At 66.3% G+C, this 57,671-nt stretch carries 44 protein-coding genes and 1 riboswitch (2 of these 45 running past the window's edge); of the genes, 20 read left to right on the top strand and 24 right to left on the bottom strand.

Features of this window, described 5'->3' with window-relative positions:
• The 6 genes from ACVENA_RS17585 to ACVENA_RS17610 form a co-directional block, all read left to right on the top strand.
• Nucleotides 1-175, top strand: partial view of a dipeptidase gene (locus ACVENA_RS17585; protein ID WP_449326431.1) — the 3' end only. The gene continues 1,010 nt to the left of window position 1, outside the view; only the last 175 of its 1,185 coding nucleotides appear in the window; its start codon lies beyond the left edge, outside the window; the stop codon is at nt 173-175.
• A gap of 117 nt (nt 176-292) precedes the next feature.
• Nucleotides 293-1,222 carry a bifunctional riboflavin kinase/FAD synthetase gene (locus tag ACVENA_RS17590; RefSeq protein WP_449326432.1) on the top strand — a complete coding sequence of 310 codons (930 nt, stop codon included), beginning with the start codon at nt 293-295 and terminating at the stop codon, nt 1,220-1,222.
• Between the two features lie 19 nt (nt 1,223-1,241).
• Nucleotides 1,242-2,282, top strand: coding sequence for a glycerophosphodiester phosphodiesterase family protein (locus tag ACVENA_RS17595; RefSeq protein ID WP_449326433.1), 1,041 nt, complete (start codon nt 1,242-1,244; stop codon nt 2,280-2,282).
• Nucleotides 2,283-2,332: 50 nt separating this feature from the next.
• Nucleotides 2,333-5,362 carry an isoleucine--tRNA ligase gene (gene ileS / locus ACVENA_RS17600; RefSeq protein ID WP_449326434.1) on the top strand — a complete coding sequence of 1,010 codons (3,030 nt, stop codon included), beginning with the start codon at nt 2,333-2,335 and terminating at the stop codon, nt 5,360-5,362.
• Nucleotides 5,359-5,880: a signal peptidase II gene (lspA, locus tag ACVENA_RS17605; protein WP_449326435.1), complete on the top strand. Its 522-nt coding sequence runs from the start codon at nt 5,359-5,361 to the stop codon at nt 5,878-5,880. Before ileS ends, lspA begins: the two co-directional genes overlap by 4 nt.
• A 28-nt stretch (nt 5,881-5,908) precedes the next feature.
• Entirely contained in the window at nt 5,909-6,328 is a 420-nt protein-coding gene (locus tag ACVENA_RS17610) for a DUF3035 domain-containing protein (RefSeq protein ID WP_257545546.1), read from the top strand.
• 75 nt (nt 6,329-6,403) lie between these two features.
• Here the strand turns inward: ACVENA_RS17610 and ACVENA_RS17615 are convergent, their stop codons facing one another.
• The 4 genes from ACVENA_RS17615 to ACVENA_RS17630 all read right to left on the bottom strand — a co-directional run bounded on the left by ACVENA_RS17615 (nt 6,404) and on the right by ACVENA_RS17630 (nt 9,858).
• Nucleotides 6,404-7,633, bottom strand: a complete 1,230-nt coding sequence (locus ACVENA_RS17615; protein WP_449326436.1) for a cytochrome P450 — start codon at nt 7,631-7,633, stop codon at nt 6,404-6,406.
• A 19-nt stretch (nt 7,634-7,652) separates the two neighbouring features.
• On the bottom strand, nt 7,653-8,231 hold the full coding sequence (locus ACVENA_RS17620) for a hypothetical protein (protein WP_449326437.1): 579 nt from the start codon (nt 8,229-8,231) through the stop codon (nt 7,653-7,655).
• A 284-nt stretch (nt 8,232-8,515) separates the two neighbouring features.
• Complete coding sequence (locus tag ACVENA_RS17625; RefSeq protein WP_449326438.1) at nt 8,516-8,824, bottom strand: hypothetical protein; 309 nt, start codon at nt 8,822-8,824, stop codon at nt 8,516-8,518.
• Nucleotides 8,825-8,937: 113 nt separating this feature from the next.
• Nucleotides 8,938-9,858: a DUF4189 domain-containing protein gene (locus tag ACVENA_RS17630; RefSeq protein WP_449326439.1), complete on the bottom strand. Its 921-nt coding sequence runs from the start codon at nt 9,856-9,858 to the stop codon at nt 8,938-8,940.
• Between the two features lie 113 nt (nt 9,859-9,971).
• A riboswitch (TPP riboswitch) is annotated at nt 9,972-10,082 on the top strand.
• Nucleotides 10,083-10,138: 56 nt separating this feature from the next.
• Between ACVENA_RS17630 and thiC the strand changes: the two genes are divergently transcribed.
• The 5 genes from thiC (at nt 10,139) to ACVENA_RS17655 (ending at nt 15,566) form a co-directional block, all read left to right on the top strand.
• Nucleotides 10,139-12,028, top strand: a complete 1,890-nt coding sequence (gene thiC / locus ACVENA_RS17635) for a phosphomethylpyrimidine synthase ThiC (protein WP_449326440.1) — start codon at nt 10,139-10,141, stop codon at nt 12,026-12,028.
• Between the two features lie 171 nt (nt 12,029-12,199).
• Complete coding sequence (locus tag ACVENA_RS17640; protein WP_449326441.1) at nt 12,200-13,405, top strand: DNA sulfur modification protein DndB; 1,206 nt, start codon at nt 12,200-12,202, stop codon at nt 13,403-13,405.
• Between the two features lie 226 nt (nt 13,406-13,631).
• Nucleotides 13,632-13,784 carry a hypothetical protein gene (locus tag ACVENA_RS17645; RefSeq protein WP_449326442.1) on the top strand — a complete coding sequence of 51 codons (153 nt, stop codon included), beginning with the start codon at nt 13,632-13,634 and terminating at the stop codon, nt 13,782-13,784.
• 182 nt (nt 13,785-13,966) lie between these two features.
• On the top strand, nt 13,967-14,923 hold the full coding sequence (locus tag ACVENA_RS17650) for a hypothetical protein (protein ID WP_449326443.1): 957 nt from the start codon (nt 13,967-13,969) through the stop codon (nt 14,921-14,923).
• A gap of 193 nt (nt 14,924-15,116) precedes the next feature.
• Nucleotides 15,117-15,566, top strand: a complete 450-nt coding sequence (locus tag ACVENA_RS17655) for a glycine zipper 2TM domain-containing protein (RefSeq protein WP_449326444.1) — start codon at nt 15,117-15,119, stop codon at nt 15,564-15,566.
• Here the strand turns inward: ACVENA_RS17655 and ACVENA_RS17660 are convergent.
• The 5 genes from ACVENA_RS17660 to ACVENA_RS17680 all read right to left on the bottom strand — a co-directional run bounded on the left by ACVENA_RS17660 (nt 15,563) and on the right by ACVENA_RS17680 (nt 18,669).
• Complete coding sequence (locus ACVENA_RS17660; protein ID WP_449326445.1) at nt 15,563-16,441, bottom strand: arylamine N-acetyltransferase family protein; 879 nt, start codon at nt 16,439-16,441, stop codon at nt 15,563-15,565. The two genes, ACVENA_RS17655 and ACVENA_RS17660, sit on opposite strands and share 4 nt — an antisense overlap.
• Before the next feature lie 98 nt (nt 16,442-16,539).
• On the bottom strand, nt 16,540-17,397 hold the full coding sequence (locus ACVENA_RS17665; protein ID WP_449326446.1) for a TauD/TfdA dioxygenase family protein: 858 nt from the start codon (nt 17,395-17,397) through the stop codon (nt 16,540-16,542).
• 60 nt (nt 17,398-17,457) lie between these two features.
• Nucleotides 17,458-17,760, bottom strand: a complete 303-nt coding sequence (locus ACVENA_RS17670; protein ID WP_449326447.1) for a hypothetical protein — start codon at nt 17,758-17,760, stop codon at nt 17,458-17,460.
• Nucleotides 17,761-17,822: 62 nt separating this feature from the next.
• Entirely contained in the window at nt 17,823-18,230 is a 408-nt protein-coding gene (locus tag ACVENA_RS17675) for a DUF1801 domain-containing protein (protein WP_449326448.1), read from the bottom strand.
• A gap of 13 nt (nt 18,231-18,243) precedes the next feature.
• Entirely contained in the window at nt 18,244-18,669 is a 426-nt protein-coding gene (locus tag ACVENA_RS17680; protein WP_449326449.1) for a DUF1801 domain-containing protein, read from the bottom strand.
• A gap of 56 nt (nt 18,670-18,725) precedes the next feature.
• Between ACVENA_RS17680 and ACVENA_RS17685 the strand changes: the two genes are divergently transcribed.
• The 3 genes from ACVENA_RS17685 (at nt 18,726) to ACVENA_RS17695 (ending at nt 20,745) form a co-directional block, all read left to right on the top strand.
• Nucleotides 18,726-19,394, top strand: a complete 669-nt coding sequence (locus ACVENA_RS17685; protein ID WP_449326450.1) for a DUF6445 family protein — start codon at nt 18,726-18,728, stop codon at nt 19,392-19,394.
• A 31-nt stretch (nt 19,395-19,425) separates the two neighbouring features.
• Nucleotides 19,426-19,998 carry a hypothetical protein gene (locus ACVENA_RS17690; RefSeq protein WP_449326451.1) on the top strand — a complete coding sequence of 191 codons (573 nt, stop codon included), beginning with the start codon at nt 19,426-19,428 and terminating at the stop codon, nt 19,996-19,998.
• Between the two features lie 162 nt (nt 19,999-20,160).
• The gene (locus ACVENA_RS17695; RefSeq protein ID WP_449326452.1) at nt 20,161-20,745 is read left to right on the top strand and encodes a 2'-5' RNA ligase family protein; all 585 of its coding nucleotides are present in this window, start codon (nt 20,161-20,163) and stop codon (nt 20,743-20,745) included.
• On the opposite strand, the gene ACVENA_RS17700 is transcribed toward ACVENA_RS17695, so the two are convergent.
• The 4 genes from ACVENA_RS17700 to ung form a co-directional block, all read right to left on the bottom strand.
• Nucleotides 20,742-21,170, bottom strand: coding sequence for an OsmC family protein (locus ACVENA_RS17700; protein ID WP_449326453.1), 429 nt, complete (start codon nt 21,168-21,170; stop codon nt 20,742-20,744). The two genes, ACVENA_RS17695 and ACVENA_RS17700, sit on opposite strands and share 4 nt — an antisense overlap.
• A 388-nt stretch (nt 21,171-21,558) precedes the next feature.
• A complete protein-coding gene (locus tag ACVENA_RS17705) occupies nt 21,559-22,017 on the bottom strand; it encodes a YaiI/YqxD family protein (RefSeq protein WP_449326454.1) in 459 nt (152 codons plus the stop codon).
• The gene (locus ACVENA_RS17710) at nt 22,014-22,772 is read right to left on the bottom strand and encodes a sulfite exporter TauE/SafE family protein (RefSeq protein WP_449326455.1); all 759 of its coding nucleotides are present in this window, start codon (nt 22,770-22,772) and stop codon (nt 22,014-22,016) included. The genes ACVENA_RS17705 and ACVENA_RS17710 overlap by 4 nt, the downstream gene beginning before the upstream one ends.
• On the bottom strand, nt 22,769-23,482 hold the full coding sequence (gene ung, locus ACVENA_RS17715) for a uracil-DNA glycosylase (RefSeq protein WP_449326456.1): 714 nt from the start codon (nt 23,480-23,482) through the stop codon (nt 22,769-22,771). Before ung ends, ACVENA_RS17710 begins: the two co-directional genes overlap by 4 nt.
• 197 nt (nt 23,483-23,679) lie before the next feature.
• Here ung and ACVENA_RS17720 point away from each other — a divergent pair, with 197 nt between their 5' ends.
• The 5 genes from ACVENA_RS17720 (at nt 23,680) to ACVENA_RS17740 (ending at nt 34,428) form a co-directional block, all read left to right on the top strand.
• Nucleotides 23,680-24,012, top strand: a complete 333-nt coding sequence (locus tag ACVENA_RS17720) for a phosphoribosyl-ATP diphosphatase (protein ID WP_449326457.1) — start codon at nt 23,680-23,682, stop codon at nt 24,010-24,012.
• 9 nt (nt 24,013-24,021) lie between these two features.
• Nucleotides 24,022-24,399: a histidine triad nucleotide-binding protein gene (locus tag ACVENA_RS17725; protein WP_449326458.1), complete on the top strand. Its 378-nt coding sequence runs from the start codon at nt 24,022-24,024 to the stop codon at nt 24,397-24,399.
• A gap of 200 nt (nt 24,400-24,599) precedes the next feature.
• Complete coding sequence (locus ACVENA_RS17730) at nt 24,600-30,437, top strand: alpha-2-macroglobulin family protein (RefSeq protein ID WP_449326459.1); 5,838 nt, start codon at nt 24,600-24,602, stop codon at nt 30,435-30,437.
• A 127-nt stretch (nt 30,438-30,564) separates the two neighbouring features.
• A complete protein-coding gene (pbpC, locus tag ACVENA_RS17735; RefSeq protein ID WP_449326460.1) occupies nt 30,565-32,694 on the top strand; it encodes a penicillin-binding protein 1C in 2,130 nt (709 codons plus the stop codon).
• Between the two features lie 102 nt (nt 32,695-32,796).
• Complete coding sequence (locus ACVENA_RS17740) at nt 32,797-34,428, top strand: amino acid permease (RefSeq protein WP_257545598.1); 1,632 nt, start codon at nt 32,797-32,799, stop codon at nt 34,426-34,428.
• 371 nt (nt 34,429-34,799) lie between these two features.
• Here ACVENA_RS17740 and ACVENA_RS17745 read toward each other — a convergent pair whose 3' ends face one another.
• The 4 genes from ACVENA_RS17745 to ACVENA_RS17760 form a co-directional block, all read right to left on the bottom strand.
• Nucleotides 34,800-36,011, bottom strand: a complete 1,212-nt coding sequence (locus ACVENA_RS17745; RefSeq protein WP_257545600.1) for a multidrug effflux MFS transporter — start codon at nt 36,009-36,011, stop codon at nt 34,800-34,802.
• Between the two features lie 505 nt (nt 36,012-36,516).
• Nucleotides 36,517-36,819, bottom strand: a complete 303-nt coding sequence (locus ACVENA_RS17750) for a hypothetical protein (RefSeq protein ID WP_257545602.1) — start codon at nt 36,817-36,819, stop codon at nt 36,517-36,519.
• Between the two features lie 24 nt (nt 36,820-36,843).
• A complete protein-coding gene (locus tag ACVENA_RS17755) occupies nt 36,844-39,738 on the bottom strand; it encodes a M16 family metallopeptidase (protein WP_449326461.1) in 2,895 nt (964 codons plus the stop codon).
• Nucleotides 39,739-39,838: 100 nt separating this feature from the next.
• On the bottom strand, nt 39,839-41,992 hold the full coding sequence (locus ACVENA_RS17760; protein ID WP_257545606.1) for an acylase: 2,154 nt from the start codon (nt 41,990-41,992) through the stop codon (nt 39,839-39,841).
• Between the two features lie 131 nt (nt 41,993-42,123).
• Between ACVENA_RS17760 and clpB the strand changes: the two genes are divergently transcribed.
• Nucleotides 42,124-44,703 (top strand): ATP-dependent chaperone ClpB, encoded by a 2,580-nt coding sequence (clpB, locus tag ACVENA_RS17765; RefSeq protein ID WP_257545608.1) that lies wholly within the window; start codon nt 42,124-42,126, stop codon nt 44,701-44,703.
• A 59-nt stretch (nt 44,704-44,762) separates the two neighbouring features.
• Here clpB and ACVENA_RS17770 read toward each other — a convergent pair whose 3' ends face one another.
• The 7 genes from ACVENA_RS17770 to ACVENA_RS17800 all read right to left on the bottom strand — a co-directional run.
• Nucleotides 44,763-45,014: a hypothetical protein gene (locus ACVENA_RS17770; RefSeq protein ID WP_449326462.1), complete on the bottom strand. Its 252-nt coding sequence runs from the start codon at nt 45,012-45,014 to the stop codon at nt 44,763-44,765.
• A 92-nt stretch (nt 45,015-45,106) separates the two neighbouring features.
• Nucleotides 45,107-46,615 (bottom strand): putative 2OG-Fe(II) oxygenase, encoded by a 1,509-nt coding sequence (locus tag ACVENA_RS17775; RefSeq protein ID WP_449326463.1) that lies wholly within the window; start codon nt 46,613-46,615, stop codon nt 45,107-45,109.
• Entirely contained in the window at nt 46,612-47,769 is a 1,158-nt protein-coding gene (locus ACVENA_RS17780) for an aspartyl/asparaginyl beta-hydroxylase domain-containing protein (RefSeq protein ID WP_449326464.1), read from the bottom strand. The genes ACVENA_RS17775 and ACVENA_RS17780 overlap by 4 nt, the downstream gene beginning before the upstream one ends.
• Nucleotides 47,766-49,769, bottom strand: a complete 2,004-nt coding sequence (locus tag ACVENA_RS17785) for a tetratricopeptide repeat-containing sulfotransferase family protein (RefSeq protein ID WP_449326465.1) — start codon at nt 49,767-49,769, stop codon at nt 47,766-47,768. Before ACVENA_RS17785 ends, ACVENA_RS17780 begins: the two co-directional genes overlap by 4 nt.
• A 92-nt stretch (nt 49,770-49,861) precedes the next feature.
• Nucleotides 49,862-53,044 carry a TonB-dependent receptor domain-containing protein gene (locus ACVENA_RS17790; protein WP_449326466.1) on the bottom strand — a complete coding sequence of 1,061 codons (3,183 nt, stop codon included), beginning with the start codon at nt 53,042-53,044 and terminating at the stop codon, nt 49,862-49,864.
• A gap of 264 nt (nt 53,045-53,308) precedes the next feature.
• The gene (locus ACVENA_RS17795; RefSeq protein WP_449326467.1) at nt 53,309-55,123 is read right to left on the bottom strand and encodes a tetratricopeptide repeat-containing sulfotransferase family protein; all 1,815 of its coding nucleotides are present in this window, start codon (nt 55,121-55,123) and stop codon (nt 53,309-53,311) included.
• 168 nt (nt 55,124-55,291) lie between these two features.
• Nucleotides 55,292-57,671, bottom strand: the 3' portion of a protein-coding gene (locus ACVENA_RS17800) for a TonB-dependent receptor domain-containing protein (protein WP_449326468.1). The gene runs 737 nt beyond the window's last position; only the last 2,380 of its 3,117 coding nucleotides appear in the window; its start codon lies off the right edge, out of view — the gene reads right to left on this strand; the stop codon is at nt 55,292-55,294.

Genomic DNA, 57,671 nt, shown 5'->3' on the forward strand with positions numbered 1-57,671 from the left:
CAGCGACTATGACGGCGCCACGACGGTCCGCTTCGACACCTCGAAGCTGGTGCAGGTGACCGAGGCGCTGATCGAGGCGGGCTTCACCGACGACGAGATCCGCGCCGCGATGGGCGGCAACGCGATCCGCGTGCTCCGCGCGGGGCTCGTGCCGCTGACGCCACCTGCCCAATGACCCGATCTCCAAACCCGTTTGCCCTGAGCTTGTCGAAGGGCCGTCCTTCCTTCTGGCGAGGTTGAAAGAAAGAACAGTGCTTCGACAAGCTCAGCACGAACGGAAGGGAGGGCGGATATGATCCGCCTCGACGGCCACGACCGCATCCCCGAAACCCTGCGCGACGGCGTCATCGCGCTCGGCAATTTCGACGGCTTTCACCTCGGCCATCAGGCGGTCGTCGGGCGCGCCGTCCATCATGCGACCGACGATGCGCGGCCATGCATCGTCGCGACCTTCGACCCGCATCCGGTGCGCTTCTTCAAGCCCGATGTCCCGCCCTTCCGCCTGACGACGCTCGCCCAGCGACAGGAGCTGTTCGCCGCCGCGGGCGCCGACGCGATGCTCGTCCTGCCGTTCGACGCGACGCTCGCCGCGACGACGGCCGAGGATTTCATCACCGAATTACTGCTGGGGCGCTACGGCGCCGCGGGGGTCGTCACCGGCGCCGATTTCGTGTTCGGCAAGGGGCGCGGCGGCAATGTGGTCACCCTCGCCGACCACGCCCGCCGCCTCGGCTTCTTCACCGAAATGGTCGCGCCGGTCGACGACGCCGAAGAAGTGGTCTCGTCGAGCCGCATCCGCGACGCCCTGCGCACCGGCGATTGCGCCACCGCGACGCGCCTCCTCACCCGCCCCTTCACAGTGCGCAATATCGTCCAGCACGGCGACAAGAACGGCCGTCTGCTCGGTTTCCCGACCGCCAACCTCGACATGGGCCATTATCTGCGCCCGCGTTACGGCATCTACGCCGTCACCGGAAAGCTCCCCGACGGCCGCCTATTGAAGGGCGCCGCCAACCTCGGCATCCGCCCGAGCTTCGACCCGCCCAAGGAGTTGCTCGAACCGCATTTCTTCGATTTCGAGGGCGATCTTTACGGGCAGGAAATCGACGTCGCTTTCCACGCCTTCATCCGGCCCGAGGCGAAATTCGACAGCATGGACGCATTGATGGCGCAGATCGCGGCCGATTGCGACGCGGCGAAAACCCTGCTCGCCGAGCTGTAACCATCATCCGGGGGATGGCATGACCGACAACGACGACTGGGCCGCGGCACTCGAAGGCCCGTCCAAAAAGCCGATGAAGCGCGGCACCAAAATCTTCCTTTGGGCCTTCGCCGCGCTCGTCGCCTGGCTCACCCTGTCGAACGCCAGCTGGCTCGCTCCCGATCCGGCCGGCAAGCGCGTCCTCATCGCCCATCGCGGCGTGGCGCAGCTTTTCGATCATAGCGGGATCACCGACGAGACCTGCACCGCGACGCGCATCTTCACGCCCGAACATAATTATATCGAAAACACCCTGCCCTCGATGAAAGCGGCGATCGGTCGCGACGCCGGGATGGTGAAATTCGACGTCGCGGCCACGAAGGACGGGCAGGTCGCGGTCTTCCACGACTGGGCGCTCGATTGCCGCAGCGACGGCAAGGGCCCGATCCGCGACCGCACCATGGCCGAGCTGAAGGCGCTCGATGTCGGCTATGGCTACACCGCCGACGGCGGCAAGACCTTCCCCTTGCGCGGCAAGGGCGTCGGCCTGATGCCCAGCCTCGACGAGGTGCTGCACGACCTCGGCCACGCCTCGCTGCTCGTCAATTTCAAGTCGCGCGATCCCAAGGAGGCCGAGCTCGTCCTCGCCAGCTTCGCGCGCGCCGGTATTGATCCGAACCAGCCGCGTTTCGGCTTTTTCGGCAAGGCGCGGCTGATGCAGGTCATCCGCGCCAGGGCGCCCAAGGCGTGGACGATGGACCCCGAAAGCGCCAAGCGCTGCACGAAGGATTATATCAAGTTCGGCTGGTCGGGCTGGTATCCGCCGAGCTGCATCGGCGGCACGATCATCGTCCCGCTCGACTATCAATGGGCCTATTGGGGCTGGCCCGACCGCCTGCAGGATCGCGCCGCGAAGCACGGCACGCGCGTGCTGTTCGTCGGCCCGCGCGGCAGCGACACGGACGGCATGGGGCTGACCGAGGTCCAGCAGCTCACCCGCATCCCGGCGAGCTTCACCGGCTATGTGTGGATCGACGATATCTACAACCTCGGTCCGGCGCTCCGGCCGCGGCAGAAATAGCGCCAGCCGAAGGTTTGCGCGCACGCGAATCTGCGCTAAGCGCCGCGACCATGAGCGACACTGCATCCAGCCCAGAAGCGCGCGATTATCGCGACACCGTCTTCCTGCCCAAGACCGACTTTCCGATGAAGGCCGGCCTGCCGCAGAAGGAGCCGCTGATTCTCGCCAAATGGCTCGAAGGCGATCTCGAGGGGCAGATTCGCGAAGCCCGCAAGGGCCGCGACCAGTTCATCCTCCACGACGGCCCGCCCTACGCGAATGGCGACATGCACATCGGCCATGCGCTCAACCATATCCTCAAGGACATGGTCGTCCGCACCCAGACGCTGAAGGGCCGCGACGCGCCTTACGTTCCCGGCTGGGACTGCCACGGCCTGCCGATCGAGTGGAAGGTCGAGGAGCAGTATCGCAAGAAGAAGCTCAACAAGGACGAGGTTCCGGTCGAGGAATTCCGCGCCGAATGCCGCGCCTATGCGCAGCATTGGGTCGACACCCAGCGCGAACAGCTCAAGCGCCTCGGCATCGGCGGCGACTGGGATCATCCCTATCTCACGATGGATTATGAGGCCGAGGCCACCATCGTGCGCGAACTGCTCAAATTCGCCGCCAACGACATGCTCTATCGCGGCGCCAAGCCGGTGATGTGGTCGCCGGTCGAAAAGACCGCGCTCGCCGAGGCCGAGGTCGAATATGAGGATATCGTCTCGACCCAGATCGATGTCGCGTTCGAGATCACAGAGGCGCCGAACGCTCCCGAGCTGGTCGGCGCCTATGCGGTGATCTGGACGACGACGCCGTGGACGATCCCGGTCAATCAGGCGATCGCTTATGGTCCCGACATCAAATATATTCTCCATAGCTGCGATGAATGGGATCAAGATGATTGGGGCAACCAGCCTTGGATGACTGGCAAAGCATGGGTGCCTGGACGCAAATATGTTGTCGCAGCTGACCTCGACTACGAGTTTCGCACACGCACCTTCGGTGGGCATGAACGTCGCTGGCATAAGGTAAACGGTGGGCTAGATTTCCCCGGCAAAGCCTTGGCGGGGGCCATCGCCCGCCACCCGATGCATCATCTCGGCGGCTTCTTCGCGCGTCCTCGCCCCTTCCTCGCGGGCGATTTCGTCACCACCGACAGCGGCACCGGCCTCGTCCATATGGCGCCCGACCATGGCGAGGACGATTTCGACCTCTGCAAGGCGAACGGCATCGACCCCGTCTTCGCGGTCGAGGGCGACGGCAAGTATCGCGCCGACTGGGCGTGGCTCGGCGGTCAGGGCAGCGTGATCAACCCCAAGTTCAACGCCCCCGACGGCCCGATCTGCACCGACCTCCGCGACGCCGGCGCACTGCTCGCCGCCAGCGCCGACTACAAGCACAGCTACCCGCATAGCTGGCGCTCGAAAGCCAAGGTCATCTTCCGCTGCACGCCGCAATGGTTCGTGCCGATGGACAAGGTGATGACGCACATCGAGCCCAAGACGCGCGGCGAAAAGCGCTGGGAGAGCGAAGGCGGCGCGATCAACCCCGCCGAGGAGAGCCTTTGCGCCGCCCCGACGCTGCGGCAGGCGGCAATGCAGGCGATCGCCGACACGCGCTTCGTCCCCGCCAAGGGCCGCAACCGCATCGGCAGCATGGTCGAGGGCCGCCCCGACTGGGTGCTCAGCCGCCAGCGCGCGTGGGGCGTGCCGATCACGCTGTTCGTCGATCGCAAGACCGGGCAATACCTCAACGACCCCGTGGTCAACGACCGCATCGTCGCGGCGGTGCGCGAGGGCGGCGTCGATGCATGGTCCGACGCGCGCGCGCAGGACTATCTCGGCGACGCCTACAACGCCGCCGATTACGAACGCATCACCGACATCCTCGACGTCTGGTTCGATTCGGGCTGCACCCACGCCTTCGTGCTCGAAAGCGGCCGCTGGCCCGCGCTCGTCCGCCACGACGGCTCGACCCACAACGCCGACCTCTATCTCGAAGGCAGCGACCAGCATCGCGGCTGGTTCCAGTCGTCGCTGCTGGAAAGCTGCGGCACGCGCGGACAGGCGCCCTACAAGGCGGTGCTGACCCACGGCTTCACGATGGACGCCAAGGGCTTCAAAATGTCGAAGTCGCTCGGCAACACGATCAGCCCGATCGACCTGATGCGTGATTATGGCGCCGACATCCTCCGCCTGTGGGCGCTGAGCGTGGACTTCACCGAGGATCACCGCATCGGCAAGGAAATCCTGACCGGCGTCGCCGACCAGTATCGCAAGCTGCGCAACAGCTTCCGCTACCTGCTCGGCGCCTTGGAGGGCTTCACCGAGGAAGAACGCATCACCGACGTTTCGGCGATGCCCGAGCTCGAACGCTATATGCTGAGCCTGCTCGCCGACCTCGACGCGAAAATGGCGCAGGCGGTCGATGATTTCGATTACAATAGCTACACTCGCCTGCTCGCCGATTTCTGCAACGAGGATCTGTCGGCCTTCTATTTCGACATCCGCAAGGACGTCCTCTACTGCGACCTCGGCCCCGCCGCCCCGCTCGGCACCGACACCCGCCGCGCCTATCGCAGCGTACTCGATGTGTTGTTCCACGCGCTGGTGCGCTACGCCGCGCCGGTGCTGGTGTTCACCAGCGAAGAGGTGTGGGGGACGCGCTACCCCGACGCAGGCAGCGTGCATCTGCTCGAATGGCCCGATTCCGCCGCTCTCCTTCGTCACCCCCGCGAAGGCGGGGGTCCAGCTTCCAGCGACGGCGAAAAGCTGGATTCCCGCCTTCGCGGGAATGACGAGTTGAGGGATAGGTGGGCCCGCATCCGCGAAACCCGTGCGCTCGTCACCGAACGTATCGAGCCGCTGCGCCGCGAAAAGATCATCCGCTCCAGCCTCGAAGCCGAGGTGTGGTTCCCCCACGAAGCGAGCGACGTCGATTATGAGGAAATCTTCATCACCTCGACCGTCCATCAGGGCGACTGGGACGTGAAGCGCACCGAAAACCACAAATGCGGCCGTTGCTGGCGCCACCTCCCCGAGGTCGCCGAGGACGGCACCTTGTGCAATCGCTGCGAGACGGTATTGGGCGAAGGATGAGCCAGCGTTCGCCCCATCTCGGCTTCGGCCTCCTCGTCGCGGCCGTCGCCTTCGTCCTCGATCAGCTCGCGAAGTGGGTCGTCACCGTCCCGCTGTCGCTGGAAACCCAGCCCGGCCGGTCGATCGAGTTCACTTCCTTCTTCAACCTCACCTGGGCGCAGAATTACGGCATTTCGCTGTCGATGTTCTCCGACCAGTCGCCGACGACGCGCTGGATTCTCGTCGCGGTGACCGCCGCGGTCGCGCTCGGCGTCGCTTTCTGGATGACGCGCGAGAAGGCGAAGGGCGACGTGATCGCGCTCGCGCTGATCCTCGGCGGCGCGCTCGGCAACATCGTCGACCGCGTGCGGCTCGGCTATGTCGTCGATTATGCCGACCTGCATTTCGGGTCGTTCCGCCCCTTCATGATCTTCAACGTCGCCGATGCGTGCATCACGATCGGCGTCGTTTTGCTGGTTGCGCGCGCGCTGCTCTTGGGCGAAAAGGCCCCAGCCGCGGGCGCCACGTCCGCCGAGTAAACGGGGCGAATTGGGAGTATTTAGTCAAGTGAACCGGACCACCGCCATTCTCGCCGCCTCGATTCTCGCGACGACCTTGTCGGCCTGCGGGTCGAACAGCCTGTTCAGCCGCGACCGCCCCGACGAAATGGCGGTATCGCGCCAGGCGCCGCTCGTCGTGCCGCCCGATTTCGCGCTGACCCCGCCCGCCCCCGGCGCCGCGCGCCCGGGCAACGAGACCACCGCCGAACAGACGCTGAAGGCGCTCTTCGGCGGCGACGCCCCGCGCAGCGCGGCCGAAACGCAGGTCATCGGCAAGGCCGACGGCGATCGCGCCGACCCCGGCATCCGCAGCAGCGTCGGCAGCCCCGACACCCAGGTCGTCGACAAGGGCCTCGTCACCCGCGACATCGTCTTCGCCCCCGAAGGCGACGGCCGCGACGCCAGCGCCTCGATCCCCGGCGCCTGACCGCCGGGCCGGAGCGGTTTCCGGACCGTTAAAGGAACCACCCCTCCCCTGAAGAGGGGCTCATTGGGCGCGACCCTATCCCGCGATCCGCACCGGCATATGCGTAAAGCCGTGCAGGAACGGGCTCGGCAATCGCTCGGCCGGCCCCTGCGGCGCGATGCGGATGCCGCGTGCGACAATCTCCTCGATCAGCGTGCAAAGCTGAATCTCGGCCAGCCGCGCGCCGACGCAGCGGTGGATGCCGTGCCCGAAGGCGACGTGCCGCCGCGCATTCTCGCGCCCGACATCGAAGGCATCGGCGTCGGCGAACACGCTCTCGTCGCGGTTCGCCGAAATATACCAGAGGATCACCTTCTCGCCCTTGCGGAGCTGCTGCCCGCCCAGCTCGACATCGCGCGTGCAGGTGCGCCGCATATGGGTGACCGGCGACTGCCAGCGGATGATCTCCTGCGCCGCGTTGGGGATCAGCGACGCATCGGCGCGCAATCGGTCGAGTTCGCCCGGAAATCGGTGCAGCGCCTCGACCAGCCCGCTCATCGAATTGCGCGTCGTGTCGTTGCCGCCGACGATCAGCAGCGCGATGTTCGCGAGCCGCTCCATCGGGTTCAGATTCCCCATCGCCTCGCTATGCACCATACGCGACAGCAGGTCGTCGCTCGGCGGCAGCGCCTTGCGCGCGGCGAATTCGGCGTCGAAGCGCGCGAGCATCGCCTGCATCTGCGCCATCCATTCGGCGCGATATTCCTCGGTCGCGGTTTCGGGCGAGACATTGCCGCCATAGTCCGACCAGCGCTTGAGGTCGTGGCGCTCCTCCCACGGAAAATCGAACAGGATGCACAGCATCCCGATCGTCAGCGGCACCGATACCCGCTCGACCCAGTCGAACGTCTCGCCGACCGGCAGCGCGTCGAACAGTTCGCGCGTCCGCTGCTTCACCGTCTTTTCGCGCTCGCTCATCTGGCTCGGGCTGAAGGCGGGGGAGATCACGCGGCGCTGCGCGGTGTGGACCGGCGGGTCGGCGGCGATGAAATTGGGCAGGTTCGATTGCGGCGGCGGATCGGCGATGACGATATTGCCATTCTCCCACGACGAGGAGAAGGTCGCGGGATCGAGCTCGACTGCCTGCACCAGCGCGTGCGTCGCCACCGACCAATAGCCGCCATAGGGGCTGTCTGCGCACCAGCTCACCGGCATCTCGGCGCGCAGCCGTGCGAACGGCGCGCGCCATCTGTCCTCGACGTAAAGCGCGATGTCGCTGACATCGACCGGACTCACCGCCCGCGCTTCGTCCACCACCGAAGCCATATCGCTCTCCCGCAATCGCTTATTTCTTCGACATTTGCCGCACCGGTTCAAGCCGCAAATCGGCGCACCCGCCCGGGCGCAGGGTAAAGCCGTCGGCGCGATCATAGGTGTAGAGGCTGAACCGGCTCGTCCATCCCGGCTCAACGAGCAGCGCGGTCCATCGGCCCGGCGCCGCGTTCAGCGATGCAAATCCCTGCTTGTCGGTCCGCACGATCAGGTCGCGGGGCGCCCCAGACCGATGGAGCCGCACGCGGGCACCGCCAAGCGGAACGCCTTGCTCGCTCGCCACCAGAAGGCGGATGGACCCCGCACCCGTTCGCGGACGCGCCGCGAGCGCCGCCACCTCGGTCTCGATTCTCCGGGCCGCCGCATCGCTACCGTTGGGATCGGAACCCCCAATCTCAAGCCGGCCATTGCGTCGGGTGATGAAAAGCAGATTGCGCTTGCCGTCGTCAGGCGTCGCCCGCGAACTATCGTTCGGCGTGTAGAGCTGGAACCGCTTCGGCACCGTCCCCTTGTAAAGGCGATCGACGGTCACATCCCATCGGACCCATTCCCAATTCAGCCGCGCCGCGCCGATATGACCGGCGACTACCACATCAGCCGAAGAGAAGGCCGCGCAAGTGCGCGGTCGCGGGTCTGCGATGATCGCCGAAGACGGAGTTGCCAGAAGCAAGAGCGGCAGGACCGATGAGGCTCCTGCCCATCGAATCCGTCCTTCCGGCCATCGCATGGCGCCCTCCCGCATCATCCGTCGACTATGCCACGGACGATGCGGGAGTCCAGCACACCGGCATTTCGCGCGAGCGCAGGTTCGCGCCGGCGATCCTCATGGAAAGCGAATTGTGCGCCGTTATGTCAGCTCCGACGCATAAACCGTCTTCACATCTTGCGCGCGGGCGCCGGCGCGGCCTTCGCCGCCATCTTGTGATGCGGCGCCCGGTGATGCTTCACGGCAACGTGATGCTTCGCGGCAACGCGGTGCTTCGCCGGCGCACGATGATGTTTCGCCGCGGCATGATGCTTCGGCACCGCGTGATGCTTCGGCGCGGCGGCATGGCCTTCGCGCTGCATGCAATTGTCGGTGACCGTCTTCGAGCAATAGGGCGTCGCGCTCTGGGCGGTCGCGGCCGTCCCCGACAGTGCGAACAGCGCGGCGGCGCCGATCGCGGCAAGGGTGAACTTCGGCATGACGGATTTCCTTTCATCCCATGGAGAGGATGGGGAAGATCGCACGCCCCGCATGGCGGCAGCGCGTCCGCCACATTACAATCCTGCAATGCGGGCCTGCGATGCGGGCGAGGTCAGCCCCCGCCGGCGGCATTGAAATCATGCACGAACAGCCCCGGCGTGCGGCTGTCGAACAGCGCCTGCAATTCGCAACCCTTGCTCTTCTGCTTCTTGCAGTTCGCCTCTGCCGCCGCCTTCGCCCGCTTGGCCGAGGTTTCGACCGTCGCGCTGTCGTCGCCGCCGTTCATGCGATAGGCCTGGATGAAGCCGTTGCCGGTCAGCGCGTTCGAATCGCACTTGTGCTTCGTCGCGTCGGCGCACGCCTTGATCGCCGCCGCGATCGCCTCGTCGGCATTGCGATAGCCGCTCGCGACATAGAGCTTGCCGTCATAGCCGCCGGCCGCGTTGCCGACGACCCACGCCGACGCCGCGAAAAATTTGCGGACCCCGGCGCCGGGGAAGCGGTGGTTGGTGCTCGACCGGATCGTCGCGAAAACCTCGCACGGCAGCAATTGCTTGGCCGAACATTCGGCCAGCACCTGCTTGCGCTCGGCCCCGCCCTCGCCGGCCCAGCCCTTGTAGAAATAGCCCTGCCGGTCGCGGATGACCGTCATCGACGAATTCCACCACGTCCCCGCCGCGGTGCAGCCGCCGCCCATCACGGCGTTGCACGCTGCCAGCACCGCGCTCTCACCGACATTGTTCGATCCGACGTAATTACCGTCGACCCACACGTCGGCGGCGTCGGGATGCCAGGCCATCGCGGCATAGCTGTTGTTCGGCGCCGGCGCGGGGGCGGGCGCCGCGGCCGAATCGTCACGCACGCACAGCGGGATCGACGCGACGCCGTTGCCGCCTTGCGTCATCCCGACCATCCGCTCGCCGGGGCCGGGGCCGTTGCACGGATATTGCGCGTGCGCCGCGGCCGGCCACAAGGTCCACGCCAGCAGCACCGCCAGCATCTGCATCACACGCCGCATATCGAATCCCGTCATATCCCGACCCTTCTATCCAGTTGATAAGACGGTCCTAATCGCATTCTCCCTTAGCGAAAGTGTTCGCGGTCACAAGCGGCGCATGGACAGCGTGCGCGCCGCCGCCTATAACCCGCCCATCCCCGGGGAGCCTGTGTGCAGAAACAGGTTGAGAGCGGAACAGCCCGCGACCCGTTGAACCTGATCCGGGTAATACCGGCGGAGGGAGGGTCGGTGTTCCACGCCACGTTTCAAAGGGCCGGAATCCCCATCTTCGCTCCGATAACTGGAGCGACTGCACATGGCCGACATCGATTCCCGCATTGAAGCGAAACTCGGCGCGATCGGCGTCACCACCGGGCCGATTCGCGGCAGCCGCAAGGTCCATGTCGCGAGCCCCACCGGCAGTGGCATTCGCGTCGCGATGCGCGAGATCGACCTCGACCCGCACTCGGGCGAGCCCAGCGTCCGCGTCTACGACACCAGCGGCCCCTACACCGACCCCAATGCCAGCATCGACATCGCAGAGGGCCTCCCCGAACTCCGCGCCGCATGGATCCGCGCCCGCGGCGACGTCGAGGAGGTCACCCAGCGCGAGGTCCGGCCCGAGGATAACGGCCAGCTCGGCCCCGACCGCTCGGGCGGCGTCCCCGCCTTCCCCAACGTCCGCAAGACGGTGCTGCGCGCCAAACCGGGCGCCAACGTCAGCCAGATGCACTACGCCCGCCGCGGCATCATCACGCCCGAGATGGAATATGTCGCGACTCGCGAAAATCTCGGCCGCGAACGCCTCGCCGAGTACACCCGCGACGGGCAGGACTGGGGCGCCAGCATCCCCGATTACGTCACCCCCGAATTCGTCCGCGAGGAAGTCGCGCGCGGCCGCGCGATCATCCCGAACAACATCAACCACCCCGAAAGCGAGCCGATGGCGATCGGCCGCAACTTCCTCGTCAAGATCAACGCCAATATCGGCAACAGCGCGGTCGCGTCGGACGTCGCGAGCGAGGTCGACAAGATGGTCTGGTCGATCCGCTGGGGCGCCGACACCGTCATGGACCTGTCGACCGGCCGCAACATCCACGACACGCGCGAATGGATCATCCGCAACAGCCCCGTTCCGATCGGCACCGTCCCCATCTATCAGGCGCTCGAGAAAGTCGGCGGCATCGCCGAGGAACTGACGTGGGAAATCTTCCGCGACACGCTGATCGAGCAGGCTGAGCAGGGCGTCGACTATTTCACCATCCACGCGGGCGTCCGCCTGCCCTACGTCCCCCTCGCCGCCAAGCGCGTCACCGGCATCGTCAGCCGCGGCGGCAGCATCATGGCGAAATGGTGCCTCGCGCATCACAAGGAAAGCTTCCTCTACGAGCGCTTCGACGAGATCACCGAGATCATGAAGGCCTATGACATCGCCTACAGCCTCGGCGACGGCCTCCGCCCCGGCAGCATCGCCGACGCGAACGACGAGGCCCAGTTCGCCGAGCTCTACACGCTCGGCGAACTCACCAAGCGCGCGTGGGAGCATGATGTGCAGGTGATGATCGAGGGCCCGGGCCACGTCCCGATGCACAAGATCAAGGAGAATATGGACAAGCAGCTCGAGGCGTGCGGCGAGGCGCCCTTCTACACCTTGGGGCCGCTCACGACCGACATCGCGCCGGGATACGACCATATCACCAGCGGCATCGGCGCCGCGATGATCGGCTGGTACGGCACCGCGATGCTCTGCTACGTCACGCCCAAGGAGCATCTCGGCCTCCCCGACCGCGACGATGTGAAGGTCGGCGTCGTCACCTACAAGCTCGCCGCCCACGCCGCCGACCTCGCCAAAGGCCACCCCGCGGCGAAAGTCCGCGACGACGCGCTATCGAAAGCGCGCTTCGAATTCCGCTGGCGCGACCAGTTCAACCTGTCGCTCGACCCCGACACCGCCGAGCAATATCACGACCAGACCCTCCCCGCCGAGGGCGCCAAGTCGGCGCATTTCTGCAGCATGTGCGGCCCCAAATTCTGCTCGATGAAGATCAGCCAGGAAGTCCGCGAATTTGCGAAACTGCAAAACCAGGACAGCGCGGACTTCATCGCCGCCGAAGAGGCCGAAAAGGGCATGGCGGAAATGAGCCAGGTCTATGAGGACACCGGGCGCGAGCTGTATATGGGGGCCGGCGGCCGAGAGCATGATTAAGGGCGAGAACAAAACCTGATAAAACAAGGACATGGTTAATTTTCAACTCGGGTGATTCCCCGAGTTGAAAAAATCCTCACCCGAGAATGTTGCAAACGCTTCCCGAGATGCTATGGCAGCATCTAGAGGGCCTCGAATCGATCTCGAGGCCGAGAAATAGGGGCCGCTGCAATGCAGATTAACCTTCCCGACCCTCCACTTGGTACCGGAGTCCCAGTTTTTGGGAATGTGGTTTCGGAAAATGAATTTCAGGGGGTCCTCCCGCATGGGCTGTTCAAAATGCTTGTGCCGGACCCCCGGAAGCTCGAAGGAAATCTCGTAAAATATAACGCCGATCTGTCGGCGGTAGCGACCCTGCGATCAAGGGTTCAGCGCTTGGTGAACGGCGCGAAGCGGCGGAATGTTGAACCGTACGCCAAGTACATCATCAATTCTGTGAAAACCGGCGAAGGGTTCACGCCGCAAATCGTTCTATGGTCAGAAAAACCTATTCAGGTGGCCAGTGACGACGGGAGCGGTGTAGCTTGGGCACTGGTTCCGCATGAAATGCGCTTCGTCGCTCTCGATGGCGACACGCAAACCACCGCGAGAAACCTTGCAGATGGAATGGTTCCGACGCTCTTCGACAGGCAAAAGATCAAAATCGTCATCGTCCATGGAATTCCTGAAGATCAGGCCCAACAAATATTTGCGGATTGCAACTCGCAAGGCGTCAAGGTTTCCACCAGCATGGCGATTGGTTTGGACAATCGCGACGATGCAACACAGTTGGCCAAACAGATAGAAAAGCTGGTTCCGCCACTTAGCGGCCGCGTGAATCGGCAAAAGCGCCAGCTTGGAAGCAAGGACGAAGACCTAATCACAATTTCTGCGCTGCGGGCAGCCGTAGTGTGCTTTGTCGAGGGCATTGGGGGTGTTCAGTACCAGACAAAGAATGTTGAAATTCCCATTGAGGATCAAGACCGGTACCGGGACGCTGCTAGCATGTGGTTTAGTGCGGCGGTCAATGCATGGGGCGAAGCGCTATCTCCTGAACACCGCGCGTCGACGTTCGCGGCAGCTCCTGCCGTTTGGTGCGCGGTAGGTGCGCTTGGCCACGATGCTTATCAAGATGCGCTCGACCGGATGGGCGATTCTCCTCTGCAGGGGCCCGAGCTAAACGCCACCCTTGCATCTGCGGCACAACAGAAAATTGGTTCGATGGATTGGCAGCGAAATGAAAGCTGGCTGGCTTTGGGCGCAAAGCAAAGCTCGTCCGGCGCCATCACGCTGGGGGGCCCTAAGGAAACTGCCTCTCTGATCTACAAGGCACTGCGAGGAGATTCGGAAGCTCCACCAGAGGAAACTCAAGACGAGGATTTGATCAATGGGCTCTGAATAAGAACGGCGATTGAAGAACCCTTCAATCGCCGCCCTAACACCTTGGCCTTGCACCTAAATTCCTTGGCCGGACCGGTGCAAAGCCCTCCCCAAAAAAGGAAGGAGGTGAGCCATGTGGTACATGGCCCGGACCTTAGCGGATGACTAAGGCCCCGCGAAAAACGTCAGTTTTCCGCGCGGCCCAGATTATCGGAACACTCCTGATATAGAAAGGGCCAAAATCATGGCCAAAGTTTCTGCGTATCATTCTGCCAAGCCCGGCACGCGTGTCCATCACAACGACAACAAGTGCACCGAGGGCAACAATATCGAAAGCTACAACCGCCGCAGCGGCACTGGCGGCCATCCGCTCTGTGACCACTGCAAGCGGCTGTAAATAACGGGGGTGCGGCGCCGATGGCGTCGCACCAACACCATGAATTACGAATTACGGTGACAGGTGCAACAACCCGCTAATTGCCTGGAGCCCTCTCCGGAACACCCCCGCAAATCCTATTTCGCACACCCCACCCCAAAAACCCCTTTCCTAAAAAACTCCCGTCTGGTTCATCCTTCCAGATGAAACACGACAAGATCACCCCAGACCTCGCTGCCCTTCGCGCCCGCGCGCAAAAGGCGAACAAGACGCGCAGCCCCGTTCGCATCACCAAGGCGCGCCGGGCGCCGCCCGACGACACCCGCACGCTGGCCTCCGCGCATGAATTCGTCCCCGCGTCCCCGCGCGAACGCCGCGATGGCTGGACGCCCGAAAAGCAGGTCGAATTCATCGAGGCGCTCGGCGAATGCGGCTGCGTGACCGAGGCGTGCGAGCGCGTCGGCCTGTCGCCGTCGACCGCCTATCGCCTGCGCCGCCGCGTCGACGCCTACAGCTTTCGCGCCGCGTGGGATGCCGCGCTCGACTATGCGATCCGCCGCCTGTCCGACGCCGCTTTCTCGCGCGCGCTGCACGGCGTCACGCGCCCGGTGTGGTTCCAGGGCGAGCAGGTCGGCGAGCGGCGCTATTATGACGAGCGGCTGACGATGTTCCTGCTGCGCTATCGCGACCCCGACACCTATGGCGCGTGGCGCGATCGCCGCGAACCGCGCCGCCGCCCCGATGCCCGCGCGATCGCGCTCGGCCGCTGGACCGACCATGTCGCCGAGGATGCGTGCGATCGCGATAGCGGCGTCACCGTCGATCGCGAGCGCGAGGATGACGGCACCCTATGGCTGACCGACGAAGAGGCGGCGCTGGCCGACGCCGCGGCGTCCGCGCCCCACTATGCGACGCAGGAGGAAACCGACGCGCGGCTGATCGCCGCCATCGCGGTGATGCGGCGGCTCAAGACACTCGGCATCGCGACCGATGGGCTGACCGACGCCGAATTCCATCGCCAGATCGGCCTGGAAGAAGCCCGCCGCACCGCCGCCGGCACCGCGCCGGACGCCGGCGTCGATGATGACGCGAAGGGGGATGACGGGGCCGGGCCGCGGGAGGCCCCCGAAGGCGGGACACAGGAGGGGGATGTGGCGTGACCTTTGTGACCTTCCGGCGGCCGGGCGCCGCGTGCAGCAGCCGTCTCCACCCCGACACCATGCGACACTCCCGCCGAGGCACGCCTGACACCCCCTCAACGGAACTCGGCCCGCTCTCGCGGGTCTATCCTTCATGGAGGGGCCAAGGGACGCCACGCCGCTCCGGTCCGGCATCCCCAACGGAGTGATGCCGATGAACAGATGGATGATCCTGCCCCTCGCCGCCGCGACCGCCCTGACCGGCGCGTGCGCGACCACCGGCGGCTATGGCTATGACGACGGCGGCTACGGCTATTATGATCGTGGCTATCACGACCGCTATGGCAATTATGACTATAACCGCCCCGACCCGCGCTACGGCGGCTATTATGCCGAGAATTATTACCGCAGCGACCGCCGCTACAAGGAACGCCGCCTGTCGAACAGCGACCGCGTCTATCGCGGCCGCAACGGCCAATATTACTGCCGCCGCAGCGACGGGACGACCGGGCTGATCGTCGGCGGCATCGCCGGCGGCGTGATCGGCAACGTCATCGCGCCGGGCGACAGCGAGACGCTGGGTACCGTGCTCGGTGCGATCGGCGGCGCGGTCGCCGGCCGCGCGATCGACCGCAGCGGTAACAAGGACGTGCGCTGTCGTTAAGCCTGGACCTCGGCGGTCGCCGCGCGCTCGATCGCGCGGCGCCAGCCGGGTTCGGGGGTCAACAGGAAGATCTCGGCGAGCGCAGCCTCGATCTCGTCGGCGGACAGATAACGCTGCTCGATGACGCCGCCCGTGCGGCGGATCGTCAGCCGGTTGTCGCGCAGGCCATGCCGCGCCTCGGCGGTCGTCCGCGCGGCGACGAGCTGGTGCCGGAAATGCGAGGACGGATGCTGCGACGTATACCAGTTGCCGATCTCATAATCGATCGCGGGGGCCGGCGCGGACTCGATATCATAGAGCGTCTTCCACGCCCCCGCGATTTCGGCCTCGACCCGGTATCCGGTATCGATCGGTCGGACGCGATAGCTTTCGTGCCGCGTCGGCTGCGGCATCACCTCATCCAGCGCCAGCGGCTGCGGCGGCACCGTCGCGCCGAAACCGACATCGACCAGCCACGCCCGGCCGCCCACCGTCACGCGCACCACCATATGCGTGCGCCCCGTCGGCGGCGCATCTTCGGGCAGCATCCAGCGCACCCGGCCGAGCAGCCCCTCGGCCGCAAAGCCGATCGTCTGCAGCACGCGCAGGAACAGGCCGTTCTGCTCGAAGCAATAGCCGCCGCGGCGCCGATCGATCAGCTTCGCCTCGATCGCCCGTGGGTCGATGTCGACGCCCTCGCCGGTCAGCGCATCCATCGCCTCGAACGGGATCGCCGCCTGATGCGCCGCCTGCAATGCGGCGAGCGTGTCGAGCGTCGGGGCAACCGGGCCGGCATATCCGATCCGCGCCAGATAGCGGGCGAGGACGTCATCGCCGGCCGGTGCCCGGTCGGGGAAATCACCATCCGAAGCGGAGGCGTCGAAGCGGTGCAGCATGGGCCGATCATCCTTTCGCGAATCGCAGGCCCATCCTTATGAAAGCTCAAGCCCGGTTGAGATCAAGCACGAAATCGGAGCGGTCGGCGGCAGCGGCCTCAGCGCTCGTCCCTGTAAAAGGGCCGGTCGCCCGCGATCGTCACCCGCTCCATCCGCCGCACCGCCGGGAAATAGTCCGACGCGGCATAATGCTGCGCGGCGCGATTGTCCCAGAAGGCGGTCGAACCCGGCTCCCAGCGGAAGCGGCACTGATATTCGGGGATCGCCGCCTGCGCATAGAGATGCGCGAGCAGCCGGTCGCTCTCCTTCGCCGACAGCCCTTCGACATGGCTGGTGAAGGCGATGTTGACATAGAGCGCCTGCTCGCCGGTTTCGGGATGGGTGCGCACCAGCGGATGGACCTGCGGCGGATATTGCTTGTGCAGTTCCTCGACCGGCTTGCCGAGCCGCCCGGCGAAAACGCGCGCGATGTCGTGGACCGCGGTCAGGCCGCGGCAGAAGTCCTGCATCGCCGGCGACAGGCCGCGAAACGCCGCGGCCATGTCGGCGAACAGCGTGTCGCCGCCGACCGGCGGCACCTCGACCGCGCGGAGGATCGACCCCAGCGACGGCTCGGCGCGCCAGGTGACGTCCGAATGCCAGGCATTTTCCTTGCCTTTCGACTCGGGGCCGTGCGCGATGTGCAGCACCTCGGGATCGGGCTGATCCTTGGGCGTCGCGGGATGGATTTCGAGCGTGCCGAAGCGGCGGGCAAAGGCAATATGCTGCGCAGGGGTGATCGGCTGGTCGCGAAAAAAGACGACCTTGTGCGCGAGCAGCGCGGCGCGGATTTCGGCGATGACCGCGTCATCCTGTTCCTGCGACAGGTCGATGCCCGAAATCTCGGCCCCGATCGATGGGGTCAGCGGCGCGACCTTCAAGCGCGCGAAGCTCTGCGGCGATGCGGCGACGTTCATGGCGTCCTCTCCTTGCTCCCGAAGCGGGCATTAGGCGAGCGCGGGAACGCCGAGTCAAGCTCAGCGACGCCTTTCCTTCGCCTTCGCCGGCCCCTGCCGCACCACGGCCGCGCGCCGCGCCGCCTCCGCGCGATAGCTGTCGCACGCGCCGCCCTTGGGCCATTTGGCACAATAGTCGCGCCAGAAGGCGAGCTGCTCGCCGGTCATGTGGTCGGATTTGGTGGGCTTTTCGCCGATCTTGCGCGTTTCGCCGAGTACCGAATCGGACAGCGCGGTATCGACCGTATATTGCGCCGCGACCGGCACCGCCGCGCCAAACGCCAGCGCCGCGGCCAGAATGGACAAGCCTGTCTTGATCATCATCGCCTCCCCTTTGAGCAACGAATCAACCCCGCGGCCCACCCGAAAGTTCCTCAGGCGAGCGCCTATGTCCTTGATCGCGCAGGCTTCGCCAGATTCGCTTCGACCGCGCAGCGCACCAGCGCCGTGAAGGCCTCGGCATCGACGCGGTCGCTCTCGAACAGGTCGATCGCGCGCCGGACATTGCCGTCGAGGCTGGCGTTGAACAGCCCCGCCGGATCGGCGACTGCCGCGCCCTTGGCAAAGGTCAGCTTGACCTTGTCCTTATATGTTTCGCCGGTGCAGATCACCCCCGCGCGCTCCCAGGTCGGGACGCCCGCGGGGTTGGTCGGCTTGCGCCATTTGACCCTCTCCTCGATCGCGGGATCGGCCTCGCGGATCAGCGTGCGCAGCGTCGCCAGCACCGCACCGCGCCAGTCGCCGAGCGACGCGATCTTCGCATCGATCAGCGCCGAAGCGTCTTCGTCCGCCATCACCCTGTCTCCCTTACATCTTCTCACCGGGCAGCACGCTCGCTTGCCGCACCCAGTCGGCAAAGGCGCTCTCGTCGACCGCATCGGCCTCATGGACATGAAAATAGCGCGTGTCGCCGCTCTTCGACGCGACGGGCGGCACCGGGTCGAGCCGCCGGCCGTCGAAAAAGGCGACCTTGATATAGCGGTCATAGCAATGGATGCTGAGGAACCAGTGGTTCGGCAGCGCATCGGGCGCGCCATAGAGGGGCGAATTCCACTTCACCGCCTTGCGCACGCCGGGCACCTCGCGCACGATCAGCGCGTCGAGCCGCGCCCAGGCGGCCGATTTCCAGCCCGGCATCGCGGCGATATAGGCCTGAACCGGCGCATCGCCCTCGCCCTTCGCGATCTGCGGATTACCGCCCGACAGCAGGACGGGCTTTTCGGACTTCGCCATGACTCGCTCCTTGCCGGGCGCGTGATGCCACGCCCCGGCCGGTCCTTCCAGTGCCGATGCGCCGACGCGCCGCCCGCTGGCGCCGCATCGCGCTTCCTGTTAGCGCGGGCGGCACGATGACCCCGAACTTCATCATGGTCGACGATTTCGTAGCCAATCCGCACGAACTCCGGCGTCAGGCGCTTGGCCTTGGCTATGACCGCGGCACGGCGTCGGGCAATTATCCCGGCGTCACGTCGGAGCGGGCGCTGCCGATCAAAGGGATCGACGATTATGTCTCGCATCTTACCGGATTGAAGCTCGCCGGCGCGCCGGGAACGCTCCATGGTCATTGCCGACTGACGCTGAAGGGTGATCGCGGGCGAAGCGGCGTGCATATCGATCCCACCGCCTGGTCGGGCATCCTCTATCTCACGCCGCCCGATCATTGCCGCGGCGGCACCGATTTCTATCGCCATCGTCGCACCGGGCTCGATCGCGTGCCGACGACCGCCGACGGGATCCGCGCCGCGGGCTACGCCGACATCAACCGGCTGATCGAAGAGGTCGTCAATCGCGACACGACGAAGCCCTCGGCGTGGGAAAAGAGTTTCACCGCGCCGATGCGCTTCAATCGGCTGATCCTGTTCAGTCCGTGGATGTTCCACAATTCGGCGCCGGGTTTCGGCACCGGCACCGACGATGGGCGCCTCGTCTATCTGATGTTCTTCGCCGCCATGCCATGATAGGAGCGAGCGCGACAGCAGGAGAAAGCCCATGCCCCTTCGCCGCATCCCTCTTCTCGCCGTTCCGCTTATCGTCATGGCCTTCCCCCTCGCCGCATGCGGATCGCAATCGGACAAGGCGGCCACCGAGGCGCCCAAGAGCGACGCACCGGCGGCAACGGCCCCGACCGGCAATCCGCCCGACGCGAGCGCCGACAAGGTCGGCGACGCCGGTCCCGCCGCCACCTCGCCGCTCCCGCCGACCGCGGGCAGCAAGCTCGCTTCTTACGTGGGCAAATATCCGTTCGACAAGGTCGACGGGGTCGCGTGGAACGACTATGTTCTCGTGAAAGCGGGGATCGCCGCGACGGTCAAGGACCCCGCGGTTCTGAAGGCGATCACCACGACCGACGGCCCCGCGTCGCCGATCGAGATGCGCGGCGACAAGGTCGTATCCTGGGCATGCGAGCAGCATAATTGCGGCGCCCACCAATGGTCGGTCCAGATCGATCCGCGCACCGGCGCGACCGACGTCTGCTATTTCGACGAAGCCGCCGACCCCGCCAAGGCACGCTGGTTCCTCGCCAGCGGCAAGGAAGAGAAGCGCGACAGCAATTGCCAGTAAGAGGCCGCGGCCTTCCCCTCCCCGTTCCCCCTCGAAGGCAAGGGAGCATTAATCGCGAATCTCGACTATCCCACCAAGTCAGCTTTTCAACCCGACATCCGGATTCGACTCTCGCTCCAGATAAGAACATAATAGGAACATGATCCGATTCGGAGTAGAGTGATGGCACCGATGTTCCGTTATTTTCTGGGCTTCCAGGTCGCCGCCGAGCGTGCGGGATGGCTGGCGCGCCAATTACCGCAGGTTTCGGGCGATCTGTTCGCGGGTCTGAAACCGCAGCTTTACCATCTGACGCTCTGCACGATCGCCGAGACGCCCGCGCCGCATCCCTTCCTGCGCCAGCGCGTGGCGAGGGCGTTCGAGGCGGGCCTGCCTCCGGCGGCGCCCGTTCCCTTTGGCCGGATCGTCGCGCGGAACAGGGGCGCCGCGCTCGTCACCCTGGGCAGCGTCGGCGAAATCCGTCGGCTTTACGAAGCGATCGTCACGCTGCTGGCGCCGCACGATATCGCGCCCCTGCATCGCAAGGCGGGGCTCCGCCCGCATGTCACGCTCGGCTATGGCGCCTGCGATTTTCCCACCGTGCCGATTGCATGGACCTGGATTCCGCGCGAACTGGCGCTGATCGAAAGCCATGTCGGCCATCGTCGCCACCGCGTGCTGCAAAGCTGGACGCTCGCACCGCCAATGCAGGCGATGTTCGACTTCATGGCCGACGAACTGCCCCCGCCGCTGCGCTACGCCGCCTAGCTTTCGAGGCTATGCTCGAGCGTGATTTCGCAATTGAGCAGCTTCGACACCGGGCAATTTTTTTCGGCCTCGCCAGCGATCGTCGCGAACTCGTCGGCCGAAATCCCCGGCACCTTGCCGGTCAGCGTCAGCGCCGATCTGGTGATCGTGAAACCGCCGTCCTGCTGTTCGAGCGTCACCGCGGCGCTGGTTTCGAGCGTGTCGCCCGAATAGCCGGCACGCGCGAGACCGAAGGACAGCGCCATGGTGAAACAGGCCGCGTGCGCCGCCGCGAGCAGCTCCTCGGGGTTGGTCCCCGGCTGCCCCTCGAAACGGGTGCCGAAGCCATAGGGCTGCGCGCTGAGCACCTCCGATTTGGTGGTGATCGACCCCTTGCCGTCCTTGCCGAATCCTTCGTAGCGGGCGGATGCGCGATTGACGGTCATGATAGTCTCCTTCGGTTGAACAGGGGCGGGACTCGGGAAATGGGTCGTTCGCGCCGATAGCAGCCTACGCTTCGCACCTTCGCGCTTCCACGCCTTTTCGAAGAAGGTGAGTGGCCGGTCGGGCCGCCATGTCTGAAAACGGCCGGAAGCGGACCTATTGTCTATCCTCCCTGCAAGGGAGGGGAATATCCGCTCCCCACCCCCAAAACCGACGCGCCGGACCTCCATCAACGGCGCCGATTAGTGCCCTCCCGCCAGGGGTCGCGTCAGGCGGGAGGGCTGGCTCCACGCTGGCGTGGTGGGCCGGCGCGGAACGGTTCGTCTTCGTTCCCGTCCATAAGCCGCCGCCATCCACAGCGCCGTGATCGGCATCACTGGCGCGATATTTTCAGGCATCGCGCTTCAGCCGCACCAGCGCCGCATCGAGCGCCTGCAGGAACTGCGACCGGTCGGCCTTGGAAAAGGGCGGCGGCCCGCCCATCCCGTCGCTCATCCCGGCGCGAAGGTCGGCCATGATCGCGCGCGTCGCGATCGCCGGGCCGATCGACGCCGCGGTAAAGGGCTTGCCCGTCGGCGCGAGCACCGCTGCACCCGCTTTCAACGCCCGGTCGGCGAGCAATATGTCGGCCGTGACCACGACGCTGTGCGCATTCGCCGCCTCGGCGATCCAGTCGTCGGCAGCGTCGAAGCCGTCCGACACCACAATACGCTCGATCAAGGGATGATCGGGAACGCGCAGCCGGCTGTTGCTGACGATCTTCACCGGCACCTCATGGCGCCACGCGACGCGATAGACCTCGTCCTTCACCGGGCAGGCATCGGCATCGACCAGAATCGCGACGGTCATCCGCGCACCCCGTCCCAGAGCAGCTTGGCGCCGAGCAGCACCATCAGGATATAGACGATGACATAGAAGCGTGCCGGATCCATCCGCTTGAGCCAGCGCACCGTGACCAATGTCGCGACGATCGCGAGCGGCATCAGCAGCAGCGCCGCGACGACCACCTCGTGCGGAAAGGCGCCGAGCGCGAGATAGGCGGGCACCTTCATCCAGTTGACGATCGCGAACAGGATCGCGCTCGTCCCGATGAAGCTCAGATGCGGCAGCTTGCGCGGCGTCACCCACATCTGGAACGGCGGCCCGCCCGCGTGCGCGATCTGGCTGGTAAAGCCCATGAGGCCGCCGAAGATCGTGCCGACCCAGCCCGGCGAGGTCGACGCCGCGACGACGCGCCCGCCGCGCTCGACCCACAGGCGATAGAGGCCGAACGCCAGCGTGATCGCGCCGAGCGCCGCCATCAACTGCGCCTCGTCCACCCGCTCGGCATAAAACCATCCCGCCGCGACGCCGATCGCAGCGCCGGGGAGCATCCAGCCAATGATCCAGCCGTCCCATGTATGGCGGAACGACCAGACGCTGATCACGTCCTGCACGATCAGGACCGGCAGCAGCAGCGCCGCGGCGGTCGCGGGCGGCAGCACTAGCGCGGCGAGCGGCGTCGCGAGCGAACCGACCCCGGCGAGCCCGCCCTTCGCCATGCCGAGCAGGATCACCGCGACGATCAGCACCGCCAGCGTCAGCGGGTCGGACAGCAGGCTCATGCCGCGGCGATGTCGGGCGTCTCAGGCAATCGCCAGTCGATCGTCCCGCGGCCATGCGCCTCCAGAAAGGCATTCGCCTGGCTGAACGGCTTCGATCCGAAAAAACCGTTATGCGCCGACAGTGGCGAGGGGTGCGGCGCGCGTAGGATCAGATGCGGACTGCCCGGCCCCAGCCCCGGCACATTCGCCGCCTTGCGCTGGGCGTGACTGCCCCAGAGGATGAAGACCTTCGGCGCCGGGTCGGCCGCGACCGCCGCGACCGCGGCGTCGGTGAATTTCTCCCACCCCTTGCCCTGATGCGACGCCGCCATTCCCGCCTCGACCGTCAGGCAATTGTTGAGCAGCAGTACCCCCTGTTCGGCCCAATGCTTCAAAAACCCGTGCCGCGCGGGCGGGATGCCGAGGTCGCTCTGCATCTCCTTGTAGATGTTGACGAGGCTCGGCGGTGTCCGCACCCCCGGCTGGACCGAGAAGCAAAGCCCGTGCGCCTGCCCCGGCCCATGATAGGGATCCTGCCCCAATATGACGACGCGCACGTCCTGCGGCGGCGTCGCGTCGAGCGCCGCGAACCAGTCGCGCGGGCGCGGATAGATCGCCTTTCCTTTCGCGCGCTCGCCGGCAAGGAAGGTCTTGAGCGCCGCCATATAGGGCTGCTCGAACTCGCCGCCGATGCGCGCGAGCCAGTCGGGATGCAATTTGACCTCGGCCATGCGCATCCTTTGACCGGAGCCGCCCGCGCTTGTCCAGCCATCTTGTCCAGCGCCTTTCCCGCCGCTAGGCCGGGATGATCGATTGAGTTCGTCATTGCGAGCGGAGCGAAGCAATCCAGGCGGTTTGCGCGGGCTCTGGATTGCTTCGCTACGCTCGCAATGACGACGAGATTCAATTTTCGGGTGAAGGACGAGCGATGACGACTGGGATTGGCGACACGCTGACCACACTCGAGGCGGTGGTGCGCGACCGGCTCGCCGCGGGCGACGGCTCCGCTTCCTACGTGGCGAGCCTCGCCGCGAAGGGCCGCGGCAAGATCGCACAGAAGCTCGGCGAGGAAGCGACCGAGACGATCATAGCCGCGCTGACCGAAGACGATGCCGCGCTGACCGGCGAGGCGGCCGACCTCATCTTTCACCTCACCGTGCTGCTCGCCGAGCGCGGTCTCGGCTGGAACGCCGTCGCCGCCGAACTCGCGCGCCGCCACGGCACCTCGGGCCACGCCGAAAAAGCCAGCCGTACCCAATAGGAGCCACCCATGCCGATCGACGCGACGCTTCCCTATGACGACAGCAACATCTTCGCGCGCATCCTGCGCGGCGAGTTGCCGTCGAAGACCGTCTATGAGGACGACTATGCCCTCGCCTTCCACGACATCAATCCGCAGGCGCCGCTGCATATCCTCGTGATCCCCAAGGGCCCCTATGTGAGCTGGGACGATTTTTCGGAGCGCGGCAGCGACGCCGAGATCGCGGGCTTCGTCCGCGCGGTGGGCAAGGTCGCGCGCGACCAAGGCATCGTCGTGCCGGGCTATCGCCTGCTCGCCAACGTCGGCCCCGACAGCCATCAGGAAGTCCCGCACCTCCACGTCCATATCTTCGCGGGTCAGCCACTGGGGCCGATGCTCGTCCGCTAAGCCGGCGCCAATACTCTCCTCATCATCCCGGACGAATGTTAGGGGCCAGTTGGCGAATCTCTCAATTCCTGTGCTTGTCTATGATCCCCGTCACAGCCTTTTCGCCGGTTGCGGTTAACCGTGTGCACCGTGCGGCGACGGGTGGACAGAGGCCCCTGTTTCCAGCAGGATAGGTCTGGGCTCACCGGGGAGACGACGCAATGGCAACGGGATGGCAGGCGCTGGCGAAGGCTTTTGCCGGCAAGGCGCGACTCGCGCTGATGATTCCGCTCGCCGCCGCGCTCGTCGCGGCCGGCGGCGACACCGTCCCGCAAGTCACGCTCGCGACGCCCGGCTCGGCGGGCACCGGCGACGGCACGATCAGCCGCTTCACGCTGCGTTTTTCCGAAGACATGGTGCCGCTCGGCGATCCCCGCGCCAAGGCCCCCGCGACCCACGACTGCAAGGTTCCCGCCGACGGCCGCTGGGTCGACACGCGCACCTGGGTGCTCGAATTCGAAAAATCGCTTCCCGGCGGCGTGAGCTGCCACGTCGATCTGCGCGATGGCCTCACCACCGCGCGCGGCGTGAACGTCGTCGGCAACAGCCGGTTCGAGATCGACACCGGCGGCCCCTCGGCGCGCGCGGTGCTCGCGGGCAATGGCTATGGCGACATCGAGGAGGAGCAGGTCTTCCTCGTCGCCACCAACGTCGCCGCCGACCGCGCCTCGGTCAGCCGCTTCGCCTATTGCGCGGTCGACGGCATCGGCGAGAAGATTCCGGTCGACGTGCTGAAACCCGAAACCGCCGCCACGATCCTCGACGGCATCGGAGACCAATGGTCGGCGCAAAGCTTCACCCAGGACGCCGGCCTGCCGCTGCGCCTGCCCGCCGCGGGCGCCGACCGCGAGGCGGCGCTGGCGCGCGTGGTCCCGGTCAAGTGCCGCCGCCCGCTGCCCCCCGGACGCGAGATGGCGCTCGTCTGGGATGCGCGCATTTCGCAGGCCGGCGTGCCGGGCCGCACCGCCGGCCGCGACCAGCGCTTCGACTATGACGTCCGCCCCGCCTTCACCGCGAAAATGTCGTGCAGCCGCGTCAATCCGCAGGCGGGCTGCAACCCGTTGAAACCGATCAACCTCGGCTTTGCCGCGCCGGTCGCGCGCGATGTCGCGCTCGCCGCGACGCTCCGTACCACCGACGGCAAGACCATCGCCGCGAAGATCGACGATGACGACAGGAACGACGCCTTCCTCGAACGCGTCCGTTTCGACGGCCCGCTGCCGCAGAATGTCGACGCAACGCTCGTCCTCCCCGCCGACATCGCCGACCAGAGCGGCCGCCGCTTGCAGAACCAGTCGAATTTCCCGCTGAAATTCCACATCGACAGCGCCCCGCCGATCGTCAAATTCGCCGCCGAATTCGGCATATTGGAAGCATCCGAGGGCGGCGTCCTGCCCGTCACCGTGCGCGGGGTCGAGGCATCGCTGGTGCAGGCGAACCTCAAGATGCCCGCGACTGCGCTCCGCGTCGGCGACGACGATGCCGCGATCGCGCGCTGGCTGAAGCGCGTCGCCGATGCCGACGACACCGACTATCGCGAGGAAAAGGATCGCAGCGGCAAGGACGTCACGGTCAATTACACCGGCACGAAATCGGTGTTCGAGGATGCCCCCGCGGGCGGCGAACGCCGTAATCTGACGCTTGCCCCGCCCGCCGGCGGCAAGGAATTCGAGGTCGTCGGCATTCCGCTCGCCGAAAAGGGCTTCCACGTCGTCGAGATCGCCAGCCCCGAACTCGGCGCCAAATTGCTCGGGCGCAAGGCGACGCGCTATGTCGCGACCGCTGCGCTCGTCACCAATATGGCGGTACATTTCAAATGGGGCCGCGAGAGCTCGCTTGCCTGGGTGACGTCGCTCGACACCGGGCTTCCCGTCGCGGGCGCCGAGGTCCGCGTCACCGATAGCTGCACCGGCCGCCTGCTCGCGCGCGGCACCGCCGACAAGGCCGGTCGCCTCGCTTTCCCCGGCGGCCTGCCGCAGCCCGAGACCTATGCCAGCTGCGAGGACGACCCCGACCCCGCGAACAGCGAGGGCCATGCGCTGATGGTCAGCGCGCGCTCGGGCGACGATTTCAGCTTCACGCTGACTGACTGGGGCGACGGCATCCGCCCCTATGACTTCGACCTTCCCTATGGCTGGTCGGAACGCGAGGACATCCTCCACACCCTGTTCGACCGTGCGCTCGTCAAGGCGGGCGAGACGGTCCACATGAAGCATATCCTGCGCCGCCCCGTCGGCACCGGCTTCACGGCGCCGCAACCGATGGCGGGCAAGCTCCGCCTCGTCCACCGCGGCTCGGACACCGAGTTCGAGATGCCGTTCAGTATCGACGCGGGCGGCAGCGGCGAAACGACGTGGAACGTCCCCGCCTCGGCGCCGATGGGCGACTATGAGTTGGTGTTCGTCACGAAAGACAAGGACGGCAAGGACAAGAACATCTGGTCGAACCAGTCGGTGCGCGTCGACGAATATCGCCTGCCGACGATGAAGGCGACCGTGACCAGCCCGAAGGAATCGCTCGTGCGGCCCGCGCAGGTGCCGCTGTCATTGTTCGTCGGCTATCTGTCGGGCGGCCCGGCGCCGAATCTGCCGGTCGAGCTCCGCTCGACCTTCCGCGCCGCGTGGACGGCGCCCGAAGATTATCGCGACTGGGATTTCGACGGCCGGCCGGTCAAGGAAGGCGTGATCCAGCTCGACGACAGCGGCGAGGAGCCCGAGGCCGACATGCCGCTCGCGCGCTCGGTGCCGCTCACCCTCGGCGCCGACGGCACTGCGACGACCAATATCGTCGTCGACCAGCCGATCGTCGAGCCGACCCAGATGGCGGTCGAGATGGATTATGAGGATGCGAACGGCGAGACGCTGACGTCGACCCGCCGCATCACCCTTTATCCCTCGGCCGTGCGCCTCGGGCTCAAGACCGACGGCTGGCTGATGCGCGACAATGATCTGCGCCTCAAATTCGTCGCGCTCGATCTCGACGGCAAGCCGATCGCCGGCCAGCGCGTCCAGGTCGCGCTCTACAACCGCGAGATCATCACCGCGCGGCGGCGGCTGATTGGTGGCTTCTACGCCTATGACAATCAGATGCGGACGACCCGGCTGGGGGCGACGTGCAGCGCGACGACCGACAAGCTCGGCCGCGCGAGCTGCGCGATGGCGCCCGGCGTCTCGGGCGAAGTGACCGTCGTCGCGACCACGCAGGACGAGAGCGGAAACGAGGCGCGCGCGGTGCGCTCGGTCTGGCTCGCGGGCGACAACGACTGGTGGTTCGGCGGCGACAATGGCGACCGCATGGACGTGATCGCCGAGAAGCCGCGCTACGCGGCGGGCGACACCGCGCGCTTCCAGGTCCGCATGCCGTTCCGCGAAGCGACCGCGCTCGTCACCGTCGAGCGCGAAGGCGTGCTCTCCAGCTTCGTCGTTCCGTTGAAGGGAACGAACCCGGTCGTGGAGGTCAAGCTCCCCGCCACATACGCGCCCGACGTCTATGTCTCGGTGATGGCGGTGCGCGGCCGCGTCACCGGCGAGGAAAGCTGGTTCCGCAAGATGAAACGCGCGGTCGGCTTCCAGATCGAGAATAGCGAAGGCGCGCCCGCGACCGCGCTCGTCGATCTCGCCAAGCCGAGCTACCGCCTCGGCATCGCGCGGATCAAGGTCGGCTGGGAAGGCCATCAGCTCGGCGTCAAGGTCAAGGCCGACAAGGAGAAATATGCGATCCGCGAAACCGCCAAAGTCGGCATCGAGGTCAAGACCCCCAGCGGCAAAGCCCCGGCAAACGCCGACGTCGCTTTCGTCGCGGTCGACGAGGCGCTGCTTCAGCTCGCGCCCAACGAAAGCTGGAAGCTGATCGACGCGATGATGGGCGAGCGCACGCTCGACGTCCTCACCTCGACCGCGCAGATGCAGGTCGTCGGCAAGCGGCATTACGGCCGCAAGGCGCTCGAACCCGGCGGCGGGGGCGGCGGCGACCTTTCGGGCCTGACGCGCGAGGATTTCCGCCCGGTGCTGCTGTGGCAAGGCCGCGTCCCGCTCGACTCCAAGGGTCGCGCGACGGTCGAAGTCCCGCTCAGCGACAATCTCTCCGCCTTCCGCCTCGTCGCGATCGCGACCGACGGATCGCAATATTTCGGGACCGGCGAGACGAGCGTGCGCACCGTGCAGGATCTCGGCGTCTTCGCGAGCCTCCCCGATCTCGTCCGCACCGGCGACGTCTATGACGCGCGCTTCACGCTCCGCAACGGCACCGACAGGGAGATGACGGTCACCGCGACGGCGACGCTGTCGCCTGCAGTCGCGACCGCGCCGCCGCTCACCGTGACGATCCCGGCGGGCGGCGCGGTGCCGATCAGCTGGCAGATTACCGCGCCCGACGCCACCGGTCCGATCCAGTGGACCGTCGACGCGGCGTCGAAGGACGGCAAGGCACGCGACCGCCTGACCTTCGAGCAGAGCGTCGAGCCCGCGGTGCCGGTCGAGACCTGGGCCGCGAGCCTGTTCCGCGTCGGTCCGAACACGACGCTGCCGATCGCGATCCCGGCGGGCGCGCTGCCCGGCGGTTACGTCGACGTCGCGCTCGCGGGCACGCTCGCGCCGCCGCTGGCGGCGGTGCGCGACTATATGGCGATCTATCCCTATAACTGCTTCGAGCAGTCGACCTCGCGTGCCGTCGCGCTCGGCGACGTCGGGCGGTGGCAGGCGCTCGTCGGCGCCATGCCGACCTATCTCGATGACGACGGGCTGCTCCGCTACTGGCCGAACGACCGGATGGAGGGCTCGCCCGAGCTCACCGCCTATGTCCTCGCGATCACCGCGGCGAACGGTTTCGCAATCCCCGAAGCGCCCAAGGCGAAGATGATCAAGGCGTTGCAGGCGGTGATCGAGGGGCGGCTGACCCGCAAGGGATACGGCCCCTACGACATCCGCCCGGTCCGCGTCGCCGCGCTCGCGGCGCTCGCGCGCAACAATGCGGCGAGCCCACAGCTCGTCGCGGCGATCGACATGGCGCCGGTCGACATGGCGACCGGCACCCTCGCCGACTGGCTCGTCGCGATCGAGCGCACGCCGGGCGTCCGCAATGCCGTCGCGCTGCGCACCGCGGCCGAAGCCGAATTGCGCAAGCGCCTCGTCTACGAAGGCACGCGCCTCGACCTCGTCGACGATGCCAAGGCGCCGTGGTGGATGATGACCAGCGGCGACGAGATGGCGATCAAGGCGCTCGAAGCCGTGCTCGGCCGCAAGGGCTGGGAGGATGACGCCGGCAAGCTGATGGTCGGCGTCGCGCAGCGCCAGCGCAAGGGCCATTGGGACACCACCCCCGCCAATGCGTGGGGCGCCGTCACCGTCCGCCGCTTCGCAGAGCTCTATCCGGCAAGCGCGATCACCGGCGTGACGAACATCAGCCTCGCGGGCGCCACCGCCTCGCAAAGCTGGCCGCTGCCCGCAGAGGCCCCCTCGCCGCTGCGTGTCGCGCTCGCCGCGGCGACGATGAGCCTCAGCCACGAAGGCAGCGGCGCCCCGTGGGCAACCGTCAGCGTCAAGGCGGCGGTGCCGCTCAAGGAACCGCTCAACGCGGGCTACCGCATCAAGCGCTCGGTCAGCGTCGTCAAGGCGGCCGACCCCGCCCACCTGACGCGCGGCGACGTGATCAAGGTGCGGATCGAGGTCACCGCCGCCGCGGGCCGCACCTGGGTCATCGTCAACGACCCGATCCCGCCGGGCGCGACGATCGTCGGCAATCTCGGCGGCCAGTCGGAGATGCTGGCCGAGCAAGCGAGCGGATCGGACTGGCAGCCGAGCTACGTCGAGCGCGGCAAGGATAGCTGGCGCGGCTATTACGGCTGGATGCCCACAGGCACCCACGCGGTCGAATATGTCGTGCGCTTGAACGGCTCGGGCCGCTTCACCCTGCCCCCGACGCGCGTCGAGGCGATGTACTCGCCCGCGATCCGCGGCCAGTGGCCCAACGCGCCGGTGACGGTGGCTGCGGCGGCGCGGTGATGGCTGCTCACCCCACCTTTCCATCCGCGTGTCCCCGCGAAGGCGGGGGCCCATCTCGGGTCGGTTCAAACTGGCACCGGCGGAAGATGGGCTCCCGCCTACGCGGGAGCACGCGCTGAATTAAACGATGGAACAGACTCGCAACCGCCGCTGGTTCGACGCGCTGGCGTGGGCGGCGCTCGCCGCCCTGATCCTCCTCACCATCGCGCACCTCCTCACCCGCCCGCCCGCGATGCCCGATTACGCCGCGGTCCGCGCCGACTGGAAACCCAGCGAGGCCTGGCTCTACGACCGCGACGGCCGCCTGCTCGACAGCGAGCGGGTCAATTTCGAGCACCGCCGCCTCGCGTGGGTGCCGCTGAAGGATATCAGCCCCACGGTCCGCGACACCGTCGTCGCGGCCGAGGATCATCGCTTCTGGTCGCACGGCGGGGTCGACTGGCTGGCGATCGCCAGCGCGATCCGCACCCGCTGGACCGGCGGCCGCTCGCGCGGCGCCTCGACGCTGCCGATGCAGCTCGCCGCCTTCCTCGCCCCCGACCTCGCGCAGCCGGGTCAGCGCGGCTGGTTCGCCAAGATCCGTCAAATGCGCGCGGCGCAGGCGCTCGCGTCGGGTTGGACGCACGAGCAGATGCTCGAAGCCTATTTCAACCTCCTCCCCCTGCGCGGCGAGGCGCAGGGGATCGGCGCCGGCGCGCAGAGCCTGTTCGGCAAGAAGCCCGCCGAGATGAACCGCACCGACGCCGCGCTGTTCGCGGGCCTGCTCCCGAACCCCGCCGCGAAAGCCGACGTGCTCGGCAAGCGTGCGTGCCGAATCGCGAAGGCGGCAGACTGCTCCGCCATCGATGCCGCCGCCGCGACGCTCGTCTCGGGCGAGCAGGCGGCGCGCTTCGATCCTGCGCTCGCGCCGCACCTCGCAACGCGGCTGCTCGACAAGCCCGGCAAGCGCGTCACGACCACCATCGACCGCCGCATCCAGACCGCCGCGATCATCGCGCTGCGCCGCCAGCTTGCGGGCCTCGGCTCGGACCGCGTGCGCGACGGCGCCGTCGTCGTGCTCGACAATGCCACCGGCGACGTCCTCGCCTATGTCGGCGGCGTCGGCCTCAAATCGACCGCCGCGCAGGTCGACGGCGCCAATGCGCGGCGGCAGGCAGGCTCGACGCTGAAACCGCATCTCTATGCGCAGGTGATCGAGCATGGCTGGCTCACTGCCGCCTCGATCCTCGACGACAGCCCGGTTCAGCTCGACACCGCCTCGGGCCTCTATGTGCCCAAGAATTACGACCATAATTTTCAGGGCCCGGTCAGCGTCCGCCACGCGCTCGCCAGCTCGCTCAATGTCCCGGCGGTGCGCACGCTCGTCATCGACGACGTCCAGCTCTTCCGCGACCGCCTGTGGACGCTCGGCTATCACGGCCTCGTCGAGGACGGCGAATATTATGGTTTCAGCCTCGCGCTCGGCTCGGCCGAGGTTAGCCTCGTCGAACAGGCCAATGCTTTCCGCACCCTCGCCAACCAGGGTCGCTGGTCGCCGGTGCGTTATCGCATCGGCGAGAAAGCCGAAGCCCCGCGCCAGATCGTCAATCCCGGCGCCGCCTTCATCGTCGGCGACATCCTCGCCGACGCCTCGGCCCGCGCCGACGCCTTCGGCGCCGACAGCGCGCTCCGCCTCCCCTTCTGGGCCGCGGCCAAGACCGGAACCTCGAAGGGGATGCGCGACAATTGGTGCGTCGGCTGGTCCGATCGCTACACCGTCGCGGTCTGGGTGGGGAATCTCGAGGGCGATTCGATGCGCGCCGTCTCGGGCACCTCGGGCGCCGCGCCGGTGTGGCGCGACGTGATGATGGCGCTCCACACCGGCAGCCCCGGCAGACCCCCGAAAATGCCCGAGGGGGTCGAGGCGCGCCAGGTCGCGCTTCCCGGCACGCGCGAGCCGCCGCGCCGCGAATATTTCCTCCGCGGCACCGCGCAGAGCGAAATCGCCGCCGCGCCGCAGGCCGCGCGCCGCCCGCGCATCACCAGCCCGGTCAGCGGCAGCGTCTATGCGCTCGACCCCGATATCCCGATCGACCGCCAGAGCCTCGCGGTGCTGGTCAGCGGCGACGTGACGGGATTTCGCCTGATCCTCGACAGGAAGCCGCTCGGCGACGCCGATGCGGGTCCGCAAATCCTGCCGCGCCCCGGCATCCATATGCTCGCGCTCGTCGATCCCGGCGGGCGGATGATCGACCGGGTGCGATTCACGGTGCGGTGAACCGCTGTAACGCGCGTGAAATTAAGTTGCGCTGACGCGCGGAGCGGTTAGTCTGCGCCGCCAGGAGAGGGGGCCGTTCGGGCGCCCCAAAGGGGATATTTGATGATATTTGGCCGCGTCAAACCGCTCGACGCCATCCTGGCTACAGCCGAGAAAAAGGGGCTGCATCGCACGCTCGGCGCCTTCCAGCTCACCATGCTCGGCATCGGCGCCGTCATCGGCACCGGCATCTTCGTGCTGACGTCCGAAGCCGCGCAAAAGGCCGGCCCGGCGATGCTGCTGAGCTTCGTCGTCGCGGGCTTCGTCTGCGCGGTCGCAGCGCTCTGCTATTCCGAACTGGCGTCGATGGTGCCCGTCTCGGGCTCGGCCTATACCTACAGCTATGCCGTGGTCGGCGAAATCCTCGCCTGGATGGTCGGCTGGGCGCTGATCCTCGAATATGCGGTGGGCGCCAGCGCGGTCGCCGTCGGCTGGTCCAACCACGCGGTCGGGCTATTGAATTCGCTGGGGTGGCATATCCCCGCGGCGATCAGCAACGCCGATGCGCTGATGGCGCATATGCAGCTCGCGATCGGCGCGGCGCCCAGCGAGGACCTCGACAAGGCGCTCGCGGTCGGCGGCTGGATCAACGTTCCTGCGATCATCGTGATCGGCTTCGTGACCTGGCTTCTCGTGATCGGCACGACCGAAAGCGCACGCGTCAACGCCGTGCTCGTGCTGATCAAGATTGCCGCGCTGACCGCCTTCATCGCGCTGACGCTGCCGGTCCTCAATTCGGACAATTTCAACCCGTTCATGCCGACCGGAATCGGCAATCCGCTCAGCTCCTCGGGGCTCGGCGTGCTCGGCGCCGCGGCCTCGATCTTCTTCGCCTATGTCGGCTTCGACGCCGTTTCGACCGCCGCCGAGGAAACCAAGAATCCGCAGCGCAACGTCCCGATCGGCCTGATCGGCTCGCTGGTGATCTGCACCATCTTCTATCTGCTCGTCGCGTCGGGCGCGATCGGCGCGATCGGCGCGCAGCCGGTCGCCAACGCCGCCGGTCAGATATTGTCGCCGGGTTCGCCGGAGCTCGCGGGCCGCTGCGCGACGCTGGTCGCCGGCGGGTTCGTCGAGCCGCTCGTCTGCTCGAAGGAAGCGCTGGTCCATGTCCTCGAAGCGATCGACTGGCCGTTCGTCGGCCGGCTCGTCGGCCTTGCCGCCGTGCTCGCGCTGCCGTCGGTCGTGCTGATGATGATGTTCGGCCAGACCCGCATCTTCTTCACCATGGCGCGCGACGGCCTGCTGCCCGAAAAGCTGGCCTCGGTGCACAGCAAATATCGCACCCCGCACGTCGTCACCGTCGTCACCGGCGTCTGCGCCGCCTTCGCGGCCGCAGTGCTGCCGGTCGGCAAGCTCGCCGACTATTCGAACGCGGGCACCTTGTTCGCCTTCTTCATGGTCGCGATTTCGGTGATGGTGCTGCGCCGCACCGACCCGAATCGCCATCGGCCGTTCCGCACGCCGCTGGTCTTCGTCGTCGCGCCGCTGGCGATCCTCGGCTGCGTCGTGCTCTATCTGTCGCTGCCGCTGACCGCGAAGCTGGTGCTGCCGATCTGGGGCGCCATCGGCCTGCTCATCTATTTCGGCTACAGCCGCTCGCGCAGCCACGTCGGCCGCGGGCTCGTGGAAGTGCACGAACTCGACTCCGACGCGCCGCCGCCGCCGGTGCCCCCGACGCCGTCGTTCGACTGACGGCCGGGACCATCAAAAAGGGGGGAAAGGGGGCTTCGGCCCCCTTTCTTTTTGCGAGTTCAGGACTGGCTTATTTCAGCATCCACGGCCCGGTGCTTTCCAGCCGACGCGGCGCCCGTTATTTTTCGCACAAAGCCACAAAGCCACGAAGAAGAAGGCTTGGGCCGACAGGCCCTTTCCTCCATCAACGGTGCGGCTAGTCGCGCGGTCGCAAAGGAAATCCGCTTCGCGGCTGGCGCGACATCTTCGTGGCTTTGTGCCTTTGTGCGAAACAAAAAGAGCGCGGCGTCGAAGGACAAGGCAGACCATGACCCCCGAAACAAGCCTGTCGAAGGTCCAGGCGAACAAGAGCCGAACCGGAGTCCGTGTCCTCAATAGGGCGTGCGCGGCGCGGTGCCGGGGCGGGTGAAGAGCTTGCCGCGCTCGGCCCAGAAGACCAGCGCCAGCCCCACCACCCCCGAAATCAGAAAGGCATAGGCGAGCGGCAGCGTCGATCCGTCATAGAGCTGGCCGATCGCAGCGCCCATCGCGGCGGCGAGCAAGGTCTTGCAAAAGCTCTGATAGGAGGAGGCGACCCCGGCCATATGACCGAAATCCTCCATCGCGATCGACCCGAAATTGCTGCCGATGAAGCCGATCAGCCCGACGTTGACCATCATCAGCAACGTGAACATCCACAAGGTCTCGGCGCCGCTCATCGCGACGGCGATCTGCGCGATCGACGTCGCCATGAAGGCAAAGGTCGCGCTCTGCGACACACGCCGCGCGCCGAAGCGCTCGACGATCGCGGCGTTCGAGAAATTGGCGATCGCAATCCCCGCCGCGACGCAGGCGAAGACCAGCGGGAACCAGCTCTGCGCCCCGAACACCTCGGCGATGATCTGCTCGCTGCTGTTGAGATAGCCATAGAGCGCGCCCTGCATCATCGCCGAGGCGATCATATAGCCCGCGGCGCGGCGATGCCGCGTCACCGTCGCCCAGCCCGCGATCATCGTCCGCGCGTCGAGCGGGCGGATGTCCTCGCGCGCCAGCGTCTCGGGCAAACGGCGCAGCCACAGCAGCATGACGCAGCCCATCACCGCAAGGACGATGAAGATCGCGCGCCAGTTCGCGAAGGCGGTGATCCCCGCGCCCATGGTGGGCGCGATCGCGGGGACGATCATGAAGACGAGGAAGATCATCGACAGCCGCTTCGCCATCGCGTCGCCCGAGAAGAGGTCGCGGATCACCGCGACGACGATCACGCCGAGCGCGGCGCTGATCAGCCCGTGCCCGAAGCGCAGCGCGAGCAGCATCGGAAAGCTGGTCGCGAGTCCGCAGCCGATCGAGAAAGCGACATAGGCGAACAGCGCCGGCACTAGCACGCCCTTGCGCCCGAAACGGTCGGAGAGCGGGCCGTAGAAGAGCGACCCGGCGCCGATGCCGAAGAGATAGGTCGAGATGACATATTGCCGGTCGTTGGCGACCGTGACCCCCAGCCCGTCGCCGATCGCGGGCAGCGCGGGCAGCATCGAATCGATGGCGAGCGCATTCAGCGCCATGACCATCGCCATCATGAACACCATTTCGCGGCCGCCGGGCATGCGGGACCGCTGGGGGGATTCGGTCATTTTGTGCATTGCGGCGGCCCTATGCGCCACCCCGCCCGCTTTGGATAGCCCCCGAGGGGCGAAAAGCTATGCAAGCGAGGGGGATGGGGTGTCTGCGCGATTGGAATGGAGGGGTTCGACCGGAAGCTGCCCCATCTTACATCGTCATCCCGGACGTGATCCGGGATCCATTCATCCGGCGCTGAGAGAATGGATCCCGGATCAAGCCTGTCCTGAGCCTGCCGAAGGGTCCGGGATGACGAGAGTTTGGAAGTCGCGCGTAGCGTTTCTTATCGTCGTCATTCCCGCGAAAGCGGGAACCCAAAGCGTGCGTCGGCTGACCCCACTCTGGGTTCCCGCTTTCGCGGGAATGACGAAGGTGGGGAGGGGGCAGCTCTCCACCCCAAAATCGCCATCGACAAAGCCCGCGCAACACATGCCCACGAAAAAGGCCGCCTCCGACGGGGAGCGGCCCTTTCCCATTTCGAACCCGAAAAAATCAGGCCTGGCGCGTGCCGGTCATCGCCATCGAGCCGAACGGGCCGGCCTTGATCGTGCCGGTCAGCGTGTCGCCGTCGATCGTCGCTTCGGCCTCCAGCGTCATCGGCATCGGCACTTTCATGTTCATGGTCCAGGTCAGCTTGTTGCCGTCGACCTTGCCATTCTCGACATCGAGCGACCCCATCGCGCCGGCATTCTGGCCGGTGAAGCTGTCGCCGTCGCTCTTCACCGTGAAGACCGATTTCTGGTCGCCCATCGGCGACTTGGTGACGCAATCATAATTGCCGTCGACTCCAGACATAAACCTCTCCTACTGAAACCAATGTTAGTTAGCGGGTTTCGCTATTTCCACCGGCAGGCCCAGTCCGTCAAGCTGCGGTTTCACCACCGCGGCGTCGCCGACCACGACATAGACGAGATCGCCGGTGCTGAGCGCCTTCCGCGCCGCGGCATCGACCTCGGCCGTCGTCATCGCCTCATAGGTCGCGGGCAGCGTCTCGTAATAATTGTCGGGGCGGCCGAACTTCACGATCTGGCGCATCCCGCCGAGGACGTCGCCCGACGTTTCGAAGCTGCCCGGCAGTTCGCGGACGCTGCCGTTCACCGTCCGCTCCAGCTCTTCCTTGGTGACGCCCTTGTCGCCGAGGAATTCGGTAAGGTCGGTCTGGAACGCCTTGATCGAATCGCCGGTACGGTCGGCCTGGACCGGCGCCGCCACGATCCAGCTCACCCGGTCCTGGTCGGAGGTGATGCGCGAGCGCACGCCATAGGACCAGCCCTTGGTCTCGCGCAGGTCCATGTTGAAGCGCGACAGGAAATCGCCGCCGAAGATGTCGTTCGCCGACCGCAGCACTTCGAGTGTATCGCCGCCCTTCGCATCGAGCACCTTGCCGGCGAGGATCACCGACTGCGGCGATTTCGGCCGGTCGACGAGCAGAATGCGCGGCTGCGGCTTCGGAATCGCGATCTCGAAATGCTTTTCGGGCTTGGCTCCCGCAGGCGCCTTCCAATCGCCGAAGGCGGTATCGAGCGCCCTGGTGATCTCCTTCAGCGTGGTGTCGCCGACGACGAAGATACGCGCATTGTCGGGGCGAACCCATGCGTCGTGGAACGCCGCGAGCTGATCGCGCGTCGCCGCGGTCACCGCCGCGGCGTCGCCCAGGCCCGACGGCGGGATGCCATAGGGATGATCGGCGCCATAGAGCGCCGGCATCAGCACCCGGCTGGCGATCGCATTGGGGTTGTTGAGCTCGGCCTGGAGGCGATTGAGCTGCTGCGCCCGCACGCGCTCCAGTTCCTTCGCATCGAAAGCGGGGTTCCGGATATAATCGGCGAGCAAGCCGAGCGACGGAGCGAGGTTCGGTTTCAGCGCGAACAGGCTGAACACCGTCTCATCGGCGCTCGCCGATCCGTCGATCTGCGCGCCGAGGCGCTCCTTCGCTTCGGCAAAGGCGATCGAATCCTTGCTCGTCGTGCCTTCGTCCATCAGGCTGAGCATTAGCGACTGGGTGCCGAGCGCATTGTGCGGATCGGCGGCATAGCCCGCGTCGAAGCTGACCGCGACCTGCACCGTCGGCACCGTCGTGCGGCGCGCAAAGACGACTTCGATGCCGTTCCTGAGCTTCGCCCGTTCGATCGCCGGGAAATCGAGTGCCTTCAGATCGGCGACCGCCGGCATCTGCGACCGGTCGGCGATCGAGGTCGCTCCCACGGCGCCCCCATTCGATCCGGCGCCGGGGCCGACATCGCCGAGCGCCGGGTTCCAGTACCGGTCGGGCGCGACGCCGATGGCCTTGCCCGCGATCACCGCGCCGCCGCGATTCTCACCGCCCTCGGTGCGCTCGCCCGGCGTGTAGGTCAGCGAAAAGACCGGACGCGACATCCATTTGTTCGCGACCGCCTTCACCTGCTCGGGCGTCGCCTTGGCGAGCCGGTCGAGCTCGGTCTTGTAATAGGCGGGATCGTTCGAATAGAGCGCGCCCTCGGCCAGCGTCACCGCCTTGCCGCCGAAGCCCCCGACCGATTCGAGCCCCGCGATCGTACCGCCGAGATAGCTCGCCGCCGCGCGCTGCAACTCGTCGGCGGTCGGGCCGGTCGCGAGGAAGTCTGCGATCTGGGCGTCGAGCTTGTCGCCGACGACCTTCGGATCGACCCCCGGCTTCACATCGGCCTGGACGATCAGGAAACCCGCATCCTCCAGCGTCTGCGTGCCAGCGGCGACGCTGACCGCGACCGGATCCTTGCGCACCATCGCATTGTCGAGCCGCGACGAGGACAGCCCGCCGAGTACCGTGGTCGCCATCTGCAGCGCCACCGCGTCGGCGTCATTGAGCCCCGGAACCGCCCACATGCGATAGATGCGCGTCGTCGGGATCAGATCCTTGACCTCTTTCGCGAGCGGAGCGGGCAGCGTCGGGACCGAGGTTTCGGGCGCCTTCACCTGCGGGCCGCGCGGAATGTCGCCGAACCATTCGGTCACCTTTGCCTTGGCAGTCGCAAGGTCGACGTCGCCCGCAAGCACGAGAACGGCGTTGTTCGGGCCGTAATTGTCGGTGAACCACTTCTTCACGTCGGCAAGGCTCGCCGTATTGAGGTCGGTCATCGAGCCGATCGTGCTGTGGTGATAGGGATGCCCCTTGGGAAAGAGATTCTCGAAAATCTCGTAGCGCAGCAGGCCATAGGGATTGTTGTCGCCCTGGCGCTTTTCATTCTGGACGACGCCGCGCTGGTTATCGAGCTTTTCCTGCGTAATGCCGCCGAGCAGGTGCCCCATGCGGTCGCTTTCGAGGAACAAGGCGCGGTCGAGCGCGCCGGTCGGCACCGTCTCGAAATAATTGGTGCGGTCGACGTTGGTCGTGCCGTTGAAATCGGTCGCACCGACTTGTTGCAGCGGCTCGAAGAAATCGCCGGGCGCATTTTCGGACCCGTTGAACATCAGATGCTCGAACAGGTGCGCGAAGCCCGTCTTGCCCGCGGGCTCGTTCTTCGACCCGACGCGATACCAGACCGACACCGCGACGACCGGCGCCTTGTGATCCTCGTGCACGATGACGCGCAGGCCGTTGTCGAGCGTGAAGCTCTGATAGGGGATGTCGACCGCCTTCACGAGTTCGGCGATCGGGGCGGGCTTTGCCTCCTTCGCCTTGGCGAGCGCCGGACCGGCGGCGACGAGCGAGGTCGACAGGGCAAGGGCGATGGCGAATCGATGAAAACGGGGCATGGACTTCCTCTTGGATAGCGAGCGCGGGCGCGGACGGCCTGCGAGCGACCGGGTGCCGGACGGCACTGTATCAGCGGTTTAGGACAGCCGTCTGCCGCATTCAAGGCCGATAGAAGCGCGCTCCGCTGGCCCTGAGCGCCGCCGGATCGAACAGCACCGGCTTCAACCGGTGCGCGACGAACAGCGGCGCCTGGTCGTTGTAATGCGGACTGTCGGGCCGTGTCGTCGCGGCGCCGAAGGGCTGGATCGATTCCGAATGCACCTGCCCCGCTCTGTCCCAGGTCACGAACATGACGAAGCTGTCGCCGTGGCGGACCTTGAGCCGCCCGTCGGGCTCGACATCCCACAGGGTCGAGGCGCGCACCGTGTCGTTGCCGCCGTCGAGCGGCAGGTCGACGCGATGCGCCCCCTCGCCGTGACGCAGCCGCAGCACGGTGCCGAGCCTGGGGTCGAGGCCCGCAAAATGCTCCTGTAGATGCGCGACCGTCTCGCTCAGCACCTGGCGCGGGTCGGGGTCGGCCTTGCGCTGATAATGGCTGCCGTTCGCGGGGCGCAGCACCATCAGCGCGAGCGCATCGCCCTTGCCCTTGCCGTCGAGAGTCCAGTCCCATTTGCGCAGCAGATCCTGCGCCTCGGCCAGCGCCGGGTCGCCCTTGGTATCGAGCGCGAGCAGCCGATCGATCCACGCCTTGGCATAGCCCGTCTTCGCATAGGCGGTGTCGTATTTGATCGCCTTCAGCCGCGCCTCGTCAATCTGTCCCGACGCCTCGAACAGCTCGATCAGCCGCGTCGCGCGGTTGGTCATGTCGTCCTCGATGCCGAGCAGCGGCGAAAAGGCCGCCGGGTCGAGCTCGTCGCCCGGCCCCGCCGCGACCCACGGCGTGTTGTTCGCGTTCATCACATAACCCGAGCGCGGATTGACCAGCGCGGGCACGCGGTCGAACGGCAGCGTCTTCGTCCACACATCGGCCGAAGTGTCGCCCGGCAGGACGCCGCGCCAGTTGAAGCCCGCCGGCCGGTCGGGGAACATCGCGTTGTAGAACATCCCGATATTGCCCTTGGCATCGGCATAGATGAAATTCGTCGCGGGCACCCCCTGCCCGGCCATCGCCGCGCGCCATTCGGCGAAATTGCGCGCCTTGTTGAGCCGATAATATTGGGTGACCATCTTCGCCTGATCCATTCCGGCATAGCGGATCGCGAACGCGCCCTTGGCGTTGACGATCACCGGCCCCTGCACCGAGCGATAGATGGTGCGCGGCACCGGGATCACGAACGGCCCATATTTGACGCGCAGCCAGATGCGCTTTTCCTCGAGCGGCCGCCATTTGCCGTCAAAGCGGTAGTTCTTGCCGCTCTCGTCGAGCACCAGCTTGTAGATGTCGATCAGGTCGGGCCGGTTCACCGTGTTGGTCCAGCCGAGATATTTATTGTGGCCGAGGAAGGGGTACGGCGAGCCGGGGAAATTCGCGCCCGCGAAATCCCATCCCTCGCCCGAATGCACCACCAGTTCGTACCAGGCGACACCGCCGGTCCACGGCTGGTGCGAGTTGGAGACGAGCCGCGTCGCGCCGTCGGGCGCGCGCGACGGCGCGACCGCGAAACCGTTCGATCCATTGGCCTCGGGATCGCGCCCGACCGGGGTCAGCTCGCGCGGCACCAGCTTGCCCTTGGCGTCGAGCGATGGCCCGCCCTCGCGCCCCAGCACCTTGTCCTCGGTCAGTCCGCCGAGCACCGAATCGAGCCCGAAGAAGAAAGGCGAGCGCAGCACGAAGCCCGCGACGACATCTTCGCCGGTGACCGGAAACAGCCCCGACAATCGTACCTCGTCCGGATGCTTGTCGGCATAATGGTTGAGCCCCGCGGCATAGGCGGTGAAGAGTTTCCGGACATCTTCGGGAAGCTGCGGCCAGTCGCGCGCGGTCGTCGCGCGAACGCCGAGCAGCGCCTCGGCATAGTCGACCTTCGCACCATCCGCGCCAAGCATCGCCCCCGCACGCCCGCGCGTCATCGCAAGCACCTCCTGCAAGGTCGAAAAATCATCCTCGGCATGGGCGTAAGCGACGCCATAGGCGACGTCGGCGTCGGTGCGCCCAAAGATATGCGGCACCCCGAATTTGTCGCGCGCGATCTGCACATCGCTCGGCTTGAAAGCGGGCGCAGCCGGTGCCTTCGCGCTCAGCGGCTCCCAGACGGCGAGCCCGACGAGCGCCGCGACCACGATCAGCAGGAGGCCGATGAAAAATTTGCGCATCCGCTTTCCCATTCCATGCATTATCAGTCGCGACAGCGCCTCATGGCGGAAAATTCGCAGCGCGGGAAGCCATGCTCTTGTGTTGCAATTTAGCAACACTATCTCTGACGGCGAGAAAGGGGCTTACTTACATGAACCTCGAAAAATTTACCGACCGCGCCAAGGGATTCCTCCAGTCGGCGCAGACGATTGCGATCCGCATGAATCATCAGCGGATCAGCCCCGAGCATATCGCGAAAGCGCTGCTCGAGGACAAGGAAGGCATGGCCGCCGGGCTGATCCAGCGCGCCGGCGGCGACGCCGCGCGCGCCACCTCGGCCATCGACGCGCTGCTCGCGAAAGTGCCCGCCGTCTCAGGCTCGGGCGCGCAGGCGACGCCCGGCCTCGACAATGACGCGGTGCGCCTGCTCGACCAGGCCGAACAGCTCGCCGAGAAGGCCGGCGATGGCTTCGTCACCGTCGAACGGCTGCTGCTCGCGATGGTGCTCGCCCCTTCGACCCCGGTCGGCAAGGCGTTCGCCGATGCGGGGCTGAAGGCCGACGCGCTGAATAATGTCATCAACGAACTGCGCCGTGGCCGCACCGCCGATACGGCAGGGGCGGAGGACAGTTTCGAAGCGCTCAACAAATATGCCCGCGACCTCACCGAAGTCGCGCGCGAAGGCAAGCTCGACCCGGTCATCGGCCGCGACGAGGAAATCCGCCGCACCGTGCAGATCCTCGCGCGCCGCACCAAGAACAACCCGGTCCTCATCGGCGAACCCGGCGTCGGCAAGACCGCGATCGCCGAGGGGCTCGCGCTGCGCATCGCCAACGGCGACGTCCCCGACAGTCTGAAGGACCGCCGCCTGCTCGCGCTCGACATGGGCGCGCTGATCGCGGGCGCCAAATATCGCGGCGAGTTCGAGGAGCGCCTCAAGGGCGTGCTCGACGAAGTGAAATCGGCCGAGGGCGAAATCATCCTCTTCATCGACGAGATGCACACGCTGGTAGGCGCGGGCAAGGGCGACGGCGCGATGGACGCCTCGAACCTGCTCAAGCCCGCCCTCGCGCGCGGCGAGCTTCACTGCATCGGCGCGACGACGCTCGACGAATATCGCAAATATGTCGAGAAAGACCCCGCGCTCCAGCGGCGCTTCCAGCCGGTCTTCGTCGGCGAGCCGACGGTCGAGGATTCGATCTCGATCCTGCGCGGGCTCAAGGAAAAATATGAGCTGCACCATGGCGTCAGGATCACCGACGGGGCGATCGTCGCCGCCGCGACGCTGTCGAACCGCTATATCTCCGACCGCTTCCTGCCCGACAAGGCGATCGACCTGATGGACGAGGCCGCGAGCCGCATCCGCATGGAGGTGGAATCGAAGCCCGAAGAGATCGAGACTCTCGACCGCCGCATCATCCAGATGAAGATCGAGGAAGCGGCGCTGACCAAAGAGACCGACACCGCGTCGAAGGACCGGCTCGACAAGCTGCGCGCCGAACTCGCGAACCTCGAACAGCAGTCGAGCGAGCTGACGCAGAAGTGGCAAGCCGAAAAGGACAAGATCCACGCCGAGGCGAAGATCAAGGAACAGCTCGACGCCGCGCGCAGCCAGCTCGAACAGGCGCAGCGCGCCGGCGATCTCGGCAAGGCGGGCGAGCTCAGCTACGGCACCATCCCGGGCCTCGAAAAGCAGCTCGAGGAGGCGCAGGCCGCCTCGGGCAATGCGATGCTGCGCGAGGAGGTCACCGCCGACGACATCGCCGCCGTCGTCAGCCGCTGGACCGGCATCCCGGTCGACCGGATGATGGAGGGCGAGCGCGAGAAACTGCTCGGCATGGAAGAGACGCTCGGCCAGCGCGTCATCGGCCAGGACGAAGCGGTGCGCGCCGTCTCGACCGCGGTCCGTCGCGCCCGCGCCGGGCTACAGGATCCGAACCGGCCTTTGGGCTCGTTCCTCTTCCTCGGCCCGACGGGCGTCGGCAAGACCGAACTCACCAAGGCGCTCGCGCGCTTCCTGTTCGACGATGACAATGCGATGGTCCGCATCGACATGTCCGAGTTCATGGAGAAGCACGCCGTGTCGCGGCTGATCGGCGCGCCTCCGGGCTATGTCGGCTATGAGGAAGGCGGCGTGCTCACCGAAGCGGTGCGCCGCCGGCCCTATCAGGTCGTCCTCTTCGACGAGGTCGAAAAGGCGCATGGCGACGTGTTCAACATCCTGCTCCAGGTGCTCGACGACGGGCGGCTGACCGACGGGCAGGGCCGCACGGTCGACTTCACCAACACGCTGATCATCCTGACCTCGAACCTCGGCAGCCAGGCGATCGCCGCGCTTCCCGACGACGCGCCGGTCGAGCAGGCCGAGCCCGCCGTCATGGAGGTGGTGCGCGCGCATTTCCGGCCCGAATTCCTGAACCGGCTCGACGAGATCGTGCTCTTCCACCGCCTCGCGCAGCAGCATATGGGCGGCATCGTCGACATTCAGGTGGCGCGCGTCCAGAAGCTGCTCGCCGACCGCAAGGTGACGCTCGACCTCACCGACGCCGCGCGCGCGTGGCTCGGCCGCGTCGGCTACGATCCCGTCTATGGCGCGCGGCCGCTCAAGCGCGCGGTGCAAAAATATCTGCAGGATCCGCTCGCCGACCTCATCCTCAAGGGCGAGGTCAGGGACGGATCGACGATCCGGGTCGACGAAGGCGACGGCGCGCTGACGCTGACCCCGGCGTAACCCGCCGGAACCGGGACAAGGGGCGCTCCTCGAATGCGGAGCGCCCCATATCCGTGTGCCTATTGTCCGTTAAGAGGGCGCTGGACCTGCGCGCGCTCGATATTGCTGCGGTTCTCGCGGCGCGTATCGGCCCATTCGGCGCGCGTCATGCAGACCTTGCGGCTCTGGAGCCGGCTGCCCAGCACCTCTTCCTTGCGGCAGACGACCTCATTGGGGTCTTTCGCCTTCTTGTCCTTGCTCTCGGCGGCGCTCACGGCAGCCGGCAGCAAAGCGACGCAGCCGACCAGAGCGGCCATGGTAAGCGATTTCATATGCGGCATGCTTTTCAAAACCTTCTGTAACGATCTGACCGGCAATCTACGCCGACTTCGCCGCACGGCCAAGCTTTTTGCTCCGTCGCCGTTCAGCGCGGCGGTGCGACGTCGAAGGCGACGGTCAGCCGCTCGCCGGCGCCGAACGGCCGCGTGCCGTGCCACATCCAGGAGGGGAACAGCACCAATCGCCCCGGCGCCGGTTCGACCAGCGCCGTCGGCGGCAGGTCGAGCCCCAGCGCCGCCTGCGGCTCGCCCAGCGAGAGCCACCCCGCCTCGGGCACGTCGCCCGGTTCCCGCACGGGCAGCGATACATAGAGCGCCGAACTGATCCAGCCTTGCGGATGAACATGATGCGCGTGATAGCCGCCGCCGCGCAGCCGCACCGACCAGCTCCCCGCGAAGCGCGTCCGGCGGTCTCGGCGCGGCGCGAGCAGCGGATGATCGCAATCGGCGGGCGGCAAACCGGCGACATAGGTCTCCACCGCCCCGACGATCGCGGCGCGCAGCGCCCGGATCACCGGGTCGATGCGGCTGAACAGCGGACCGTCGGTCTGGGTGCCGCCGCGCACCGACTGGTCAAGATATTCGCCGCGCGCAACGTGAAGCGAGCGCAGATGCGCCGCGAGATCGTCAAGCGGCGGCAGGCGGCCCTGAAGGTCGAACGACCGCACCAGCCCCGCATCGCCCGAAAGCCAGCCCGAACGCGGGTCGCGGGTCAGCCGCCACAGCAGCTCGGCATAGGGCCATACCGCGGCCCGCCGATCGCCGCCCGCCGCGATCGCGGCATCGATCGACGCTGCGGCCTCTGCAAAGCGCCGCGTCCTGAGCAGGTGGCGCACTCGCCAAACCGGCGCGACTTCGCCGGGCAGCGCCCCGAACAGCCGGTCGGCACGGTCGATTTGACCGAGCTCGGCAGCGACGATGGCGGCAAAGTCCGCGACCTCGGCCGACGGGATGCCCGCCGCCTCTGCGCGGACGACCCCTTCGGCGAGGGCAGCATGATCCTCGCCCCGAAGATGCAGGTCGAGCAAGGCGCGCCACAGCGGCAGCGATGCCGGATCGCGCGCCAGCGCCCGCTCGAACGAGGCAGTCGCCTCCTCCGTCCGCCCCATCAGCGCGCGAAGCTGCGCGAGTTGGGCATGGCCCGGCAACCACAGCGGCACTTCGGCAAGAATTGCGTCGAGCGCCGCCTCCGCTTCCTCGCCGCGTCCCGCACTCCAGCGCGCCGCCGCGAGCCCGATCAGTATATCGCCGTTGGGCGGCCCGATCCGCGCGGCCGCCTCGAACAGCGCCACCGCATCGAGCCCCGCCTCATAGGCGACGCGCGCGCGGCCGTGCGCGATGCCGGCATCGCCGGGCGCAAGCCGTGCCGCTTCGTCGAACGCCGCGAGCGCCGCCGCATGATCGTCGAGCGCGCGGTGGAGCAGCCCCGCCCATTGCCAGAGCCGCGCGGCACCCGATCGCCCCGCCGCGGCCGCGACCAGCGGCAAGGCCGCCTCCTCTTCGCCCTCGTCGAGCGCCAGGTTCGCCAGTTCGCCGATATCGTCGATCCCCGTTCGCCCGCCATGAACGGCGGCAAGCTGGCCCGCGAACCTCACAGACTTTCGGGCAGATCGCCCGCATCGCTGCCGATCAGCGCCGCCACTGCCTCGCGCTCGGCGGGACCAAGATCGGGGTGCCAGATGTCGAAGATGAAGACGACGCGCAGCCGGTCGCCCGGATTCATCGCTTCATGCTCGATCGTGTCGTCGAACACGAAGGCTTCGCCGCGCCGCCAGTCGCGCGTCTCGGCGCCGACGCGGAACCAGCAGCCGTCGGGAACGATCAGCGGCAGATGGCAGACGAGCCGCGCATTGTTGTAGCCGACGTGCGGCGGGATCGCGGTGCCCGGCGCGAGCAGCGAGAACATCGCGTTCGGCGAAGCGCCCGGAATTACGGGCTGATCCAGCCCTTCGAGCAAGGCCAGCGTCTGCGGGCAATGGCGCGCGTTGGCCTCGATCCGGCGGCCGCCGCGCAGCAGGTGGATCGCGGTCCAGTCGGGGTTGTGGTTGAGATCCCTCCACTGGTCGAGCGGCTGATGCGCGGCATATTGCACATAGGGAACGAGTTCGGCGCGTTCGGCGGTCATCGCCGCGTCGAGCTCGGCGGCAAGGACGTCGGTCGCCGCCTCCAGCGCCTCGAGCCAGGGAAACAGGCTGCGCGGATGGAACTCGCGCTCGCTAAGGCCCGGAAAATGAAAATGGGTCGGCTCGCTATGATAGGGCCGCGTGCGGCGCAGCGCATTGCTGCGAAACCGCGCGATGCGCGCGCGCGCTTCGGGGTCGGCGCGCGCTTCGGCAGCGGCCATGCGCTCCGCCCATCGTGCTTCCTTGGCGTCGAGCCAGGCCGCGTGGCGCCGCTCCCCCTCGGCCAGCACCGCCGCGAGCTGCGGCGGCAGCGCGTCGGCAGGCCTCTGCGCGATCGCATGGCCCCAGGCCTCGCCGGCGCCCGGATCGTCCATCCGGTCGAGCAGGCTCGCGCGCAGCATCAGCGCGGTGAAGTCGAGCGGCGCGAGCGCCAGCGCGCGGTGCACCGCGTCGAGCGCGACGCGCGGGCGCCCGCAGGCGCGATAGGCGCCGGCGAGCCGCAGCAGCACCGACGGATCGTCGCCCCCCTTCGCCGCCTCTTCGAACAGCGCGGCGGCGCGGGCAAAATCCTGCGCGGCGAGCGCGCGGTCCGCTTCGGCGAGCCGCGCCGCGCGATCGGCGGTCACAGGCTATATCCGAATTTTTCCACCCACGGACGGAGCACCGGCAGAATCGGTTCGAGATGGGCGCGATAGCCTTCCCACCGCCCCGCGGCGCGCTTGTAGATCGGCTCGACGACCTGCGCATAACTCGCGGTGGTGATCAGTCCGCGCGCCTTCGCGGTCGCGCGGTGGTCGAGCGCTTCGTCGCGCCATGCGAGTCCCAGATAGTCGAACAGCGGCCGCACCTCCGCTTCCACATCCTCGACCAGTCGCTCATAGACGATCGTGTGGACGTTGAGCCCGAACAATTCGCGCGCCCGCTCCCAATGCCGGAAGGTCAGGTCATAGAATTCGGCGGCATCCTCCAGCCGCAGGAAATTCGACATCGCATCGTTGAGGCGGAAATTGCTCATGTAGCAGCTCAGCAGCACGTCGCACGGATGGCGCAGCGCAAGGATGAAGCGCGCATTGGGGAACAGGCGCTGGATCAGCACCGCTTTCGACAGGAACAGCGGCGATTTGTCGATCAGCATCTGCCCGGGGGCGAGCGGAACCGGCGCGACTTTCGCGACCTCGTCGAAATAGACGTTCCGCGTCTCGGCAACCGCGGCCGCGTCGAGCCTCGGAATCGCCGCCATGCCGCCGATGCGCTTGTCGCAATTGTTGAGTGGCGGCTGCTCTTCCAGAACCACCGTATCGGGATGCCCCATCAGGATCGTGTCGAGCAAGGTCGTCCCCGATCGCGGAAAACCCACCAGAAATACGGGGTCGGGATGCGCGCCGCCGCTTTCGGCTTTCGGCCAGCTCGCCGTCCATTCGGGAGTCAGCAGGTCGATTTCCCGGCGCAACTTGTCGCGCAGCGCCGCCGAACGCGCCAGCGGCCGGGTCGGCGATTCCTCGTGCATGCGGTTCGTCGCGCTGAAGGCCTCGAACGCCTCGTCGGGGCGGCCGAGCCGATCGAGAATCTGCCCCCGCAAATGCATGGTCCGTTCGGGCTCGATCTCGGATGGCACCAGCGCCAGGCTAGCGAGCGCGTCCTCGAACCGCTTGGCGCGGCGGCGCTCATAGGCGCGCATGAAGGCCAGCGCCCCCTCGCCGAGGTCGTTGCTTTCGGCGAGGGCGATCAGCGGCGCGAACTCCTCCTCGCGATTGCTATGCTCATATTGGACGGCAAGGCCGAGATAGGCATCGGTCATCGACGCGTCGATTGCGATCGCCCGGCGGAACGCGTGTTCGGCTTCGTCCGTGCGGTTGACGAGGCCGCATTCGATACCGAATTTGAGCTGGATATTGGCGTTATCCGGATCGCGTTCGCGCGCAGCCTCGATCGCCGCGGTGGCTTCGTCCTGACGGCCTTCCTTCTTATATTGGACATAAAGTTCGTGGAGCGCGCGGGCGTCGTCCGGGAATTCCTCGGCCGTCCGCTTCAGCAGCGCTTCGGCCTCTTCACCGCGCCCGACGGTGCGCAGCGCCACCGCCAGATTGAGCCGCGTCGGCGGCGCGAGCGGTTCCAGCGCCATGGCTTTTTCGAGCGCCGCAACGCTGCCCTCCAGGTCGCCGGCCGCCGAGCGCGCATTGCCGAGGTTGTTCCAGCTCTCGAAATCGGCCGGATCGCGCGCGACGACATGCTCATAGGCCGCGACCGCCTCGTCGAAGCGCTCAAGCGACTGCGCGACATAGCCGCGATAGCGAGCGATCCGCAGCGTCGTGTCGGCACGCGCAAGCTCGGGCGTCGCCACCTCCAGCGCCGCCTCCAGATCGCCCTTGTCGATCAGCACCGCAATCAGGTTGCAGGCGATGGTGGCGTCCGATGGACGCGCTTCATGCGCCGCGCGCAGATGCCGGGCGGCCGCTTCCAGATCGTTCGCGCGCGCCTGCAACATGCCGAGGAAGGCGTTGAGCGCCACCGCGTCGCCCCCGGCGACAAGTGCGCCTTCGGCAAGCTGGCGCGCCCGCGCGACATCGCCGGACTGCGCCGCTCCGACGGCCTGGCGCAGCACGTCGGTCGTTTTGGAATCGAGCATCGGACATCCATCGGCTGAAGACGGGGAACAAAAGAAAAGGGGCGGCCGGTCTGACGACCCGCCGCCCCCTATCTTAGGACGAAATGCGGAACTTAGAAGTCCAGCGTCACGCCCGCGTAGATGTAACGGCCCAGCGCGTCATAGGTCGCCGGATAGGTGTTGCCGTTGCAAGGACCGGTCGGGCACAGGTTCGACCCGTCAGCGCTGCTACCCGAGGTGACCAGCGGCGGCTGCTTGTCGAGCAGGTTGTTGACGCCCAGACGGAACGTATAGTTGTCCGACACGGCGAAGGTCGTCGCCAGGTCGAAATAGCTGTACGCCTTCAGGTGCAGGCCCGGATCAAAGTTGTTGTCGCCGTGGAGCGACTGGCTCGAATCGAGCGTTTCGGCCGTGACCTTGCCGATATAGCGCCACTGGAGCGAGACCCCGATGCCGTTCGGCATGTTGAAGGTCGTGCGCAGCTTGTGGCGCCACTTCGGCAGCATCGAGCCGCCCGCCGTGGTGCCGCCACCCGAGCAGACCGGGCCATAGAGACCGGCGCAGTCATAAGCCTGGGTGATGCCGTTATCGACCTCATATTTGTCGAGATAGGTGCCGACGAAGCTCATCGACAGCGTCCCGGCATTGCCGATTTCGTGGCTGTAGGCGCTGTTGATCTCCAGACCGCGGGTCTCGACACGGCCGAGGTTCGACGGCGTGTTGTCGACATAGCCGTTCGGCGTCAGCCACAGCGAACCGGTGACGTCGCGGTGGATGAGGCTACACGAGAAGGGCTCGAAGTCCGCCGTCGCATTGAGTCCGCAGTCCTTCAGAATCGCATCCTGCGCCGGCGGCTGGATCGCATCCTTCAGCTTGATGTCGAACCAGTCGACCGTCAGCGAGAAGCGCGGCAGGAAGCTCGGCTGCAGAACGACGCCGAAGGTCTTCGTCGTCGCGGTTTCGGGCTTCAGGTCGGGATTACCGCCCAGAAGGCCGTTATACTGACCGGCAGGATTTGCGGTCGTGCCCGAACCGACAATGAGCCCCTGATAGCGACAGCCCCAGTCGTCTGCGGTGATCGTCACGCCGGCGCACGGATCGCTCGCGCCGGCCAGGCCGACGGTCGGCGTCGCGAACAGCTCCTGGATGTTCGGGGCGCGAACCGCACGGTTGTACTGGCCGCGGAAGCGAACGTCGCGGATCGGCGCGAATTCGAGCTGCAGCTTGTAGGTGTCGGTGTCGTATTTACGGTCGGCGCTCGTCCGGTACCAAGACTTGCGATAGCCGCCGCTGAAGCTCAGGTCATAGATGAAGCTGTCGTGGACGATCGGCACCTGGGTTTCGGCAAAGAACTCATAGACCCGGAAGCTGCCCGCGAGCGGAAGCGTCGCGCCGCCCTGGCCGGTCAGGTCACCGGTCTGGAAAGCGTTGTCGGTCTTGAGTTCCAGCGATTCCTTGCGCCATTCGAAGCCGAGGTTGACGCTCACGCCTTCGTCGGCCCACGGCGACTTGATGCCATATTCGCCGAGCAGGCCGGTGAACGAGGCGTTGGCGACCTGTTCGGACGTATAGCCCTTCTGGAAGCCCGTCGCCGACAGATAGGCGACCGCTTCGGGGCTCGCGCCGCCGGCACCGTTGAAGATGTCGTAGGGCTTGCAATTCGGGTCGCTGCCGTCGACGACCGAACGGCAGACGTAGTTGCCGTTGGCGACGCCGGTCCGCTCCATGCCTTCATCGACGACGTTCAGCGCGCGGTTGAGACGCGCGACCGAGAATTCGTTCGAATAGACCTGGCTATAGTTCGACCGGCCGTACTGATAATAGGCATCGTACGACCAGGCCTTGCCGAGGTCACCCTTCGAACCGATCACGGTGCGGAAGTTGGTGTGCTGCAGGTCGCTCTGGCGCGGACCGCCTTCGACGTTGCGGCGCAGCACCTGCATGAACGCCTGATTATAGGTCTGACCGAACGCGCCGGTGAACTCCAGCGGCGCCGCGTTCGGATCGGGATTATAGGGCGCGGCGACGGCGGTCGGGAACGTCCCGACATAACCATTGATCAGGTTCGGCGCGGCACAGATAACGGCTTTCTGCGCGGCCGACATCAGCGGGTTGTCGCAGTTGACCGTCAGCGTGTTGCCGAAGTCGCCCGACGGCGCGATCTGGGCGACCGTGCGGTCGTCCATGAACATGAACTCGAGATAGGGCTTGATCGACTCGTTGATCTCGTAGTTCGCGAACAGGCCGGCCGTGTAGCGCTCGTCGGGGCGCTGATAATGGTTGGTCGGCGCGAAGTTGTAGCGCGTCGTGGTGTTCTCGAACCCGCGGCCCGGCAGGAAGCTGTACACCGTCGACGAATCGGCGTTCAAATTCGGATCGAAGACGATCGCGGTGCCCGTCGCATTGGTCAGCGAGCCGCCGCATACCAGCGCTCCGGGCTCGGACTTCCCGTTAATCCGGCGTCCGTTCTGGATGGTGCATGCGCTATAGTCGCGCCGCGACTGGAGGATGGCGTTCGCCTTGCGATAGCCGGCATAGGCGACGATATGGCCGCGGCCGTCGTCGAACGCCGCGCCGAAGGTCGCGGTGACGTCGATCGTGCCGCCGTCGACGACGCTGCCGTCCGGATAGCCGAACCCGCGCGCATCAAGCGCTTCCCGCAGGCTATAGTCACCAGCAATGCTGGAATTCCGGTATTTACTCCGGTTGTTGTGCTGGAACACGCTATATTGACCGTCGAGGCGGAAGCCCGTGAAGTCGGTGTCCATCACGAAGTTGACGACGCCCGCGACCGCGTCGGCGCCGTAGGTCGCCGAAGCGCCGCCGGTCAGAACCTGGACGTTCTTGAGCAGCGCGGCCGGGATCATGTTGATGTCGGCAGCCGAACCGCTTCCGGGGCTCGGATCGCCCGGCAGCAGGCGGCGGCCGTTGACGAGGCTGAGCGTACGGGTCGTGCCGAGGCCGCGAAGGTCGACCGATGCGGTGCCGTCCGCGCCGTTGGCGGCGGTCGACGACTGGCTGGCGAAGACCGACGGCAGCGAGTTCAGCATGTCCTCGACGCGGGTCGTGCCCTGCAGCTTGATGTCTTCAGCGCTCACGACGGTGATCGGAGCGGCCGATTCCAGATTGGCCTGCGGAATGCGCGTGCCGGTGACGATGATCTCATCGCCGGTGGTGGCGGTGTCGCCGCTCTGGGCGTCCTGCGCCATCGCAGGCGAGGCGGCGGCCAGCAGGCCAATGCCGAGCACGAACGGCGCGGCGCCGAGCTTCAGCTTCGAATAATGGGTGGTTTTCACAGTGCAGTCCCTTGCTACTGTTGATGATATACCTGGGCCCCTGTCGCGGAACGGCACACGCCGACGCTCAAGACGCCCCGATAGCGTGCGGGATGGTCCTTCATTCATGTCGAGTAAAGGTGATTTGCGGCGTCGGCGGCGGTTTCGTCGAGGATTGTGACGTATTTGCAACAGACCGGAATCGCGGCGAAATAGAAGGCATACGGGAACGCCCGACCGCGACATATAATATCAAATGATATTATCCCCTGTCCGCGGCGGGGGTCAGAAATCACCAGGCGGATAGTCGGGATAATGATCGAGGACGGGGCCGAGCGCCGCAGCGAGCGGGCCCAGAAAAGGACGGTAGCTGTGCCAGCGCTCGATGCCTTCGCGATTGATCGGCGAGCGGACCTGCTCCGAACTCGGCGTGTAGACGGCGCGGTCATTCTCGAAGAAGCGGAGGCAGGCTTCGTCGAAGGGCAGGCCGAGATAATCGAGCAGCCGCGTGACTTCAGCCTCGGTGTTCTGGACCAGATTTTCATAGGTCAGATGATGGATATAGCCCGGCAGCACCGCGTCGAAATGCGCCATCTGCCGCAGATAGGTCGTATAGAAATGCCCTATGTGCGCAAGATCGTATGAAAAATTGATGCCCCAGTTGAAATGCTGCGAGAAATTGGCGAACCCGCATCCCATCGGATGCCGCCGGACGTCGATGATTTTGGCATTCGGCAGGATGGTCCGGATCAGCCCCAGAAAGACCCAGTTGCTCGGCATCTTGTCGGTGAAGAAGGGGCGGTCGCTATGGCGAAAGCGGCGCGTCGCCTCGACATAATGATCGCCGAGTTCGCGGACCTTGTCGCGGGAGAGCGAAAGCAGCGTATCGAGCCACCCGCCCGTTCCGCCGTTCGGCGCGCAAGCGAGCGCGATCCGCTCGATGTCGTGGAGTTCCTCGGTCCCCTCGATCAGCGGGTGGCTGGCGAGAATCTGTTCGACGAGGGTGGAGCCCGACCGCGGCAGGCTGACGATGAAGATCGGATCGCGCGCCGCGCTTCCCCAGTCGCGGCGCTCGGCAAAATAATCCGCGGTGCAGGTCAGACGGCTTTTGGCGATATGGCCGGTCACGCTCGCAGGATCATAGGGAACCTGCTCGAGGCGCTGCCGCGCCCCCTCGCTATAGGCCGCGAAAGCCCCGGCGAAATCGCGATTGTCGTCCAGCGCCTTGCCCAACGCGAAGGCGAGGTGGATGCGATCGTCAGCCGCCAGATCGGTGCGCTCGAACGCGCGGCGCAGTCCCTCCACATCGGCCTCGCCGAAGCGCACCGTCTTGAGATTGGCGAGCCCCCACCAGGCCTGCGCATTCGCCGGATCGATGCCGAGCGCGGTGCGATAGGCCTGCACCGCGTCGTCCTGCCGGCCGACCGTCTTGAGCATGAAGGCGTGGTTGGCCCAGCCGCGCGCGTCCTCGGGGCATTGCGCGTGCAGTTCCAGAAAGGCGGCGTCGGCTTCCTCGAAGCGCCGCAACTGGACGAGGATGGCCGCACGTAGCGACAGCGCCGGCAAATGGTCGGCTTTCCGCGCGAGCAACTCGTCCAGCAGGAAGAGAGCGTCCGGATAACGGCCCGAATCGCGGCAATGCTTTGCCAGCGCGAGCCAGGGCTCCAGATAGCCCGGCGCGAGCAGCGTCGCCCGGCGGAAGAGATTCTCCGCTTCCTGTTTCGCCTCGCAGCGCGCGGCGATTTCGCCAAGCATCAGCGCCGCCGCCGGATCCTTCGGATCCTGGCGGAGATGCTGACGGATCAGGACTTCGGCTTTCTCCAGCTCGCCGGCCAGAAAAGCCTCCTGCGCCGCGGCAAAACCGGGACGCGCTATGCCGACGGCGATGGCTTCGCGCTCGACCTGGTCGGCGCCGGGGTGGTTCCCCTGACGGCGCATGACATGGGCCAGCGCGCGCCGCGCAGGCAGGAAATCGGGATCGCTGGCGAGGATCGATTCGACGCCGCGCAGCGCCTGGGCGGGATCGCGATCGAGGAACGCCATCGCGCGATCGAGGCGCCCGTTCAGGCCGCTATCCTCATCCCTTCTGGCGGAAGCCATCGTTCATTTCCCTTCACCGATCCCGCCGGATGACGGGCAGGCAGCCTAGCCTTGAGCAAGAAGCGCCGGGCAATCCAACAAAAAGGGGTGGGACAATCAAGCCCCACCCCGATTCGAAGGATATGCCGCTTCAGCGGACGGGACGGGTGCGAAACCGCACCCGCCGCATCACTTGAACGTGCGCGTCACGTTCAGGAACAGCGAGCGACCGATCAGGTCATAGTTGCTCGAGTTGAAGCGGTTGCCGATACGCGTGTACTGGCACGCCGAGGTCGGGCAGGAGGAAATGATCGGCGGCTTGGCGTTGAAGAGATTGTTCACGCCGAAGGTCACCTGACCGATGTCCTCGAGCTTCCACTGGACCGACATGCCATGTTCCCAATAGGTTTCGGCGACCAGGTCGACATCCACCGCGCCGAGGAACGGCGAGGTCGCGCCCTCGCCGAAGGCCGACGAATCCTGCTTGCCGACATATTTCACGCCGTACCGCACGGTGACCTTGTCGCCCGGGAAGGTATAGCGCAGGTCGAGATTTCCGACCCACTTCGGCCCGGCGCCGAAGCCCTGGACGCCCAGCGTGCCGTTATAATCGTCCTTCGCGTCGGTCGCGAACAGCTGATAATATTGGTGGATGTTGCGCGTTGCAGTGGCGCTCGCCACGAACCGTCCACCCGCGACCGGAGCCTCGAAGCGCAGGTCGAAGTCGATGCCTTCGGCCGATTGCTCGGAGACGTTCAGATACGGGTTGAGGAACGAATCGAGGGTTCCCTGCTGCGGGTCGCCGGCGGGGCGACGCGGATCGATCAGCGCACAATATTCATTGTTCGGGAAATCGTCCGCTTCATAGCAGCGCCGGAGGATCAGCGAACCGAGGGTCGTGACCTCGCCCTTCACCCGCACGTTCCAATAATCGACCGCCAGCGAGGCGTTGACCGGGCCGCGCGGGCTGGTCAGCACGACACCGAAGCCGTAGGAGCGCGACTTTTCGGCCTTCAGCAGGCCGGCGCCGCCGCGGGTCGTGACCATCGGACCAGCGGTCGCGATATAGTTGACCGCATTGGCGCCGAGGATCGGCTGCAATGCCGCAAGGCAGTTGTCATAGACCGTATCGCCCGGCGAATAGGCCGTGCCGAAGCCCGAGCAAGGATCGGCATCGCCACCAAAGAAGCCGGTCTGGTCGGCGACGAACTGCTCATAGAGGTTCGGCGCGCGGAACGAGGTTCCATAGTTGCCGCGGAACCGGATGATGTCGTTCGGCGCCCACTGTCCGTTGAAATGGTAGGTGAAGTCCGAACCATAGGACTTGTAGTGGGTATAGCGGCCCGACAGGTCGATTTCGAGCAGCCGTGCGAACGGAATGTTGCTCAGCAACGGAATGTTGAGTTCGCCATAGACCTCGTCGACCGTATCCGAGCCCTTGGTGATCTGCGACGAGCTGTAGTTGTAGAGGACCGCAGCCTGCGCATCGAGCGACGGGGTATCGACCAGCTTGTCGCGGCGATGCTCGTAGCCGACCGCCGCGCGGACCATGCCGCCCGGGATCTCGAACAGCGAGCCGTCGAGGTTCAGGGTGAAGGTCGTCTGGTCGAACTTGGTGTGGCCGACGTCGGGCTGATAGAGATAATTATAGACGTTCGCCGGGATGTTGCCGTCGCGCAGGATGCTGAGGTCGTACATGTTGAACGGAACGCAGCTCGCGCCCGCGATCAGGTTGCCGCTGCCATCGACGTTCGACGCGCAGGTATAGGCGTTGCCCGCACCCGCCTGATAGGCGGTGGCGCGCGTGATCAGCTCTTCCGGCGTACCGGCGGGAGCGAGCACGGTCTGCAGCGCATTGCTCAGACGCTCGATGGTGGTCTGCGTCGTCGAATAGCGCGACTTGGTGTGCGAATATTGGAAGTTGCCGTCATAGCGCCAGTCGCCGATCCCCAGATTGCCGCGCAGGCCACCGTTCCAGCGGAGGAAGTCGACGCGCTGGCTGCTCTGACGCTGATTCTGCGGCACGACGAAGGGCGTGTAATAGTTGATGCCCTGGTTCGCCAGCGCGGTCGGGAAGAAGGGGCTGGTCGGATAGCCGTAATCCGACAGCGGCGTCCCGGCATAGCTGCCGCCATAGATTTCGATATTGGGGCTGAGCTGGCTCGGATCGATGCTGATCTGCCCCGTGAAATCCTGGTGCGATTGGCGGCGGGTAAACAGCGCCTCGGTATAGATTTCGGCATCGCCCAGCGCGTCGAGCTCATAAGCGCCGTTGATATAGCCCGTATAGGTGCGGACCGGCGAAATGACGTGATCCTTGAGCTGCGCCGAGCTGGGGCCGCCGCGGAAGATGCCGTTGACGATCTCGCTATTGCCGTTCTCGTCGTAGCGGATGCGGCCCTGCTCGCCATTGGCGAACTTGAAGTAGATGCCGTAGCCGCTCGCGATGCCCGAACCGCCGTTGGTCGTGTAGGGGAAACACATCAGCTGGCCGGTCGACGGATCGACGGCACCGACTTCCGCACCCGAAGTGGGGTCGAAATAAAGGTCGCGCGGGCAGCTGTAGATG

The sequence above is a fragment of the Sphingopyxis sp. 550A genome (assembly GCF_053569535.1).

Bases quoted from the DNA above. Each gene is read 5' to 3' on its own strand.
- ACVENA_RS17590 (WP_449326432.1), top strand. From the start codon at position 293: ATGATCCGCCTCGACGGCCACGACCGCATCCCCGAAACCCTGCGCGAC.
- ACVENA_RS17595 (WP_449326433.1), top strand. From the start codon at position 1,242: ATGACCGACAACGACGACTGGGCCGCGGCACTCGAAGGCCCGTCCAAA.
- ileS (WP_449326434.1), top strand. From the start codon at position 2,333: ATGAGCGACACTGCATCCAGCCCAGAAGCGCGCGATTATCGCGACACC.
- lspA (WP_449326435.1), top strand. From the start codon at position 5,359: ATGAGCCAGCGTTCGCCCCATCTCGGCTTCGGCCTCCTCGTCGCGGCC.
- ACVENA_RS17615 (WP_449326436.1), bottom strand. From the start codon at position 7,633: ATGGCTTCGGTGGTGGACGAAGCGCGGGCGGTGAGTCCGGTCGATGTC.
- ACVENA_RS17625 (WP_449326438.1), bottom strand. From the start codon at position 8,824: ATGCCGAAGTTCACCCTTGCCGCGATCGGCGCCGCCGCGCTGTTCGCA.
- ACVENA_RS17630 (WP_449326439.1), bottom strand. From the start codon at position 9,858: ATGACGGGATTCGATATGCGGCGTGTGATGCAGATGCTGGCGGTGCTG.
- thiC (WP_449326440.1), top strand. From the start codon at position 10,139: ATGGCCGACATCGATTCCCGCATTGAAGCGAAACTCGGCGCGATCGGC.
- ACVENA_RS17640 (WP_449326441.1), top strand. From the start codon at position 12,200: ATGCAGATTAACCTTCCCGACCCTCCACTTGGTACCGGAGTCCCAGTT.
- ACVENA_RS17645 (WP_449326442.1), top strand. From the start codon at position 13,632: ATGGCCAAAGTTTCTGCGTATCATTCTGCCAAGCCCGGCACGCGTGTC.
- ACVENA_RS17650 (WP_449326443.1), top strand. From the start codon at position 13,967: ATGAAACACGACAAGATCACCCCAGACCTCGCTGCCCTTCGCGCCCGC.
- ACVENA_RS17655 (WP_449326444.1), top strand. From the start codon at position 15,117: ATGAACAGATGGATGATCCTGCCCCTCGCCGCCGCGACCGCCCTGACC.
- ACVENA_RS17660 (WP_449326445.1), bottom strand. From the start codon at position 16,441: ATGCTGCACCGCTTCGACGCCTCCGCTTCGGATGGTGATTTCCCCGAC.
- ACVENA_RS17665 (WP_449326446.1), bottom strand. From the start codon at position 17,397: ATGAACGTCGCCGCATCGCCGCAGAGCTTCGCGCGCTTGAAGGTCGCG.
- ACVENA_RS17670 (WP_449326447.1), bottom strand. From the start codon at position 17,760: ATGATGATCAAGACAGGCTTGTCCATTCTGGCCGCGGCGCTGGCGTTT.
- ACVENA_RS17675 (WP_449326448.1), bottom strand. From the start codon at position 18,230: ATGGCGGACGAAGACGCTTCGGCGCTGATCGATGCGAAGATCGCGTCG.
- ACVENA_RS17680 (WP_449326449.1), bottom strand. From the start codon at position 18,669: ATGGCGAAGTCCGAAAAGCCCGTCCTGCTGTCGGGCGGTAATCCGCAG.
- ACVENA_RS17685 (WP_449326450.1), top strand. From the start codon at position 18,726: ATGCGCCGACGCGCCGCCCGCTGGCGCCGCATCGCGCTTCCTGTTAGC.
- ACVENA_RS17690 (WP_449326451.1), top strand. From the start codon at position 19,426: ATGCCCCTTCGCCGCATCCCTCTTCTCGCCGTTCCGCTTATCGTCATG.
- ACVENA_RS17695 (WP_449326452.1), top strand. From the start codon at position 20,161: ATGGCACCGATGTTCCGTTATTTTCTGGGCTTCCAGGTCGCCGCCGAG.
- ACVENA_RS17700 (WP_449326453.1), bottom strand. From the start codon at position 21,170: ATGACCGTCAATCGCGCATCCGCCCGCTACGAAGGATTCGGCAAGGAC.
- ACVENA_RS17705 (WP_449326454.1), bottom strand. From the start codon at position 22,017: ATGACCGTCGCGATTCTGGTCGATGCCGATGCCTGCCCGGTGAAGGAC.
- ACVENA_RS17710 (WP_449326455.1), bottom strand. From the start codon at position 22,772: ATGAGCCTGCTGTCCGACCCGCTGACGCTGGCGGTGCTGATCGTCGCG.
- ung (WP_449326456.1), bottom strand. From the start codon at position 23,482: ATGGCCGAGGTCAAATTGCATCCCGACTGGCTCGCGCGCATCGGCGGC.
- ACVENA_RS17720 (WP_449326457.1), top strand. From the start codon at position 23,680: ATGACGACTGGGATTGGCGACACGCTGACCACACTCGAGGCGGTGGTG.
- ACVENA_RS17725 (WP_449326458.1), top strand. From the start codon at position 24,022: ATGCCGATCGACGCGACGCTTCCCTATGACGACAGCAACATCTTCGCG.
- ACVENA_RS17730 (WP_449326459.1), top strand. From the start codon at position 24,600: ATGGCAACGGGATGGCAGGCGCTGGCGAAGGCTTTTGCCGGCAAGGCG.
- pbpC (WP_449326460.1), top strand. From the start codon at position 30,565: ATGGAACAGACTCGCAACCGCCGCTGGTTCGACGCGCTGGCGTGGGCG.
- ACVENA_RS17740 (WP_257545598.1), top strand. From the start codon at position 32,797: ATGATATTTGGCCGCGTCAAACCGCTCGACGCCATCCTGGCTACAGCC.
- ACVENA_RS17745 (WP_257545600.1), bottom strand. From the start codon at position 36,011: ATGCCCGGCGGCCGCGAAATGGTGTTCATGATGGCGATGGTCATGGCG.
- ACVENA_RS17750 (WP_257545602.1), bottom strand. From the start codon at position 36,819: ATGTCTGGAGTCGACGGCAATTATGATTGCGTCACCAAGTCGCCGATG.
- ACVENA_RS17755 (WP_449326461.1), bottom strand. From the start codon at position 39,738: ATGCCCCGTTTTCATCGATTCGCCATCGCCCTTGCCCTGTCGACCTCG.
- ACVENA_RS17760 (WP_257545606.1), bottom strand. From the start codon at position 41,992: ATGCGCAAATTTTTCATCGGCCTCCTGCTGATCGTGGTCGCGGCGCTC.
- clpB (WP_257545608.1), top strand. From the start codon at position 42,124: ATGAACCTCGAAAAATTTACCGACCGCGCCAAGGGATTCCTCCAGTCG.
- ACVENA_RS17770 (WP_449326462.1), bottom strand. From the start codon at position 45,014: ATGAAATCGCTTACCATGGCCGCTCTGGTCGGCTGCGTCGCTTTGCTG.
- ACVENA_RS17785 (WP_449326465.1), bottom strand. From the start codon at position 49,769: ATGCTCGATTCCAAAACGACCGACGTGCTGCGCCAGGCCGTCGGAGCG.
- ACVENA_RS17795 (WP_449326467.1), bottom strand. From the start codon at position 55,123: ATGGCTTCCGCCAGAAGGGATGAGGATAGCGGCCTGAACGGGCGCCTC.